General features: G+C 66.2%; 50 protein-coding genes, 1 tRNA gene and 1 other annotated feature. Of the genes, 32 read left to right on the top strand and 19 right to left on the bottom strand.

The window, feature by feature from the left end; genetic code table 11:
* Nucleotides 1-203 precede the first annotated feature (203 nt).
* From purH to P1U75_RS09075, 5 genes are all read left to right on the top strand, one after another.
* Nucleotides 204-1,793, top strand: coding sequence for a bifunctional phosphoribosylaminoimidazolecarboxamide formyltransferase/IMP cyclohydrolase (gene purH / locus P1U75_RS09095; protein ID WP_300242344.1), 1,590 nt, complete (start codon nt 204-206; stop codon nt 1,791-1,793).
* A gap of 6 nt (nt 1,794-1,799) precedes the next feature.
* Nucleotides 1,800-2,279: a signal peptidase II gene (gene lspA / locus P1U75_RS09090; RefSeq protein ID WP_300242342.1), complete on the top strand. Its 480-nt coding sequence runs from the start codon at nt 1,800-1,802 to the stop codon at nt 2,277-2,279.
* Between the two features lie 53 nt (nt 2,280-2,332).
* Nucleotides 2,333-2,848: a DUF3035 domain-containing protein gene (locus P1U75_RS09085; protein WP_300242340.1), complete on the top strand. Its 516-nt coding sequence runs from the start codon at nt 2,333-2,335 to the stop codon at nt 2,846-2,848.
* An 82-nt stretch (nt 2,849-2,930) separates the two neighbouring features.
* A complete protein-coding gene (locus P1U75_RS09080; RefSeq protein ID WP_300242337.1) occupies nt 2,931-4,286 on the top strand; it encodes a pitrilysin family protein in 1,356 nt (451 codons plus the stop codon).
* Nucleotides 4,283-5,596: a pitrilysin family protein gene (locus P1U75_RS09075; protein ID WP_300242334.1), complete on the top strand. Its 1,314-nt coding sequence runs from the start codon at nt 4,283-4,285 to the stop codon at nt 5,594-5,596. Before P1U75_RS09080 ends, P1U75_RS09075 begins: the two co-directional genes overlap by 4 nt.
* 2 nt (nt 5,597-5,598) lie before the next feature.
* On the opposite strand, the gene P1U75_RS09070 is transcribed toward P1U75_RS09075, so the two are convergent.
* From P1U75_RS09070 to deoC, 4 genes are all read right to left on the bottom strand, one after another.
* The gene (locus P1U75_RS09070) at nt 5,599-6,453 is read right to left on the bottom strand and encodes a glycosyltransferase (RefSeq protein ID WP_300242331.1); all 855 of its coding nucleotides are present in this window, start codon (nt 6,451-6,453) and stop codon (nt 5,599-5,601) included.
* On the bottom strand, nt 6,450-7,151 hold the full coding sequence (locus P1U75_RS09065) for a polysaccharide deacetylase family protein (protein ID WP_300242329.1): 702 nt from the start codon (nt 7,149-7,151) through the stop codon (nt 6,450-6,452). The genes P1U75_RS09070 and P1U75_RS09065 overlap by 4 nt, the downstream gene beginning before the upstream one ends.
* Before the next feature lie 4 nt (nt 7,152-7,155).
* Entirely contained in the window at nt 7,156-9,498 is a 2,343-nt protein-coding gene (locus P1U75_RS09060; protein WP_300242327.1) for an aldehyde dehydrogenase family protein, read from the bottom strand.
* Between the two features lie 62 nt (nt 9,499-9,560).
* A complete protein-coding gene (gene deoC, locus P1U75_RS09055; protein WP_300242325.1) occupies nt 9,561-10,550 on the bottom strand; it encodes a deoxyribose-phosphate aldolase in 990 nt (329 codons plus the stop codon).
* A 162-nt stretch (nt 10,551-10,712) separates the two neighbouring features.
* Between deoC and P1U75_RS09050 the strand changes: the two genes are divergently transcribed.
* From P1U75_RS09050 to P1U75_RS09005, 10 genes are all read left to right on the top strand, one after another.
* The gene (locus P1U75_RS09050) at nt 10,713-11,666 is read left to right on the top strand and encodes a zinc ABC transporter substrate-binding protein (protein WP_300242323.1); all 954 of its coding nucleotides are present in this window, start codon (nt 10,713-10,715) and stop codon (nt 11,664-11,666) included.
* A gap of 11 nt (nt 11,667-11,677) precedes the next feature.
* Nucleotides 11,678-12,505 (top strand): metal ABC transporter ATP-binding protein, encoded by an 828-nt coding sequence (locus P1U75_RS09045; protein ID WP_300242320.1) that lies wholly within the window; start codon nt 11,678-11,680, stop codon nt 12,503-12,505.
* 2 nt (nt 12,506-12,507) lie between these two features.
* The gene (locus P1U75_RS09040) at nt 12,508-13,725 is read left to right on the top strand and encodes a metal ABC transporter permease (protein ID WP_300242317.1); all 1,218 of its coding nucleotides are present in this window, start codon (nt 12,508-12,510) and stop codon (nt 13,723-13,725) included.
* Nucleotides 13,725-14,657 carry a metal ABC transporter permease gene (locus tag P1U75_RS09035; RefSeq protein ID WP_300242315.1) on the top strand — a complete coding sequence of 311 codons (933 nt, stop codon included), beginning with the start codon at nt 13,725-13,727 and terminating at the stop codon, nt 14,655-14,657. Before P1U75_RS09040 ends, P1U75_RS09035 begins: the two co-directional genes overlap by 1 nt.
* Nucleotides 14,658-14,719: 62 nt before the next feature.
* Nucleotides 14,720-16,603 carry a DNA mismatch repair endonuclease MutL gene (gene mutL, locus P1U75_RS09030; protein WP_300242313.1) on the top strand — a complete coding sequence of 628 codons (1,884 nt, stop codon included), beginning with the start codon at nt 14,720-14,722 and terminating at the stop codon, nt 16,601-16,603.
* A gap of 78 nt (nt 16,604-16,681) precedes the next feature.
* Nucleotides 16,682-18,112, top strand: coding sequence for a DNA recombination protein RmuC (rmuC, locus tag P1U75_RS09025; RefSeq protein ID WP_300242311.1), 1,431 nt, complete (start codon nt 16,682-16,684; stop codon nt 18,110-18,112).
* Nucleotides 18,099-19,505 carry an adenylate/guanylate cyclase domain-containing protein gene (locus P1U75_RS09020; protein WP_300242308.1) on the top strand — a complete coding sequence of 469 codons (1,407 nt, stop codon included), beginning with the start codon at nt 18,099-18,101 and terminating at the stop codon, nt 19,503-19,505. Before rmuC ends, P1U75_RS09020 begins: the two co-directional genes overlap by 14 nt.
* A gap of 5 nt (nt 19,506-19,510) precedes the next feature.
* Complete coding sequence (locus P1U75_RS09015) at nt 19,511-19,825, top strand: DUF3775 domain-containing protein (protein WP_300242305.1); 315 nt, start codon at nt 19,511-19,513, stop codon at nt 19,823-19,825.
* A 234-nt stretch (nt 19,826-20,059) separates the two neighbouring features.
* Nucleotides 20,060-20,308 carry a helix-turn-helix transcriptional regulator gene (locus P1U75_RS09010; protein ID WP_300242302.1) on the top strand — a complete coding sequence of 83 codons (249 nt, stop codon included), beginning with the start codon at nt 20,060-20,062 and terminating at the stop codon, nt 20,306-20,308.
* Nucleotides 20,308-21,636, top strand: coding sequence for a HipA domain-containing protein (locus tag P1U75_RS09005; protein WP_300242300.1), 1,329 nt, complete (start codon nt 20,308-20,310; stop codon nt 21,634-21,636). The genes P1U75_RS09010 and P1U75_RS09005 overlap by 1 nt, the downstream gene beginning before the upstream one ends.
* Before the next feature lie 241 nt (nt 21,637-21,877).
* Here the strand turns inward: P1U75_RS09005 and P1U75_RS09000 are convergent, their stop codons facing one another.
* From P1U75_RS09000 to P1U75_RS08990, 3 genes are read right to left on the bottom strand one after another with little or no spacing between them, the layout of a single operon-like run.
* A complete protein-coding gene (locus tag P1U75_RS09000; RefSeq protein WP_300242298.1) occupies nt 21,878-23,020 on the bottom strand; it encodes a saccharopine dehydrogenase family protein in 1,143 nt (380 codons plus the stop codon).
* Nucleotides 23,021-23,057: 37 nt separating this feature from the next.
* A complete protein-coding gene (locus P1U75_RS08995) occupies nt 23,058-24,107 on the bottom strand; it encodes a saccharopine dehydrogenase (protein ID WP_300242296.1) in 1,050 nt (349 codons plus the stop codon).
* Nucleotides 24,108-24,120: 13 nt separating this feature from the next.
* Entirely contained in the window at nt 24,121-24,774 is a 654-nt protein-coding gene (locus P1U75_RS08990) for a histidine phosphatase family protein (RefSeq protein WP_300242294.1), read from the bottom strand.
* A gap of 163 nt (nt 24,775-24,937) precedes the next feature.
* Here P1U75_RS08990 and P1U75_RS08985 point away from each other — a divergent pair, with 163 nt between their 5' ends.
* Nucleotides 24,938-26,134, top strand: coding sequence for a Zn-dependent hydrolase (locus P1U75_RS08985; RefSeq protein ID WP_300242355.1), 1,197 nt, complete (start codon nt 24,938-24,940; stop codon nt 26,132-26,134).
* A 76-nt stretch (nt 26,135-26,210) separates the two neighbouring features.
* Here the strand turns inward: P1U75_RS08985 and P1U75_RS08980 are convergent, their stop codons facing one another.
* Nucleotides 26,211-26,912, bottom strand: coding sequence for a response regulator transcription factor (locus P1U75_RS08980; protein ID WP_300242292.1), 702 nt, complete (start codon nt 26,910-26,912; stop codon nt 26,211-26,213).
* Nucleotides 26,909-28,780, bottom strand: a complete 1,872-nt coding sequence (locus P1U75_RS08975; protein ID WP_300242353.1) for a PAS-domain containing protein — start codon at nt 28,778-28,780, stop codon at nt 26,909-26,911. The genes P1U75_RS08980 and P1U75_RS08975 overlap by 4 nt, the downstream gene beginning before the upstream one ends.
* Before the next feature lie 288 nt (nt 28,781-29,068).
* Here P1U75_RS08975 and P1U75_RS08970 point away from each other — a divergent pair, with 288 nt between their 5' ends.
* The 9 genes from P1U75_RS08970 to P1U75_RS08930 all read left to right on the top strand — a co-directional run bounded on the left by P1U75_RS08970 (nt 29,069) and on the right by P1U75_RS08930 (nt 38,180).
* The gene (locus P1U75_RS08970; RefSeq protein ID WP_300242351.1) at nt 29,069-31,012 is read left to right on the top strand and encodes an AMP-binding protein; all 1,944 of its coding nucleotides are present in this window, start codon (nt 29,069-29,071) and stop codon (nt 31,010-31,012) included.
* The gene (locus P1U75_RS08965; RefSeq protein WP_300242290.1) at nt 31,009-31,404 is read left to right on the top strand and encodes a hypothetical protein; all 396 of its coding nucleotides are present in this window, start codon (nt 31,009-31,011) and stop codon (nt 31,402-31,404) included. The genes P1U75_RS08970 and P1U75_RS08965 overlap by 4 nt, the downstream gene beginning before the upstream one ends.
* On the top strand, nt 31,397-32,215 hold the full coding sequence (locus P1U75_RS08960) for an ABC transporter ATP-binding protein (RefSeq protein WP_300242287.1): 819 nt from the start codon (nt 31,397-31,399) through the stop codon (nt 32,213-32,215). The genes P1U75_RS08965 and P1U75_RS08960 overlap by 8 nt, the downstream gene beginning before the upstream one ends.
* A gap of 47 nt (nt 32,216-32,262) precedes the next feature.
* Nucleotides 32,263-33,249, top strand: a complete 987-nt coding sequence (locus tag P1U75_RS08955) for a branched-chain amino acid ABC transporter permease (protein WP_300242285.1) — start codon at nt 32,263-32,265, stop codon at nt 33,247-33,249.
* A gap of 4 nt (nt 33,250-33,253) precedes the next feature.
* Nucleotides 33,254-33,508 carry a hypothetical protein gene (locus P1U75_RS08950; RefSeq protein WP_300242282.1) on the top strand — a complete coding sequence of 85 codons (255 nt, stop codon included), beginning with the start codon at nt 33,254-33,256 and terminating at the stop codon, nt 33,506-33,508.
* A 1-nt stretch (nt 33,509) separates the two neighbouring features.
* Nucleotides 33,510-34,586, top strand: coding sequence for a branched-chain amino acid ABC transporter permease (locus tag P1U75_RS08945; protein WP_300242279.1), 1,077 nt, complete (start codon nt 33,510-33,512; stop codon nt 34,584-34,586).
* A gap of 80 nt (nt 34,587-34,666) precedes the next feature.
* On the top strand, nt 34,667-35,950 hold the full coding sequence (locus tag P1U75_RS08940) for an ABC transporter substrate-binding protein (RefSeq protein ID WP_300242276.1): 1,284 nt from the start codon (nt 34,667-34,669) through the stop codon (nt 35,948-35,950).
* A gap of 108 nt (nt 35,951-36,058) precedes the next feature.
* Nucleotides 36,059-36,883: an ABC transporter ATP-binding protein gene (locus P1U75_RS08935; protein ID WP_300242274.1), complete on the top strand. Its 825-nt coding sequence runs from the start codon at nt 36,059-36,061 to the stop codon at nt 36,881-36,883.
* A gap of 124 nt (nt 36,884-37,007) precedes the next feature.
* Nucleotides 37,008-38,180: a phenylacetate--CoA ligase family protein gene (locus P1U75_RS08930; protein WP_300242272.1), complete on the top strand. Its 1,173-nt coding sequence runs from the start codon at nt 37,008-37,010 to the stop codon at nt 38,178-38,180.
* Between the two features lie 31 nt (nt 38,181-38,211).
* Here the strand turns inward: P1U75_RS08930 and P1U75_RS08925 are convergent, their stop codons facing one another.
* On the bottom strand, nt 38,212-38,706 hold the full coding sequence (locus P1U75_RS08925; protein WP_300242270.1) for a hypothetical protein: 495 nt from the start codon (nt 38,704-38,706) through the stop codon (nt 38,212-38,214).
* Between the two features lie 208 nt (nt 38,707-38,914).
* Between P1U75_RS08925 and P1U75_RS08920 the strand changes: the two genes are divergently transcribed.
* Nucleotides 38,915-40,522, top strand: coding sequence for an iron ABC transporter permease (locus tag P1U75_RS08920; RefSeq protein ID WP_300242348.1), 1,608 nt, complete (start codon nt 38,915-38,917; stop codon nt 40,520-40,522).
* Nucleotides 40,523-40,747: 225 nt separating this feature from the next.
* Here P1U75_RS08920 and P1U75_RS08915 read toward each other — a convergent pair whose 3' ends face one another.
* The 3 genes from P1U75_RS08915 to P1U75_RS08905 all read right to left on the bottom strand — a co-directional run bounded on the left by P1U75_RS08915 (nt 40,748) and on the right by P1U75_RS08905 (nt 42,237).
* Complete coding sequence (locus tag P1U75_RS08915; RefSeq protein ID WP_300242268.1) at nt 40,748-41,767, bottom strand: Fe(3+) ABC transporter substrate-binding protein; 1,020 nt, start codon at nt 41,765-41,767, stop codon at nt 40,748-40,750.
* Nucleotides 41,768-41,958: 191 nt separating this feature from the next.
* Complete coding sequence (ykgO, locus tag P1U75_RS08910) at nt 41,959-42,084, bottom strand: type B 50S ribosomal protein L36 (RefSeq protein ID WP_132827779.1); 126 nt, start codon at nt 42,082-42,084, stop codon at nt 41,959-41,961.
* Nucleotides 42,085-42,162: 78 nt separating this feature from the next.
* Nucleotides 42,163-42,237: transfer RNA gene (locus P1U75_RS08905), tRNA-Val, on the bottom strand.
* 147 nt (nt 42,238-42,384) lie between these two features.
* On the opposite strand from P1U75_RS08905, the gene P1U75_RS08900 reads away from it, so the two are divergent.
* The gene (locus P1U75_RS08900) at nt 42,385-43,245 is read left to right on the top strand and encodes an N-formylglutamate amidohydrolase (RefSeq protein WP_300242264.1); all 861 of its coding nucleotides are present in this window, start codon (nt 42,385-42,387) and stop codon (nt 43,243-43,245) included.
* Between the two features lie 139 nt (nt 43,246-43,384).
* On the opposite strand, the gene P1U75_RS08895 is transcribed toward P1U75_RS08900, so the two are convergent.
* Nucleotides 43,385-44,659 (bottom strand): DNA polymerase IV, encoded by a 1,275-nt coding sequence (locus P1U75_RS08895; protein WP_300242346.1) that lies wholly within the window; start codon nt 44,657-44,659, stop codon nt 43,385-43,387.
* Nucleotides 44,660-44,729: 70 nt separating this feature from the next.
* On the opposite strand from P1U75_RS08895, the gene P1U75_RS08890 reads away from it, so the two are divergent.
* Nucleotides 44,730-45,164, top strand: a complete 435-nt coding sequence (locus P1U75_RS08890; protein ID WP_300242262.1) for an NUDIX hydrolase — start codon at nt 44,730-44,732, stop codon at nt 45,162-45,164.
* Nucleotides 45,165-45,399: 235 nt separating this feature from the next.
* On the opposite strand, the gene pyrF is transcribed toward P1U75_RS08890, so the two are convergent.
* Together pyrF and P1U75_RS08880 are read right to left on the bottom strand one after the other, a co-directional pair.
* A complete protein-coding gene (gene pyrF / locus P1U75_RS08885; RefSeq protein ID WP_300242259.1) occupies nt 45,400-46,095 on the bottom strand; it encodes an orotidine-5'-phosphate decarboxylase in 696 nt (231 codons plus the stop codon).
* Nucleotides 46,096-46,165: 70 nt separating this feature from the next.
* On the bottom strand, nt 46,166-46,432 hold the full coding sequence (locus tag P1U75_RS08880) for a hypothetical protein (protein WP_300242257.1): 267 nt from the start codon (nt 46,430-46,432) through the stop codon (nt 46,166-46,168).
* A 223-nt stretch (nt 46,433-46,655) separates the two neighbouring features.
* Here P1U75_RS08880 and clpB point away from each other — a divergent pair, with 223 nt between their 5' ends.
* Nucleotides 46,656-49,274: an ATP-dependent chaperone ClpB gene (gene clpB, locus P1U75_RS08875; RefSeq protein ID WP_300242255.1), complete on the top strand. Its 2,619-nt coding sequence runs from the start codon at nt 46,656-46,658 to the stop codon at nt 49,272-49,274.
* A gap of 80 nt (nt 49,275-49,354) precedes the next feature.
* On the opposite strand, the gene P1U75_RS08870 is transcribed toward clpB, so the two are convergent.
* The 3 genes from P1U75_RS08870 to P1U75_RS08860 form a co-directional block, all read right to left on the bottom strand.
* The gene (locus P1U75_RS08870) at nt 49,355-50,212 is read right to left on the bottom strand and encodes a universal stress protein (RefSeq protein WP_300242253.1); all 858 of its coding nucleotides are present in this window, start codon (nt 50,210-50,212) and stop codon (nt 49,355-49,357) included.
* 14 nt (nt 50,213-50,226) lie between these two features.
* Nucleotides 50,227-51,717, bottom strand: a complete 1,491-nt coding sequence (locus tag P1U75_RS08865; RefSeq protein ID WP_300242251.1) for a SulP family inorganic anion transporter — start codon at nt 51,715-51,717, stop codon at nt 50,227-50,229.
* 65 nt (nt 51,718-51,782) lie between these two features.
* Nucleotides 51,783-51,840, bottom strand: a sequence feature (sul1 is cis-regulatory element that is thought to sense ions involved in sulfur or methionine metabolism; They are found in Alphaproteobacteria).
* 382 nt (nt 51,841-52,222) lie between these two features.
* Nucleotides 52,223-52,663 carry a DUF302 domain-containing protein gene (locus P1U75_RS08860; protein ID WP_300242249.1) on the bottom strand — a complete coding sequence of 147 codons (441 nt, stop codon included), beginning with the start codon at nt 52,661-52,663 and terminating at the stop codon, nt 52,223-52,225.
* Nucleotides 52,664-52,775: 112 nt separating this feature from the next.
* Between P1U75_RS08860 and P1U75_RS08855 the strand changes: the two genes are divergently transcribed.
* The 3 genes from P1U75_RS08855 (at nt 52,776) to msrQ (ending at nt 55,851) form a co-directional block, all read left to right on the top strand.
* The gene (locus P1U75_RS08855; protein WP_300242247.1) at nt 52,776-54,269 is read left to right on the top strand and encodes an FMN-binding glutamate synthase family protein; all 1,494 of its coding nucleotides are present in this window, start codon (nt 52,776-52,778) and stop codon (nt 54,267-54,269) included.
* A 66-nt stretch (nt 54,270-54,335) separates the two neighbouring features.
* The gene (gene msrP / locus P1U75_RS08850; protein WP_300242245.1) at nt 54,336-55,247 is read left to right on the top strand and encodes a protein-methionine-sulfoxide reductase catalytic subunit MsrP; all 912 of its coding nucleotides are present in this window, start codon (nt 54,336-54,338) and stop codon (nt 55,245-55,247) included.
* 1 nt (nt 55,248) lies between these two features.
* Nucleotides 55,249-55,851 (top strand): protein-methionine-sulfoxide reductase heme-binding subunit MsrQ, encoded by a 603-nt coding sequence (gene msrQ, locus P1U75_RS08845; RefSeq protein ID WP_300242243.1) that lies wholly within the window; start codon nt 55,249-55,251, stop codon nt 55,849-55,851.
* The last annotated feature ends 467 nt before the right edge of the window (nt 55,852-56,318 follow it).

Raw genomic sequence — 56,318 nt, 5'->3', positions numbered from 1 at the left:
CCCCCCCCCCCCCTACGGTGGAGCCAGGGCCACACACGCGGTCTGCTCCTTGCCGTGGGGATGCCCTTTGGAAACCCCCGTGTTTCTCCGGTTTGCGCTCGAAATCCGCCGTCCATGCTGCGACGCGGAAAAAGGGGAGGTTCTATCCCGGCGGAATATGGATTATGCCGCGCGCAGACTTCTCCGAGATCAAGGATCGATTCATGACCGACCTCTACCCTGTGCGCCGTGCCCTGCTTTCCGTCTCCGACAAGACCGGCCTGCTCGACCTGGGCCGTGCCCTTGCCGCGCGCGGGGTCGAACTGATCAGCACCGGCGGCACCGCGCGGGCGCTGCGCGACGCCGGGCTTGAGGTGCGCGACGTGTCCGAGTTGACCGGGTTCCCCGAGATGATGGACGGACGGGTGAAAACCCTGCACCCGATGGTGCATGGCGGGCTGCTGGCGCTGCGCGACGATCCCTCGCACATCGCCGACATGGAAAGCCACCTGATCGGCGCCATCGACCTGCTGGTGGTCAACCTCTACCCGTTCGAGGAATCCGTCGCCCGGGGCGCCGATTATGCCACCTGCATCGAGAACATCGACATCGGCGGCCCGGCGATGATCCGCGCGGCCTCGAAGAACCACAGCTTTGTCAACGTGGTGGTGGACGTGGCCGATTACGACGCGCTGCTGGCCGAACTGGAGGCGAACGACGGCCAGACCAGCTATGGCTTCCGCCAGCGCCTGGCCTTGACCGCCTATTCGCGCACAGCCGCCTATGACGCCGCCGTCTCGGCCTGGATGGCCGAGGCGCTGGAAGACCCCGCGCCGCGCCGCCGAGCCTTTGCCGGCACGCTGGCCCAGACCCTGCGCTATGGCGAGAATCCGCATCAGGGCGCCGCGTTCTACACCGATGGCTCGAACCGCCCCGGCGTCGCCACCGCGGTGCAGCATCAGGGCAAGGAACTGAGCTACAACAACATCAACGATACCGACGCGGCGTTCGAACTGGTGGCCGAATTCTCCCCCGAGGACAGCGCCGCCTGCGCCATCATCAAGCATGCCAACCCCTGCGGCGTGGCCAGGGGCGCGACCCTGCTCGAGGCCTACAAATCTGCCTTCGACTGTGACCGCACCAGCGCCTTTGGTGGCATCGTCGCGCTGAACAAGCCGCTGGATGCCGAAACGGCGCAAGAAATCACCGGCATCTTCACCGAGGTGGTGATCGCGCCAGGCGCCTCGGATGCGGCAAAGGAGATCTTTGCCAGGAAAAAGAACCTGCGCCTGCTGACCACCGACGGGCTGCCTGATTCGCGCGAGGGCATGAAGACCTTTCGTCAGGTGTCCGGCGGGTTTCTGGTGCAGGACAAGGACAACGGCTTTGTCGGCATCGATGACCTCAAGGTGGTGACCAAACTCGCCCCCACCGAAGAGCAGATGCGCGACCTGCTGTTCGCCTGGAAGGTGGCCAAGCACGTGAAATCCAACGCCATCGTCTATGTCCGGGACCAGGCCACCGTCGGCGTCGGCGCGGGCCAGATGAGCCGGGTCGATTCGGCCCTGATCGCCGCCAGGAAGGCCGAGCGCATGGCCGAGGCGCTGGAACTGCCGCAACCGCTGACCATCGGCTCCGCCGTGGCCTCCGACGCCTTCTTCCCGTTCCCCGACGGGCTGCTGGAGGCGGCCGCCGCCGGCGCCACCTGTGTGATCCAGCCGGGCGGCTCGATGCGCGACGACGAGGTGATCGCCGCCGCCGACGAGGCCGGGCTCGCCATGGTGTTCACCGGCATGCGCCATTTCCGGCACTGAGTGACCGTGCGTTTCGCCCCCCTGTTCTGGGCCGGGTTCTGGGCCTTCATGCTGGACCAGGCCAGCAAATACCTGGTGGTGCACTGGATGGGCCTGGCGCGGCTGCGCGAGATCGACGTGCTGCCGCCGCTGCTGAACTTCCGCTACGGCGAGAACCGCGGCGTCAACTTCGGCCTGCTCGACAGTGGTTCGGAGGCTGCTCGCTGGGTGCTGATCGGGTTTTCCCTGGCGGTCTGCCTGGCGGTGCTGGTCTGGGTTTTTCGGATGCGGGCCGGCTGGGGGATGCAGATTGCCGCCGGGTTGCTGGTCGGCGGTGCGCTGGGCAATGTGGTGGACCGGCTGCTCTATGGCTATGTTCTGGATTTCCTCAACATGTCCTGTTGCGGCATCGACAACCCCTTTGTCTTCAATGTCGGTGACGTGTTCATCTTTGCCGGGGCGGCGGGGTTGATCCTGCTCGACGGGCGCAGGAAAAAGGCCCCGTGACCTTGCCCGGCAAATCGGTTAAACACACCGGAAACAGGCGGGAGAGAGTGTCCATGCTGCGCCCTCTGGGTATCATCATGCTGATTTCGGCGGTCGGTGTCGCCGGGTGTTCCGGCAAGGGGCTGCGCTACCTGCGCGCGCCGGCGGCGGGTCCCGACGAATTCCTGATTCTGCCTGTCAAACCGCTGACGGCGCCACAGGATTATTCCGTGCTGCCGGCGCCCAGTCCGGGCAGCAGTAATCTCGTCGATCAGAACCCGATCGGCGATGCGGCCGTGGCCATGGGCGGGCGCGCCGAGGCCACCGTGCCGGGCGGAATCGCCGCCGCCGACAGCGCGCTGGTCACCGCCAGCAGTCGCTATGGCGTGGAACCCGACGTGCGCGAGACGCTGGCAAAGGCCGACGCCAAGTTCCGCAAGCGGCAATCGCGCATGACGCGGGTCCGCCTTCTGCCGGTGGACCGTTACGAACAGGCCTACCGCCGCCAGACGCTCGAGCCGTTCCCGGAAAACGAACGCTACCGTCGCGCCGGCGCCGGCACGCCCACCGCACCACCCAAGAACCCCTGACCCGGCTCACATTTCCGAGACATCGGCTTGAACCCGGGCGCGGCGCGCGTAACTAGTGAACAGCGCAGGAACGGAGAAAGCCATGGTCAGGAAACTCGCCTCTATTGCCACTCTTCTCGCCGTTCTGACCGGACCCGGCGCTGCGGCACAGGACGATGGCGCGCAAGAGGCGGTGACAGCCTTTACTTTGGACAACGGCATGCAGGTGGTGGTGGTCGAGGATCACCGCGCGCCGGTCCTGCAGCATATGGTCTGGTATCGCGCCGGCTCGGCGGATGAACCGGTGGGCTCCTCCGGTGTGGCGCATTTCCTCGAACATCTGTTGTTCAAGGGCACCGACACCATGGAGCCGGGCGAGCTTTCGGCGACCGTGGCAGCCAACGGCGGGCGCGACAACGCCTTTACCAGCTATGACTACACCGCCTATTTCCAGCGCGTCGCCGCCGACCGGCTCGGCCTGATGATGAAGATGGAGGCGGACCGGATGGTCAACCTTCGTCTCAGCGAAAGTGACATCGAGACCGAGCGCAACGTGATCCTGGAAGAGCGCAACATGCGCACAGAGAACAACCCGGCGGCGCTGTTTTCCGAACAGATGAACGCGGCGCAATACCTCAACCATCGCTACGGCGTGCCGGTGATCGGCTGGAAGCACGAGATGGAGACGCTGGACCTCGAAGACGCGCTGACCTTCTATCGTCGCTATTACGCGCCGAACGATGCCATTCTGGTGGTCTCGGGCGATGTGGACCCCGACGAGGTGCGGCAACTGGCCGAGACCTATTATGCAGCGATTCCCGCCAACCCGGACTTGCCCGAACGGCTGCGCTCGCAAGAGCCCCCCCAGACCGCCGCGCGCCGGCTGGTGTTTTCCGATCCACGCGTCGCCCAGCCCTATGTCAGCCGCTCCTATCTGGCGCCGGAGCGCGACCCGGGCGATCAGGAAAGTGCCGCGGCGCTCTATCTGCTGTCCGAGCTTCTCGGCGGCGGACAGACCTCGTTCCTGGCCGAACGGCTTCAGTTCGATACGCAGACCGCCGTCTATTCCGGTGCGTTCTACAACGGCATGGCGCTGGACAACACGACCTTCGACCTGGTCGTGGTTCCCGCCGAGGATGTCACGCTGGAACAGGCCGAGGCCGAGCTGGACGCGACCCTGAGCGCCTTTCTGGAGAAGGGGGTCGATCCCGACCAGCTGGAGCGCATCAAGCTGCAACTGCGCGCCGCGCAGATCTATGAGCGCGACGACGTCGCAGGCATTGCCAACCGCTACGGACAGGCGCTGGCCACGGGGTTGACGGTCGCGGATGTTCAGGCCTGGCCCGATCTGCTTCAGGCGGTCACCGGGGAGGATATCCTGGCTTCCGCAAAGGCGGTGTTGCGGCCGGAGACCTCGGTCACCGGCTGGCTGATGCGGGACGGGGAGGCAGACCAATGAGGGCGCTTTTCGCGGGAATCCTCCTGATTGTTCTGGCCCTGCCGGCGGTGGCGGCAGTCAAGATCCAGGAGGTGGTCAGCCCCGGCGGCATCACCGCCTGGCTGGTCGAGGATCATTCGATTCCCTTCACCGCGCTGGAGCTGCGGTTTCGCGGCGGCACCTCGCTCGACGCACCGGGCAAGCGCGGTGCGGTCAACCTGATGACCGGGCTGCTGGAAGAGGGGGCGGGCGATCTGGACGCCCGCGCCTATGCCCGGGAACTGGAATCGCTGGCGGCCGCGTTTTCCTTCGACAGCGGACCGGACACGGTCTCGATCTCGGCCCGGTTCCTGACCGAGAACCGCGACAAGGTGATGGACCTGCTGCATGACACGATCCATGCGCCGCGCTTCGATGCCGAGGCCGTCGAACGGGTGCGCGGGCAGGTGCTTTCCGGTCTGCGCTCCGACGCCAACGATCCCGACGAGATCGCCGGGCTGGCGTTCCGTGCGATGACCTATGGCGATCATCCCTATGGCAGCGACGGCCAGGGCACGATCGACAGCGTCACCGCGCTGACCCGTGACGATCTGCTTGCGGCCCAGGGTGCCGTCTTTGCCCGCGACCGGCTCTATGTGGGGGCGGTGGGCGACATTTCCCCGCAGGAGCTGGGGGCGCTGCTCGACGCGCTACTGGGCGACCTGCCCGCGACCGGCGCGCCGCTGCCGGGCAAGGCCGATGTCACCATCTCCGGCGGCGTCACCGTGGTGCCCTATGCCACGCCGCAGTCGGTTGCCCTGTTCGGCCAGCGCGGGATCGACCGCCACGACCCGGATTTCTTTGCCGCCTACGTGCTGAACACCATCCTCGGCGGTGGCAGCTTCGAAAGCCGCCTGATGAGTGAGGTGCGTGAAAAGCGCGGGCTGACCTATGGCGTCTATTCCTACCTCGTGCCGCGCGACCTGGCCTCGGTCTACATGGGCAGCGTCGCCTCGGCCAACGATCGCATCGGCGAGGCGGTGGAGGTGATCCGCACCGAATGGGCGCGGCTGGCGCGCGATGGCGTGACCGCCGAGGAGTTGGACAAGGCCAAGACCTATCTCACCGGCGCCTATCCGCTGCGCTTTGATGGAAACGAGCGGATCGCCGGCATCCTCGTCGGCATGCAGATGGACGATCTGCCGCTCGATTACATCGAGACGCGCAACGACAAGGTGAACGCGGTCACGCTGGAGGATGCCAACCGCGTCGCCGCCGAACTGCTTGATCCCGAGCATCTGCACTTCGTCGTCGTCGGCCAGCCCGAGGGGCTGGAGACCACCACCAACTGACCTCAGCGCGCGCCGCGGTCGCGGTCCCATCGTCCGCGCAGACGGTAGAGCGGCGTCCTGACCGCAAGGGCGACGGCGGCGTAGGCGAGGAACCCGGCCGGGTCGCGCAGGAACAATAGCAGCGTCGCGCCCGCGCCGGGCGCGGTTCGGCCCGCGTTTCGTACAAGATCGGGCCGTTTTTCCCCAAGTTCGGCCAGCCCCCGGTTCTGCCGCCGCCGTACCCGGACCAGCGCGCCGAACCCCTCGGCGATGGGCCAGGAGTAGGTATCGGGTACTCCGACCCGTTCCTCCGGGGCGAAGTGGTTGCGGATGAAGATGTCGTCCGAGGTCAGCTCGGGGATCCGCACCCAGCGGGCACGCCCGGCGGCGTTGACGGCGGCCACGCCACAGCCCGGCACGCCCTGCGCCATGAACGGCAGGCGCGGCCAGAACCGGGCATAAAGGCGCGAGGCGAGGGAGCGCGCGGGCCGGATGCGGAATTGCCCGCCGGCATAGGTGGGCGCGGGCCGGTCCACTGCGCGCGCCAGCGCCGCGACCAGCCCGGGCGAGACATGCACATCGGCGTCCATGAACATCAGTCGGGGATTACTCGCGGCGGCGATGCCTGCGTTCAGCGCGGCGGTCTTGCTGCCCCGCTCCCGCTCGATGACCTGGAACCGCCAGCCGCGCGCCGCGAAACCCGGGGCCATCGCCCGCGCCTCCTTGGCCGTCCCATCGGTGCAGCCGTTGGGCACCACGATCACCTCGACGGGGTGGTCGTGGTCCGCGCCTTCCGGCTCCTCGGATCGCAACAGATGGGTCAGGCTTTCGCCGATGATCCTCTCTTCCTCGTAGGCCGGGATGATGATGGTGATCATGCCGCCCTCCGCGCCGGAAGCAGGCGTTTGCGCGTCAGCCCCAATAGCCGCCTTGGACGGCGCGCCAGCGGCACATGGCCGGTCAGGGCGTTGGTCAGGACAGGTTCGCTCATCCCCGCCTCGATGCAGTTGCGCGGGCGCAGAAAGCGCGTGTTGCGGGCCTGCCCCCGGTCCGAGGTGTAGAGCGCCGCGAACCCCTCTTCGGCCAGCGCCGCGCTCACCCCGCGGTCGTAAAGCCCGAAGGGCGCGGCGGCCAGCGTGACTGGCGCGCCGGCAAGCTCGGCCAGACTGTGCCGGGCGTCGCGCAGTTCCGCCTGCCGCCCGGCGGCGTCCAGCCCGCGCCAGTCGCGGTGCGCCGCCCCGTGCAGTCCGATGGTGTGGCCTGCCTCGGCGAGGCTTCGCACATCGGCCTGCGACAGCGACCCGGCCTTACCGATCCGCCCGCTCAGCAGAAAGAATACTGCCCGCAGCCCGCGTTTTTCCAGTTCCGGCAGGGCGATCTGCGCGTCCGAGGCATTGCCGTCGTCAAAGGTGATCTCGGGCGCATCCGCCCCCATCGCGGCGATCCGGTCAAGGATGTCGCAAAACGCCGCACGCGAGATCCAGAACCTCTCTTCGCCCGGTTCCAGCGCCCGTCCGGGCGTGCCGATCCCGTGAAAGATCAGAACGGTACGTTTCTGCTCGGGGGCGCGCGCCATCCGCCTATTCCCCGTAGGGCACCCAGATCGTTTTCACCTCGGTCGATGCCTCCAGGAACGGGCGCAGGTCGGGCGCGGTCCAGTCGGTCGCCTGGCCATTGTTCACCCAGGTCCGCTTGAGGTTGCCGGCCGCGGCGCGTTCGATCGCGCCGGAGAGATCGGTCGAGGAAAAGCTCCAGAACGCGTCGACGCCCAGATGCGATGCCAGCGGGCCGGCCAGATCGCCATGCGCCCCGGTCAGGATGTTGACCACGCCCGCCGGCACGTCCGAGGTGTCCAGCAGCTGGTAGAAATCGGTGGCGGCCAGCGGGTACGGCTCGGACGCGGCCAAAACCACCCGGTTGCCCATGGCGATGGCGGGGGCCATCACGCCGACCAGCCCCAGCAAGGGCGCCTCGTCGGCGCAAAGCGCGCCGATAATGCCCGCCGGCTCCTTCATCGCCAGCGCGATGCCGCGGATCGGCACGCCATGCACTTGCCCGTCGTACTTGTCGGCCCAGGCGGCGGCGGTGAACAGGCGCTGGATCGAAGCCTCGACCTCGGCCGCGCCGCCGCGTTTGCCGGTCATGGCGTCGATCCGGTGGGCGAATTCAACGGCGCGGGCAGAAAGGTTCTCGGCCAGGTAATAGAGGATCTGCGCCCGCAGGTGTCCGGTCGTCCTGGCCCAGCCCGCAGCCGCCTGCGCCGCCTCGACCGCGTTGCGCACGTCCTTGCGGTTGGCGACAGGCGCATGGCCCAGCAATGCGCCGCCCTTCGACCAGATCGCCTGGGAATAGCCGCCGTCGGGCCGCGCCTGCTTGCCGCCGATGTAAAGCTTGGGCGTCCGGTCCAGCGGATCGGCGGGCGCGCCATCGCCCTGCGGCATCGCGTGGACCGGCCCCAGCGCCCTGGGTTTTGAAACGGGCCTTGTATAGGCCGTCAGCCCCTCCCATCCACCCTCGCGGCCGAAACCGCTTTCGCGTACCCCGCCGAACCCGGCGGCGGCGTCAAACAGGTTGGTGGCGTTGACCCAGACAACGCCCGCCGCCAGTTTCGGCGCCACGTCGAGGGCGAGGTTCAGGTTCTCGGTCCAGACCGTCGCGGCCAGCCCGTAGCGGGTGTTGTTGGCCAGTTGCACCGCCTCGCCGGGGGTGCGGAAGGTGGTCGAGACCAGCACCGGGCCAAAGATCTCCTCCTGCATCAGCCGGTCCGAGGGCGACAGCCCGGTGATCAGCGTGGGGGGATAGAAACAGCCGCGCTCGGGCAGGGTGACATCGGCGTGATGCACGTCACCCTCGGTGTTCCCCGCCACCATGTCGGTGATCGCGGCGTGCTGGACCGGGTCCACCACCGCGCCGACGTCGATGCATTTGTCCAGCGGATCGCCAACGCGCAGCTTGTCCATCCGGGCGCGCAGCTTGGCGTGGAACCGCTCCGCGACCGGCTCATGCACCAAAAGGCGCGACCCGGCGCAACAGACCTGGCCGGCGTTGAACCAGATCGCATCGACCAGCCCCTCGACGGCCGAGTCCAGGTCGGCGTCGTCGAAGACGATGTAGGGAGATTTGCCGCCGAGCTCCAGGGTCAGTGCCTTGCCCGACCCGGCGGTCGCCGCGCGGATCTTGCGCCCCACCTCGGTCGAGCCGGTGAAGGCGATCTTGTCGATCCCCTCGTGCCCCACGATCATCTCGCCCACCGCGCCGTCGCCGGTGACGATGTTGACCACCCCCTTGGGCAGCCCGGCCTGGCGGCAGATGTCGGCAAAGAGCAGCGCGGTCAGCGAGGTATACTCGGCCGGTTTCAGCACAACCGTGTTGCCCATCGCCAGCGCCGGAGCGATCTTCCACGCCAGCATCAACAGCGGGAAGTTCCACGGGATGATCTGGCCGCAGACACCGATGGCTTGCCGGTCGGGCAGTTCGGCCTCCATCAGCTGCGCCATGCCGGCGTGGTAATAGAAATGCCGCTGCGCCAGCGGCACGTCGATATCACGGCTCTCGCGGATCGGCTTGCCGTTGTCGAGCGTCTCCAGCACTGCGAAAAGCCGTGCGTGTTTCTGCAACAGCCGCGCGATGGCATAGAGGTGGCGCGCGCGCCCCGGCCCGCCCAGACGCTCCCACTTGTGTTGCGCGCGGCGGGCGGCGGCGACGGCGGCATCGACATCTTCGGCGGTGGCCTGGGTCAGGGTTGCCAGCACCTCGCCCGTGGCCGGGTTGCGGCTGTCGAAGCCATCGCCCGGCGCGGTAAAACCACCGTCGATGAAATGGCCAAAGCGGTCGCCCTGGTCCACCAGCCAGGTCAGCGCCTCGGCCGCACTCTCCGGGGCGGGGCCGTATTCCATCGTGTCGAAGATCTCTTTGACGGTCATGGCTTCTTCTCGTTTCAAATACTCAATGGTCCGACGCGGGCCGCGTGCGCTGCGCTTGCGCCTCAGCCGATTGCGTGGCGGTAGGTGGCGGAATAGGCGCCGGTCACGTGATGCTCCAACTGCCGCTCGATATCGCCCAAGAGCGACGAGGCGCCGAAGCGGAACAGGTCGGGCTGCAGCCAGCGATCCCCCAGCTCCTCCTTGATCAGCGCGAGGTAGGTCAGCGAATCCTTGGCCTTGGAGATGCCGCCGGCGGGCTTGTAGCCGACCCGGAAGCCGGTACGCTCGTGATAGTCGCGGATCGCCCGGATCATCACCAGAGACACCGGCAGGGTGGCGTTCACCGCCTCCTTGCCGGTCGAGGTCTTGATGAAATCGGCGCCGGCCATCATGCAGACCAGGCTGGCGCGGGCGACGTTGCGCAGCGTGCCCAGCTCGCCGGTGGCGAGGATCGCCTTGACGTGGGCATCGCCGCAGGCTTCGCGAAAGGTCTTCATCTCGTCGTAGAGCGCCTGCCAGTCGCCCTCCAGCACATGGCGGCGCGAGATCACGATGTCGATCTCCCCCGCGCCGGCCTTCACGCTTTCGCCAATCTCGGCGACGCGCAGGGGGAACGGCGACAGCCCGGCGGGAAAGCCGGTGGAGACGGCGGCGACCGGGAGGCCGGATCCCTCCAGCGCGGCGACGGCGGGGGCGATCATGTCATGATAGACGCAGACCGCGCCCACGGTCAGCCCCCCGACCCCCAGCGCCGCCAGCAGATCGGCGCGCACCGGCTGGCGCGCCTTGGCGCAGAGCCGCCGCACCCGGTTTGCCGTGTCGTCGCCCGACAACGTGGTCAGGTCGATGCAGCTCACCGCCTTCAAAAGCCAGGCCGCCTGATAATCCTTCTTGACGCTGCGGCGACCGGGCAGGGTGGCCGCGCGCCGCTCGATGGCCGAGGTATTGGCCTGCACCGCGCGCAGCCAGTCGAGGTCGAGCGCCATGCCGGGATTGCGCGGCTCGGTCACCTGCGGCAGTTGCGCGATGGGGGCGGGTCTCGTCGTGTCCATGCAGCGGGTCCGATGGCTGTTTTTCAGGCAGGCTGGCACGGGTCCGGAGGCATGGCAAGCGCAGGATCTGGATTTAGTTGCGACTAATTCTCATTTTCATTGACAGTTTTGAGAATCGTTCGCATATTCCCGTCAACATCCAGGTCAAAGGAACAACCCGACATGATTCGACGCGCCGCATTGAAACTGATCTGCGCTCTGGCCGCGCTTCCCCTGGGGATGTCCGTGGCCTTGGCCGAGGTCCCGCTGGAGGTGGTCACGACCACCGGGATGATCGCGGATGCGGCGCAGCAGATCGGCGGCGATGCGGTAAAGGTGCGGGCGCTGATGGGCCCCGGGGTCGATCCGCATGCCTATCGTCAGACCCGCTCGGACATCGTCGCGCTGGCCAATGCCGGTCTGGTGTTGCGGCACGGCCTCTATCTGGAGGCGCAGATGGAGGACTTCATGCGCGAGCTTGGCGAGGGCGGCACCGTCGTCGCCGTCGCCGAGGGGCTTCCGCGCGATGTGCTGATCGGCCACGACCACTATGAGGACAAGTTCGACCCGCATGTCTGGATGGACCCGAACCTGTGGCGCCGGGTGGTGGGGGTCGTGCGCGATGCGCTGATCGACGCCCGCCCCGGGGACGAGGCCGTCTTTCGCGCCAATGCCGAGGCGCATCTGGCCGAACTGACCGAGCTTTCGGATTATACTGCCCGCGTTCTGTCCTCGGTTCCCGACGACCGCCGCGTGCTGGTCACCGCGCATGATGCCTTCAACTATTTTGGGCAGGCTTACGGGTTCGAGGTGGTCGGCATCCAGGGCATCTCGACCGAATCCGAGGCCGGGCTGCGGCGGATTTCCGAACTGGTCGACATGCTGGTTGACCGCAAGATCGGTGCCGTCTTCGTCGAATCCTCGGTTTCCGATCGCAATATCCGCGCGCTGATCGAGGGCGCCGCCGCGCAGGGCCATAAGGTGGTGATCGGCGGCGAGCTGTTCTCGGACGCGATGGGCGAGCCGGGCACCTACGAGGGCACCTACCTGGGCATGATCGACCACAACGCCACCGTGATCGCCGGCGCGCTGGGCGGTGACGTCCCCGAAAAGGGCATGCAGGGCCTGCTGAACTGATGGAGCCGAGAATGACACGTCCCACCGAAACACCGATCACCCTTGCCGCGACCGAGGGGCGCGTCACCCCGCGCGCCGCGATCCCCGCAGATGCGCCGCTGGTGCTGCGCGGGCTGACCGTGTCCTATGGTGAGAAACCGGCGGTGTTCTCGGTCGATGCCACCTTTGCGCCCGAGGCGATGACCGCGATCATCGGGCCGAACGGTGCGGGGAAATCGACCATGCTCAAGGCCGCACTGGGGGTGATCCCCCGGCTCTCGGGCGAGGTGGCGGTGTTCGGCCAGCCCATCGACGTGGCGCGCGACCGCATCGCCTATGTGCCGCAGCGGGCCAGTGTCGACTGGGATTTCCCCACCACCGTGATCGACGTGGTGCTGATGGGCCTGTATCGCCGCGTCGGGCTGCTGGGCCGGTTGACCGGCGCGCATCTTTCACGGGCGCGCGACTGCCTCGACCGGGTCGGCATGGGCGATTTTGCCGCCCGCCAGATCGGCCAGTTGTCGGGCGGTCAGCAACAGCGGGTCTTTCTCGCGCGGGCGCTGGCGCAGGATGCCGACCTCTACCTGCTGGACGAACCCTTTGCCGGGGTCGACGCCGCGACCGAGCGCGCCATCATCGACGTGCTGAAGGCGCTCAAGGCGCAGAAAAAGGCAGTGGTTTGCGTGCATCACGACCTTGCCACCGTGGCCAGCTATTTCGACGAGGTGTTCCTGATCAACGTGCGCCGCATCGCCCAGGGACCTGTGGCGGAAACCTTTACCGCCGAGAACCTGCACGCCACCTATGGCGGCCGGCTGGCGACCACCCATCTCGATCAACTGGATCTGGCGCAGGGCTGAGCATGGGAAATTTCCTTTCGGCGCTCCTGCTGCAGGCGGGCTATAACGCGGCGCTGGTCGCCACCGGGTCGGCGCTGCTCGGGTTTGCCGCCGGGGCATCGGGCACGTTCCTGTTCCTGCGCAAGCGGGCGCTGGTCTCCGACGCGGTGGCACATGCGACGCTGCCCGGGGTCGGGCTGGCGTTCATCCTCATGGTGGCGCTGGGCGGCGACGGGCGCAGCCTGCTGGGGCTGCTGGCCGGATCGGCGGTAACCGCCGCGCTGGGCCTGTTGCTGGTGGAATGGATCGCGCGACGCACCCGCCTGTCAGAGGATGCGGCCATCGGTGCGGTGCTTTCGGTGTTCTTCGGCGTCGGCATCGTGCTCTTGACGGTGATCCAGACCATGAGCGCAGGGCGGCAGGCCGGGCTCGAAAGCTTTCTGCTCGGCTCCACCGCCGGGATGCTGTTCCAGGACGCGGTGGTGATCGCGGTCGGCGGCACGCTGGCGGTGCTGGCGACCTACCTGTTGCGCCGGCCGATGACGCTGGTGGCCTTCGATCCCGAGTATGCCGCCGCCTCGGGCTATGACGTGCGACGCATCGATCTCGCGATGATGGGGCTGGTGATGGCGGTGACGGTGATCGGGCTCAAGCTGGTCGGGCTGATCCTGATCGTGGCGATGCTGATCGTGCCGCCGGTGACCGCGCGGTTCTGGACCGAGCGCGCCGGGCGCGTGGTCTGGATCGCCGGGGCGCTGGGCGGGGTCGCGGGCTATCTCGGTGCCGCGATCTCGGCCTCGGCGCCGGCGTTGCCGACGGGGCCGATCATCGTGCTGGTCGCCGCCGGGCTGTTCCTGCTGTCGCTGGTCCTGGCCCCGGCACGCGGTGTCGCGGCGGCGCTGCTGCGCCATCGCCGGTTCCAGCGCCGGGTGCACCGGCGGCAGGGCCTGCTGGCACTGGCCCGGTCCGAGCCGATCCTCGAACGCTATACCCTCCGCGTGCTGCGGGCCGAGGGGCTGGTGCGGCCCGATGGTGTCGCCACCGAGGCCGGGCGCGCCCAGGCCGCCAAGGTCGCCCGCGACGAATGCCGCTGGGACATTGCCCGCCAGGTCCACCAGGACGCCGGGCTGACCGGGCGTTATGACGGGCTGACCCCGATCGAAGAGGTGTTTACCGCTGACGAAATCGAAGCGTTCGACAGCCGCCTCGGCGGCCCCCGACCGGTGGGAGGGCTTGCCTGATGGGCAATGAATTCGTCCAGTTCTCGCTCACCCCGATGCTGATCGGCATCCTTGCCGCGGTGGCCTGCGCGCTGCCCGGCAATTTCCTGATCCTGCGGCGGCAGGCGCTGATCGGCGACGCCATCAGCCACGTTGTGCTGCCCGGCATCGTCGTCGCCTTTCTGGTCACCGGCACCGTCGCCGCCATCCCGATGCTGCTGGGCGCGGCCGGGGCGGCGCTGGTCGCGGTGGTGCTGATCGAGGCGATCAAGCGGCTGGGCCGGATCGAACCGGGCGCGGCAATGGGCGTGACCTTTACCACCCTGTTCGCCGCCGGCGTGCTGATCCTGGAACAGACCGATACCTCCTCGGTGCACCTCGACGTGGAACATGCGCTGATGGGCAATCTTGAATCGCTGATCTGGTTCCGGGCCAAGGGCTGGGGCTCGCTGCTCGATCCGGTGGCGCTGGCGGCGCTGCCGGACGAGCTGGGCCGGATCGCGGTGGTCTGCGCGCTGGTGGTGGTGCTCATGATCGTGTTCTGGCGCTGGCTCAAGATCTCGACCTTCGACGAGGGCTTCGCCCAGGCAGTGGGTCTGCCGGTGACGGCGATCGGGCTGGGGCTGGTGGCAACTGCCGCCGTGGCCGCCGTCGCCGCCTTCGACGCGGTCGGCTCGATCATCGTGATCGCCATGTTCATCTGCCCGCCGGCGGCGGCGCGGCTGGTTACCAACCGGCTGGAGCATCAGGTAATGTGGAGCGTGGTCTTCGCCGTGCTCTCGGCGGTGCTCGGCTATGTCTTTGCCGGCTATGGCCCGCTGTGGTTCGGCAGTCAGAACGCGGTCAGCGCGGCGGGGATGATTGCCGCTGTCTCCGGCGTGATCCTCGGGCTGGCCTGCCTGTTCGGTCCGCACCGGTCCCGCGTCGGGGTCGGCCGGGAAGAGGTGCTCTGAGCGCCGCGCCAATCGCGGAACCATCTGGCAGAATCGCGTGAGACCATGCTAGGTATAGCGGTATGGGTTACCAAAACCGCAATATCGGCGAAGACCGCCCCGTCATCCGCCAGCTCGACGATACCGCGATCAACCGCATCGCGGCGGGCGAGGTGGTCGAACGCCCGGCCTCGGCGGTCAAGGAACTGGTCGAGAACGCCATCGATGCCGGTGCCAACCGGATCACCATCGAGATTGCCGACGGTGGCAAGACGCTGATCCGTGTCACTGACGACGGCTGTGGCATCGCGCCGGGCGATCTGCCGCTGGCGCTGTCGCGTCATGCCACGTCAAAGATCGACGGCTCCGACCTGCTGAACATCCATACCTTCGGCTTCCGGGGCGAGGCGCTGCCCTCGCTCGGCGCGGTGGGGCGTCTGACCCTGACCAGCCGCGCCCCGGGCGAGGAGGCTGCCACGCTGCGCGTCGCAGGCGGGCGGATGGAGCCCACGCGCCCCGCCGCCCTGCGCGCCGGAACCGTGGTGGAGCTGCGCGACCTGTTCTTTGCCACGCCTGCCCGGCTGAAGTTCATGCGTTCCGACCGCGCCGAAAGCCAGGCGGTCACCGATGTGGTCAAACGGCTGGCGATGGCCGAGCCTGCCATCGGCTTTACCTTGCGCGACGTCTCCGGCGGCGGCGAGGGGCGGGTCACCTTCCGCGCCGAGGCGGAGAACGGCGAACTTTTCGGCGCGTTGCAGGCGCGGCTCTCGCGCATCCTGGGCCGTGACTTTGCCGAGAATGCCATGCCGATCGACGCCACGCGCGAGGGGATCCGGCTGTTCGGCTATGCCGCCTTGCCGACCTATTCGCGCGGCGCGGCGGTGATGCAGTACCTTTTCGTCAATGGCCGCCCGGTGCGCGACCGGATGCTGACCGGGGCGCTGCGCGCGGCCTATTTCGATTTCCTCAGCCGCGATCGCCACCCGGCCGCCGCGCTGTTCCTCGATTGCGATCCCAAGCTGGTCGACGTCAACGTGCATCCGGCCAAGTCCGAGGTGCGGTTCCGCGAGCCGGGCGTGCCGCGCGGGCTGATCGTCTCGACCCTGCGGCACGCGCTGGCCGAGGCGGGGCATCGCGCCTCCTCCACCGTGGGGGCGGCAACGCTGGGGGCGATGCGCCCCGAGACCCCCGGCGCGCCGCCGCGCGTCTACCAGATGGATCGCCCCTCGCCCGGCGCCCGCGCCGCTGCCTACCAGGCGCAGGCCCCGATGGAGCCGGCCCCGGCCTATGGTGCGCGGCCCGAGCCGGGCTTTGCCGAGCTTTCAGCCGCCTATAGCGGTCGGGTGGTCGAGGACACGGAAAGCGCGCCGGACCGCGCCGCCGAATCCCTGCCGCTGGGCGCGGCGCGTGGGCAGGTGCACGAGAATTACATCATCGCCCAGACCGAGACCGGCATGGTGATCGTCGATCAGCACGCTGCGCATGAGCGGCTGGTCTATGAAAAACTCAAGAAACAGATGGCGGAAAATGGCGTCGCGGCGCAGGCGCTGTTGATCCCGGAGATCGTGGAGCTTTCCGGTGGCGACTGTGCCCGGCTGCTGGAGGTGGCGGGCGATCTGGAGAAAATGGGCCTTGGCATCGAGGCCTTCGGCGGAAATGCCGTCGCCGTGCGTGAAACCCCCGCGATCCTGGGCGAGGTGAACGCCGAGGCGATGATCCGCGATATTCTTGACGAGTTGGATGACGAGGGCGACAGCCAGCTGGTTCAGGCCCGGATCGAGGCGATCCTGAGCCGGGTGGCCTGTCACGGCTCGATCCGCTCGGGGCGCCGGATGCGGGCAGAGGAGATGAACGCGCTGTTGCGCGAGATGGAGGCGACGCCGCATTCGGGCCAGTGCAACCACGGACGACCCACCTATGTGGAGCTGAAGCTGACCGATATCGAACGTCTGTTCGGGCGCAGCTGAGGGCGGCCTTGCCTTTTCCGATTGCTTGGTTCAACTGGAGAGGGAAAGAACCAAACAGGAACGGGGGCCGAGAGGACGATGGATGATGTTCTGAACGCGATACAGGCCCTCCCGCCGCAACAGATCCTGATCTGGGCGACGGTGGCCCTGTCGCTGCTGGTCCTGGCGCTGCTGCTGCGCCAGATCGCGTTGCGCGCGCTGATCCGGGAGTTGCGCCCCTATGAGGACGAGGCGCAGGCCCTGCGGCTGGAACTGGCCGAACAGCGCGCCCAGGCCGGGCGGATCCCCGAATTGCTGCAGGTGGTCGAGGATCTGCGCCGCCTGCATGGCGACGAACAGCAATTGCGCATCAGCGCCGAGACCGAGTTGAAGACCCTGAAATCCGAACATGCCGCCCGGCTGGAGGAGCTGCGCGGCATGAAGAAGGAGATGGAGGATCGCTTTGCCGCGCTGGCCTCCGGCGTGTTGCAGCGCAACTCCGAATCTTTCCTCAAACTGGCCTCGGAACGGTTCAAGTCGCACGAGGTCACCGCCAGCGAGGATCTGGAGAAACGCAAGACCGCGATCGAGAACCTGGTCAAGCCGCTGAACGAGAAGCTGACCGTCTTCGACACCCGCATCAAGGAGATCGAAAAGGCCCGCAACGATGCCTATGGCGCGATTCGCGAACAGGTGCGCCAACTGGCCGAGGGGCAGGCCAGCCTGGGCACCGAGACGCGCAAGCTGGTGCAGGCCCTGCGCGCGCCCAAGACCCGGGGCCGCTGGGGCGAGATGCAGTTGCGGCAGGTGTTCGACATGGCCGGCATGGCCGAGAACGTCGATTACACGCTGGAACACCACATGGACACCGACGACGGCGCCCGCCGCCCCGACGCCATCGTCAAGATTCCCGGCGGCAAGAGCATCGTGATCGACGCCAAGACCCCGCTGGAAGCCTATCTCGACGCGCTGGAATGCGAAACGCCCGAGCAGCAGCAACACCACCTTGCCCGCCACGCCGCGCAGGTGCGCCAGCATGTGAAACTGCTGTCCTCCAAGGCCTATCAGGACCAGATCGCGACAACGCCGGATTTCGTGGTGATGTTCATCCCCGGCGAGACCTTTGTCTCGGCCGCGGTGGAGGCGGACGCCGAGCTGATCGAATACGCCTTCGAGCGCAAGGTGCTGATCGCCACGCCGACCACGCTGATGGCGCTGGTCAAGGCCATCGCCTATGGCTGGCAGCAGGAGAAGATGGCCGAGAACGCGGTCGAGGTGCAGAAGGTCGCGAAAGAGCTGTATGACCGGCTCAACACCTTTGGCGGTCATCTGGACGCGGTGGGCAAGGGGCTGAACCGCTCGGTCGATCACTACAACAAGGCGGTCGCCTCGATGGAAAGCCGGGTGCTGCCCTCGGCCCGCAAGTTCGAGGCCATGGGCGTGGTTACCCAAGGATCGGAGATCGAGACGCCCGCTCTGGTCGAGGGGCGCGGGCGCGGGTTCGCCGCCGTGACCGATGGTGCCGAGTAAGCTCTGGCCGGTACGGCCGCCCCCTGAAACCATCCGGCTGTTCCGCGAGGCCGAGCTTCGGGCCGAGGGGCTCGTGGGGCTCTTGCGGATGCTTTCGGTGCTGATCCTTGTGCTGTCTTTCACGTTGGTCGCCGCCGATATGGAACCTCCAGCCCAGTCTGACGTGCTCGAGAAACAGTGGTTCTATGCCACAGCGATGATGGCGGGGTATTTCGTCCTCGGCGCTTTGGCCTGGTGGGGCTACCGGCGCGGCTGGCTGCGGATCTGGATGATCTGGCCGGCGGCCGCTGCCGACTGCCTGTTCTTCCTGTGCGGGGTGTGGATCAGCATGGTGAACACCGGACTTCCCGGCAGCCATGCCTTTGTCTTCACCGCGGTCTGGCTGGGGCCGGTGGTGCTGGCTTTCGGCGTGCTGCGGTTCAATCCCGGGATCCAGGCGTTCATCGCACTGCTCACCGTGGGGGGGCTTGCCTACCTGATAAGCCTGCCGGCGGGCGAGGGGTTCGTGCCGCGTTCGGGCGTCGCGGGGCTGTTTCTGGCCTCGGCGCCCAACGCGATGCGGGTGGCGATGCTGGGCCTTGCGGGCGCGGTACTGGTGGTGGCGGCGGTGCGTACCAGGCTGTTGTTGCTGCGCTCGATCACCGAGGCACGCAACGCCGCCAACCTCACCCGCTACCTGCCCGGGCAACTGGCCCCGCGCCTTGCCTCCGGCGGGCTGGAGGAGCTGCGCCATGGCCGCAGGATCGAGGCGGGCGTACTCTTTATCGACCTGCGCGGCTTCACCCGCCTGTCGCAGGGCATGAGCGCGCAGGACTTGTCGGCCTTCGCCACCGAATACCGCCGCCGGGTCACCGCCGTGGCCCGGACGACGGGGGGTATCCTTGACAAGTTCATGGGCGATGCCGCGATGATCGTGTTCGAGGAGGGCGCGGATTCCGCCGCCACCGCCGGCGCCTGCGTCGATTGCGCGCTGCGCCTGCGCGATGAGATCGCGGACTGGTCGCTGGCGCGCGTCGCGGCGGGCGCGCCGGCGTTGCGGGCGGGAATTGGGCTGCACTGGGGGCCGGTCTTCAGCGGCGTGGTCGGCACCAGCGACCGGCTCGAATACTCGGTCTTCGGCGACACCGTGAACATCGCCGCCCGGCTGGAGGAAGAGACCAAGCGGTTGGATGCGGATATTCTGGCGTCCTGTGATATCCTGTCGCGCGCCGGGCGGGACCGGGACTATGCCCCCTGGGACATGACCGCCGAAACCGAACTGCGCGGCCGCGATGGCGTTCTGCGTTTGCGCGGGATACGCAGGACACAGGAGCCGGCGCAGTTTGCGCAGGATCAAAGACCGGGGTGCGCGGGCGGGTATCAGATGACCGGACCGACGCGAACAGAAGGATGAGAACCATGGAGATTTCCGCGCGCAAACTGGCGCAGGTGGCGATGATGGCGCGGGAACTGGGCCGCGCCGAGGGCGAATTGCGCGCCTTCATCGACCGCATGAGCGAGGATGAACAGGCCGAGCTGGTGGCGGTCATGTGGATCGGCCGCGAAAGCTTTTTCGCCGAGGATTGGGACGAGGCGCTGGCGACCGCCAAGACCGAGGCCACGACCCCCTGCGCCGATTACCTGATCGGCACGCCGCACCTGTCCGACAATCTGGAAAACGGGATGGACGCGCTGGGCATCTCGGTCGAGGACGTGGAAAACGACCTGATGTAGGCGCCGCGCCACGGGAGAATAGAGATCAAGAAAGGGGGCCGCGCGGCCCCAGCCCCTGTCGGTAAATTTTGAAGCCCGTCGCCGCGGCAGACTTTTCGTACAAAACTTTGTAAATATCCTTTTTATATAGAATATTGTAAGTATCGTTTTTATACACTAATCTGTATAAGTTACGAATATACATAGAACTGTAAAATCATGAGACCAAAGAGCGATACAATCACGCCCAGGAAGGTGCGATCTGTTGATGAACTTGGTCGTGCGCTGCGTGCGGCGCGCAAGGCCAAGGGCATGACACAAGGTGAACTCGCGCGGGTCGCGGGCCTTCAGGCGCATCACATCTCGACGATTGAGACGGGAGCCACCAAACCGACAGCGGCAACGATCTTCATCTTGCTGTCCGCACTGGATCTGGATTGCGTGCTGTCGCCGCGCGGGTCTCGCAACGCCGGCAAATCCTCGAGCATCGAGGATATCTTCTGATGGGTCGCCGGGCGAAGAGCATACCGCTTGCGGTCTACATGAACGGTCGAAGGGTCGGCACGCTGACGCGCGAGGCCACTGGGGCGACGACATTCACCTATCATGACGACTGGCTGGGATGGGAAAATGCCTTTCCGGTCTCGCTGTCGCTTCCCCTTGAGGCTGGGATCCAAAAGGGGGAGAGGGTTGTCGCGGTATTTGACAATCTCCTGCCCGACAACGTTGTGTTGCGCCGGACCGTCGCTGAAAGAATGGGCGCGAGGGGAGATGACCCGCACTCCTTACTGGCAGCGATTGGCCGTGACTGCGTGGGAGCAATGCAGTTCATTCCTGATGGCGATGATCCGGGCGCACCCTTCTTGATTGAAAGCGATCGGGTCGATGAGGTGGCTGTCGAAGACATCCTGAAAAACCTGTCCCACAGCCCGCTCGGCGTGGACCGGAAGCAAGCGTTTCGCATTTCTGTTGCCGGCGCACAGGAAAAAACAGCGCTTCTACGCCAAGACGGGGAGTGGCACATTCCCCATGGTCTGACCGCGACCACCCATATTCTGAAGACCCGGATGGGCCGATTGCAAAACGGGATAGACATGACTACGAGCCTGGAAAACGAGCTGCTATGCTTGCGCCTGGCTGAAGCGTTCGGATTTGATATTAATAACGTGTGGATCGAGCGGTTCGGAAAAACCGATGCGCTGGTGATCGAGCGTTTCGACCGGAAGATGTCGAAAGGGCGCCGCCTGAGATTACCCCAGGAAGATTTTTGTCAGGCCTTGGGTGTGCCGTCTTCTCAGAAATACGAGCAAGAGGACAGTGGCCCTGGAATGAAGGACTGCCTTGAACTCCTCCTGGGCTCCTCCAACAGCGTGGACGACCGGGTGACATTCTTCGCCTCCCAGCTTTTCTTCTGGATGATCGGGGCGACCGACGGGCACGCGAAGAACTTCTCGATTTTCCTGGGCCCGGGCGGGTTTCATATGACGCCTCTCTACGACATCCTGAGTGCGGAACCTGCATATGCGAGCGGTCAAATCCGCCTGCAGCAGATGCAGCTGGCGATGGCCGTCCGCGGCGGAAAACGGTACTACCGGATCGACCAGATCCATCCGCGCCATTTCTGGGAAACCGGCCCGAAGTTAGGCCTTGGAGAAGCCTTGGTGGAGGGCGCTTTCAATATGATTGTGGAGCGCGAAGAGAATGTTTTCGATCGAGTGGCAGAGGGTCTTCCAGGAGATTTCCCGGGCAAAATTCTGGATCCAATCCTGGTTGCCGGGAAAAGACGCCACGCGATGATTTGCGATTATCTTGAAAGCCTTCGAGCGGGGTAGGTGCAAAGCGCGCAAGACAAAGTGCCTGGCCTGTATTTTGTCTTGCGGGAAAAAATCTGCGATGTCCGTCGAAGATATCTTCGAGACAATGTTCATTCAGAAACCCCCACAGATTCCTCCAAAGGCGCCGTTCAAGGTGATTTCTAAAGGGTAGATTGGCCAAAATTTGGCCAACCAAAGTTTTCATTTCAACATTTGCCGACAGGGGCTGGGGCCGCGCGGCCCCTTTCCGTTGCCCGGGTCATGCCAGGTGATCGACCACCTCGATATGCTGGGCGAGTTTGCCGATCTCGCCCATCCAGTCGGCCACCAGTTCTGGCGCGCTCGGGGCGGCATGCACGCCCGGCGCGATCCGGCCCGCGATCACCGATTCGACCGCCAGCGCCACGGTGACCGAGACCAGCCGCGCCATCGCGCTGCCGCGCGCATCGCCCCAGGCGTCCATCACATAGGTCTTGTGCCAGACCTCCTTGCCGTCCTTCTCGGCGGTGAGGCCAACGCAGAGCACCACGCGGTCCGGCTCGCCCTCGTCATAGGCGTTCTGGTCCCAGAAATGGTCCGACATCTGTTTCAGCCGCGCGTCGCCCTCGGGGCCGGTCAGCGTCTCGACCTCGCGGAACACATCCGACCAGGCCTGCGCCCAGCCCTCCAGCCGCAGCGTGCCGCGCACGAACTGCTTGACCGGCCAATCCGCACCGAACCCGTACTCGGCCATAAAGGGCAGGCTGTCGCGGTTGGGGTAAACCTCGAAATCCTCGGGCGTCGGCAGCGGCGCGGTGTAGCTGCTGATCGCATCCCAGGGCCGGTCGACCTCGAATTCCTCGGAATCGCGGATCGACCGCGACGGCGAACGCAGCGCCTTGAGCACCCCCAGCGGCGACCAGGAGAACTTGTAGCGGAAATCGTTGGGGATCTTCGGCACCCCGCCGCAGTAAGAGATGAAGCTGAGGTGATTCTGCGCATCGAAGGCGTCGGAGGCGCGGTAATCGGCCATCAGCGCATGCGCCATCAGGTGGTCGATGCCGGGATCGAGACCCACCTCGTTGACCAGCGTCACGCCCGCTGCCTTGGCCTTGTCGTCCAGCGCCCGCATTTCCGGCGCGATATAGGAGGACGAGACGAAATTGGCGCCCTTGGAGATCGCCAGTTCGGCCAGCGGCACGTGCCAGTCGCCGGGCAGCATCGAGACGACGACATCGCCTTTCTTCAGCGCCGCACCGATTGCCTCCATGTCAAAGGCGCGGATATCGTCGGCCAGATCGCCGACCGCCTCGCGCGCCTTGTCGACCGTCCGGTTCCAGACGGTCACCTGTTGTCCCGCTTCGAGCAGCCTGCGCAGCCCGGGAATGGCCGAAAGGCCGGTTCCGCACCAGTGAATGGTCATGGGTCGTTCCCCCTGTTTGAATTAAAGTTTCGCCGCCTCAGCCCATGTGGCTGTCAAAGGTGGCCTTGGCCCGACCCCAGACGCCCGTGTCGAGTGCATCCAGCGTCAGCAGCGACGGCAAGAGCTGCGCCGCGAAATCCTGCGAACTTTCCACCGGCAGCATCGAGGGCAGGTTGTCGATCGCCATCACGTCCAGCACCGGGTTTTCCGCCACCCGCAGCACCGGGGCCTCCCAGGTGGTGGCGCGGTCATAGATGGGGACCGGGTTGTAATCGCTGTCCGGGTCGCAGGCGACATCACCGATGGCGCTCAGCCGGCGCGGCGCGGTCAGCGCTGATTTCGGCACGAAGACCGGCGTGCCGGGCCGCGCGAAGATGCAGTTGAGGAAAAGGTCGTGCTCCAGGATCTCCGGGAACGGCCCGCCGCCTGCGGTCTCGGCCATGTCCCATTTGGTCACCGCGACACCCAGCGCCTCGCACAAATCGGCCGCGCCGGTGCCGACCCGGCCCAGCGCGCCGATCACGATGGCGCGGGGGCGCGGGGCGTCGAGCGCGTCCAGCTCGCCCCCCAGTTCGGACAGCAGCGCATCCTTGCCGGGATAGACCCCGACCGGCCCGCAGATCCCGCCGCGCTGCTGCGCCGCCCAGGCCTTGAGCGTCACCGCAGCACCCGCGTAACCGGCCCAATAGCCAAAGGCGGCCACCCGGCGCCCGGCCTCGTCCACCAGGTACTCCAGGTCATACAGCGTGCCGCCGCCAGCCTTGAACCGCCGCAGCAACTCCTTGCCCGAATGCTGCCCCTTGAAGGCGTGGCCGAACATGATGTGCCGGTGCGGCAGCGGCGTGCCGTCCTCGGGCAATTCCTTGAGCCCGAAGATGATCGCGTCACGCGGCGCCTGCGGCCAGCTGTTTTCCGCCGCGATTGTGCAGCCCGCCGCGCTGTAACCGTCGATCGGGATGGCACGGACCGAGCTTTCCTCGACCGTGACCTCGATCCCCCTGGCGATCAGCGCCGCTGCGCCCTCGGGGGTCAACCCGACGCGGTCTTCGTTTGGCCGTTGCTCGGCCCGGACCCAGAGATGCGTCATCGAAAGGCTCCTTTCACAGATGGGTTTGGGCGTAATGCCGCTCGGGCAGTTCCAGGTGCGGCACCGCGTTGAACAGAACCGGGCTCAGCCGGTCGCCGATGGGAAATACCCGGTGCAGCGAGGTGTTCATGATCGCCAGCGCCATCCGCGCCATCGCCGGGGTGTCAAGCTCCAGCATCTGCCGCATCACCATGGCGATCAGCCCGCCGGAGGTGACCACCAGCGCCGGGCCGGACCCGGCCGCGATCTCTGCCAGCGCCTCGCGCACGCGGGTCTCGAAATTCCCGAAGCTCTCCGGCGTCCCCTCGATCTCGCCCCGCTGCCAGGCTTCGAAGACCATCGGCAGGTGCGCCACGAACCCCTCGCGGTCCTTCGGGATCGCCACGCCCTTTTGTTGTTCCAGAAGCTGGGCGAGGGTGAAATATTCCAGCTCGTTGAGCCGCGGATCGCGAATGGCCTCTTCGCCCACGCCCATCCCCTGCGCCGTTTCCAGATGCCGGGTCAGCGTGCCGCAATAGACCCGCCCCTGGTGGCCGGTCGAGGCGCGCAGATACTCCCCCAGCCATTGCGCCTGCTGGTGGCCCAGCGGGCTGAGCCGGTCATAGTCTGCCTCGTCCCGGGCCTCGGTATTGGCCTGGCCGTGGCGGATCAGGGTAATCTGGGACATGGCACGCGCCTTTGTGGTTCGCGCCCCTCTTATGCCAGCGCCGCGCGGGGGAAAAGGGAGGTGCCGCGGAGAGAGGGGAAAATTTCCCGCGCAAGCGGCGGTTGCGGTTTGCTCCGCCGCGCCACCGTGCGATGTCTGAGCGAACCCCGATGGAGGAATGGCGATGAAAGTGGATGCGGAACGGTTCCTGGCGGATCTGCACAAGCTGCGGGAATTCGGTGCGGCAGGCGTCGGCAAGGGCGTGGTCCGCCCGGCCTATTCAAAGGCGGACATCGCGGCGCGCGACTGGCTCGCCGGGCGGATGCGGGAGGCCGGGCTGACGCCGCAATTCGATCCCGTCGGTAACCTCTTCGGGCTGGCCGAAGGGGCCTCGCTGCTGCTGGGCTCGCACAGCGACAGCCAGCCCGAGGGCGGCTGGCTTGACGGCGCGCTGGGGGTGATCGCCGCGCTGGAGGTCGCCCGCGCCGCGCAGGAGGCCGACGGACCGCCGATCTCGGTGGTCAGCTTCGAGGATGAGGAGGGCCGCTTTGGCGTCACCACCGGCAGCGCGGTCTGGGCAGGATCGACGCCGCTGGAGGTGGCCGACGGGTTGACCGACCGCGACGGCGTCAGCTTTGCCGCCGCGCGCGCCGCGATCGGGGATCGGTCGGGCGATTTTATCGACCCGGCGCGCTTCACCGGCTATGTCGAGATGCATATCGAACAGGGGCCGGTGCTGGACGGCAGCGGTGAAAAGGCGGGCGTTGTGACCGACATCGTCGGCATCCGCGACATGCGCATCACCTTTTCCGGCCAGCAGAACCACGCCGGCACCACGCCGATGCACCTGCGCCGCGATGCCTTCCAGGCGCTGGCGGCCTTCAACGCGGCGATCAACGCGCGCTTTCGCAACGTGGTCACCCCGGCGACGGTCTGGACCATCGGCCATGTCGGCCTGCATCCCAACGCCTCCTCCATCGTGCCGGGGCGGGCGACCTTCTCGATGCAGTGGCGTGACGGCGACAGCGACCGGCTGAACCGGATGGAGCGGATCATCCGCGACACCGCCGAAGAGATCGCGCAGGCGCAGGGAATGGGCCTGAGTTTCGGCCCGATGCTGGGGCTGGAGCCGGTGGCGATGGATGCGACCCTGCGCGCCGCGCTCGAAGCCGGCGCCGAGGCGGTGGCGCCGGGCAACTGGCGCAAGATGCCCTCCGGCGCGCTGCACGACGCCACCAACGTGGCGCGGCTGATGCCGGTGGCGATGCTCTTCACCCCTTCGATCGGCGGCATCAGCCATGCCTTCGAGGAGGATACCGACGAGGCCGATCTGGTGGCCGGGCTCAGAGTGCTGGCGGAGGCGGTGGGTCGGCTGAGGTGAGGTTCGGTCCCGTGGTCTTTTTCTGGCCTCAAGTACTCCCGCCGGAGGCACGCCGCGAAGCGGCGTTCGCTCTCCCTCACCCCCAGCCCACATCCCCCAGGAAAATATACCCCGCCCCGTAGATCGTCTTGATCAGGCGCGGGTTCTTGGGGTCCTCGCGCAGCTTGGTGCGCAGGCGAGAGATACGCACGTCCATCGCCCGGTCAAAGCTTTCGCCGGCCGCGCCGCCCAGGGCGTCCTGCATCTGCGCCCGGCTGATCAGCCGCTTGGGGCTGTCGAGAAACAGCCGCAGCACCTCGCCCTCGGCATGGGAGAACGGGGTTTCCGCGCCGCTCTCGTCCTCCAGCACATAGCGGTCGAAATGCGCGGTCCAGCCGTTGAACCGGGCGGTATTGCCCGATTTCGGCGGCGCGCGCCCGGCGCGCAGCCGGGCGCGGATGCGGGCCACCACCTCGGCCGGGTCGAACGGCTTTGTGATGTAATCGTCGGCGCCCAGTTCCAGCCCGGTCACCCGGTCCTGCACCTGTGCGCGCCCCGAGATGATGATCACCGTGGCGCCACGCTCCAGCGCCAGCCGGTGCACCAGCGCCAGCCCGTCGGTATCGGGCAGCGACAGATCGACCAGGCAGACGTCCGGCGTCACCCGTTGCAGGGCCGCCTCGAACTCGCGCGCGCGTCCGAAACACTGGGTGCGGAATCCGGCCTCCTCGAGCGCCTCGGTCAGGATGGCGCGGATCTCCGGCTCGTCGTCGAGGATGGTGACAAGCGGCGCGTTCATGCCGCAGCCTCGCTGCCGATCAGCGCCGAGAGCTGGGCGCGGGTGAACGGCTTGCTCAGCACCGGCGCGCGGGAAAGGGCGGCGCGGTGCAGCGGATCGCCCTGCGGCAGCGAGGTCATCAGCACGATCGGCGGCCCGCCCGCCGCCACCCGCTCCAGCAGGTCAATGCCGGTCGCCTTGCCCTGAAGCCGGATGTCCGAGAGCACCAGCCGGATATCCTCCACATCGGCCAGAAGCGCGCTCGCCTCATCGACCGAGGCCGCCTCGATCACCGTGTGGCCCAGCTCCACCAGCATGTCGCGGACCGTGGCGCGCAGCTCGTCGCTGTCCTCGACCAGAAGCGCCAGCCCCCCCGCCACCGCCGGGGCGGCCCGGTGGGGCAGCCGCAGGATCACGCTGGCGCCGCTGGCGGTGTTGCGCAGCCGCAGGTCGCCGCCAGTGAGCTTGACCATGTCATAGACCATCGGCAGCCCCAGCCCCGACCCCTCGCCCCCCTTGGTGGTAAAGAACGGGTCCAGAGCCTGTTTCAGCGCCTCGGGCGAGAACCCGGGGCCGGTGTCGCTGACGGAGATTTCCAGCCAGATATCGCCGACCGCATGGGCCGATACGGTGATCTGCCCGGTCGCGCCGCAGGCATCGCGGGCGTTCAGAACCAGGTTCAGAAGCGCGTCCTGCAACATGCCGGGATCCAGCATGATCTGCGCATCGGGGGCATGGTCCAGCACGCTCAGCCCGACCCCCCGCGGCAGGCTGGGCGAGGCGAGGATCTTCAGGTCGTGGAGCAGCACGTGCAGATCGGTGGCGCGCGGGCGCAGGGTGCGCTTGCCGGTCATGTCCGCGATCCGGTCCAGCAGCCGCCCGCCGCGCCGCGCCGTGGCCTGGGTCGCCGCCACCAGTTCCCGTGCCTCTTCCGGCAGGGTCATCTTGGCCAGCTTGCCCTGCATCCCTAGGATGATGGTCAGCAGGTTCGAGAAATCATGCGCCAGCCCGCTGGTCATCTGCGCCGCCAGGGCGCGCCGCCGGGTCTGCTGCAGGGCGACCCGGGCCTGGGTTTCCTCGGTGATGTCCATCGACATCAGGTAGACACCGCCTTGCCCGTCGGGGGTCATGGCGACGCGGATACGGCGCGAATTCTGGTCTTCGGTGAACTCGAACACCGGGCTGTGCCCGGCATAGGCGGCGTTGAGATGGGGCTCCACCTTGGCAAAGCTGCCGGGGGCCAACGCCTCTGTCATATGCATGCCGACGATCTCCGACAGGCTGCCGGGCAGAACCGCGCTGAGCCGCCGGTTGGAATAGGTATAGCGCCCCTGCGCGTTCACATGGGCGATGTGGGCCGGTATCATTTCGGTGGTCAGGCGGGTGCGCGCCTCGGCCTCGGTCAGCTGTCGCTTGGCCGCCTCCAGTGCGGTGATCGTCGCCGCCAGTTCCCGGTTGGTGGCCGAAAGCTCCTCGGCATGGGCCAGAACCTGGTCCGAAAGCTCCTCGGAGCGGGCGCGTAACAGTTCCTCGGATTTCTTGGCGCGGGTGATATCGGTATAGACGGTGACCCACCCGCCCTGCGGCAGGGGAGAGCCCTCGACCGAAATCGTGCGCCCGTTGGCGCGGGGCCGCTCCATGTAATGCGGCTCAAAGGCGCGGGCCTGCTCGACCTTCTGGGCGACATAGGCATCCACGTCTTCGACCTCGCCGTAATCTCCGGCCTCGGCCAGGTAGCGGACGGCGTCCTCGAACCGCGCGCCGGGGGTTACCAGTTGGTCGGGCAGGCTGAACATCTCCTGGTACCGGCTGTTGGCGAGCGCCAGCCGCAGATCCTGGTCATAGATCGACAGCGCCTGCGCGATCAGGTTCAACCCCGCGCTGGCCATCGCCCTGATCTGCTGGTCGGTTTCGGTCACGTCGGTTTCCTCCGTGCCTATGGCTATCATCGCCCGGGGGAGGCGGAAAGGGGCGGAGCGGCCCTGTAACACCCTCTGCCCCGGCCCTCCATCCTTGTAACAATTCGTAAGATTCTGGAAAACATCAGGAAAAAGTTGACGACGACTTCTTTGGCTGTCCCTTATTGGGGCAGAACCGTGAAAACGGTCGGGTCCGGTTGAAAATGCCGGAGTGGGAGGAGATAGAAATTGGCTCAGACGCAGTCTGGCGCCGAAGGGATGCTGTCCCTTCCGGCGCTGCTTCATCGCAATGCGACCCAGTTCGGGACGGCCCCCGCCTATCGGGAAAAGGAATTCGGGATCTGGCAGGGCTGGACCTGGGCTGAAACCGAAAAGGAAATCGAGGCGCTGGCGCTGGGGCTGATCAACCTGGGCGTCAACGAGGGCGACTTCATCGCCGTCATCGGCCGCAACCGACCACATCTCTACTGGTCGATGGTCGCCGCCCAGTCGGTCGGCGCGATTCCGGTGCCGCTCTATCAGGACGCGGTGGCCGAGGAGACGGCCTATGTGCTGGGCCATTGCGGCGCGCGCTTCGTCATAGCCGGCGACCAGGAGCAGGTCGACAAGGTGATCGAGGTGCAGGACCAGCTGCACCAGTTCGAACACCTGATCTACCTCGATCCGCGCGGGCTGCGCAAATACGATCATTCCCACCTGCATGAGTATTCCCATGTGCAGAACCAGGGCCGCGCCGCCCGGGACGAGTTCATCGGCGAGCTGACCGCGCGGCGCGAAAAGCTCACCTACGACAGCACCTGTGTGATGCTCTACACCTCGGGCACCACCGGCAAGCCCAAGGGCGTGGTGCTGTCCAACCGCAACGTCATCGAAAGCGCCAAGAACTCTGCCGAGTTCGATCACCTGACCCGGAACGAGGACATCCTGTCCTATCTGCCGATGGCCTGGGTCGGCGATTTCATCTTCTCGGTCGGCCAGGCCTATTGGTGCGGCTTCGCGGTGAACTGCCCCGAAAGCGCCGACACCATGATCACCGACCTGCGCGAGATCGGGCCGACCTATTTCTTTGCCCCGCCGCGCGTGTTCGAAACCCAGCTCACCAGCGTGATGATCCGCATGGAGGACGCCGGGCGTCTGAAAAAGGCGATGTTCCACAGCTTCATGGAGCACGCCCGCAAGGTCGGCCCGCGGATTCTGGACGGCAAGCCGGTCAACGCCTGGGACCGGATGAAATACGCCCTCGGCAATATCCTGGTCTACGGCCCGCTCAAGGACACGCTCGGGTTTTCCCGCGTCCGGGTCGGCTATACTGCGGGCGAGGCGATCGGGCCGGAGATCTTCGATTTCTACCGCTCGCTAGGCATCAACCTCAAACAGCTCTACGGCCAGACCGAGGCCACCGTGTTCATCACCGTGCAGCCCGATGGCGAGGTGCGCGCCGATACCGTCGGTGTGCCCGCCCCGGACGTGGAAATCCGCATCGCCGACAATGGCGAGATCTTCTACCGCAGCCCCGGCACCTTCGTCGAATACTACAAGAACGCCGAATCCACCGCCTCGACCAAGGATCCCGAAGGCTGGGTCGCCACCGGCGACGCCGGCTTCATCGAAGAGGGCAGCGGCCACCTGCGCATCATCGACCGCGCCAAGGACGTGGGCAAGATGGCCGATGGCGCGATGTTCGCCCCCAAGTATGTCGAAAACAAGCTCAAGTTCTATCCCGACATCCTCGAAGTGGTCCTGTTCGGCAATGGCCGCGACCGCTGCGTCGCCTTCATCAACATCGACCTGACCGCCGTCGGCAGTTGGGCCGAGCGCAACAACATCGCCTATGCCTCCTACCAGGAACTGGCCGGCCACCCCAAGGTGCTGGGCGCGATCCAGGAGCATGTGGAGGCGGTCAACCGCTCCGTCGCGCAGGACGAGATGCTGTCAGGCTGCCAGGTGCACCGCTTCGTCGTGCTGCACAAGGAACTGGATGCCGACGACGGCGAGATGACCCGCACCCGCAAGGTGCGCCGCCGCATCGTCGAAGAGAAATACGCCGATATCATCGCGGCGCTCTACGACGGCTCCGCGACCGTCTCGACCAAGACCGAGGTCACCTACGAGGACGGCCGCAAGGGCCATATCAGCGCCACGCTGGAAATCCGCGACGCGGCGGTGCAGCCGGTCTCGCCGCACCGGGTGGCGGCGGAATGAGCGACAGGTTGGATTACGAAAAAGTAAACAAAACCGGCCGCGTTTCGAAGCGGGGCCAGGAAATCGTTGACGGCAAAAAACTGACGGACCGACAGAAAAATCGGCTGAGTGAAGGCATTGAGAAGGCGCACAAGAAGGCTGCGGCAACTGTGGAAAAGTTGAGAGAAAGGGAAGCCGAACTCGAGCCGCGCAATCCGAAACAGCAGGTAGCGTATCTTGACCATTTGTTTCGCGAGCTTTCACCGTCCCACAAGCAGTCCAAGCAATATGGGCTTTTCCTGAAGGAAAAGATTGCGCAGTTGAGAGCGTCGCCGGCCTGCCAAGAGCAAGAGAAATCGAAAGCCTGTCCTAAAGTTCATACTGCAAAGAAGAAGGATACTCGCCATGCTTGATCAGGCCGAGGGGTACACCACCGCGGATGGCCGAAAGATCGGCGGCGTGGTGATGGAAATGAAGAACATCACCCTGCGATTCGGCGGCGTGGTGGCGATCAAGGACATCTCCTTTGACATCCGCGAGGGCGAGATCCGCGCCATCATCGGGCCGAACGGCGCCGGCAAATCCTCGATGCTGAACGTGATCTCGGGCTTCTACGTCCCGCAGGAGGGCGAGGTCTGGTTCCACGGCAGCAGGCGGCCGCCGATGCGCCCCTACGAGGTGGCCCGCCAGGGCATCGCGCGCACCTTCCAGAACATCGCCCTGTTCGAGGGGATGAGCGTGCTCGACAACGTGATGACCGGGCGGCTGACCCACATGAAGACCGGGGTGTTCTCGCAGGCGCTGTGGAAGGGGCCGGCGGAGAAAGAGGAAAACGAGAACCGCGAAGTGGCGGAGAAGATCATCGACTTCCTCGAAATCCAGCACATCCGCAAGACGCCGGTCTCGCGCCTGCCCTACGGGCTGAAGAAACGTGTCGAACTGGCCCGCGCGCTGGCCGCGCAGCCCAAGCTGCTGCTGCTCGACGAACCAATGGCCGGCATGAACGTCGAGGAGAAAGAGGACATGTCGCGCTTCATCCTCGACGTGAACGACGAATTCGGCACCACCATCGCGCTGATCGAACACGACATGGGCGTGGTGATGGACCTCTCCGACCGCGTTGTGGTGATGGATTACGGCAAGAAGATCGGCGACGGCAGCCCCGACGAGGTGCGCAACAACCAGGACGTGATCGACGCCTACCTGGGGGTTGCCCATGACTGAGCTGAGCAACAACCGCGCCATGCCGGCACAACAAAAGGGAGGCGCAGATGCCTGATCAAGTGGTTTTCGCCATGGAGGTCACCCTCAACGGCCTGATGGCCGGGGTGCTCTACGCGCTGGTCGCGCTCGGCTTCGTGCTGATCTACAAGGCGTCCGGCATCTTCAACTATGCCCAGGGGGTGATGGCGCTGTTCGCCGCGATGACTCTGGTCGGGATCATGGAGGGGCAGGTGCCGTTTTCGCACCTGATCAATGCCATGTTCGGCACCGACGTGCACCATTTCGGCTGGCATCTGCCCGGTCTGGCGGCGATCCTGCTGACCATGGTGGTGATGGTGGCGCTGGCCTGGTGCGTGCAGCAGTTCGTGATGCGCCACCTGGTCGGGCAGGAACCGATCATCCTGTTCATGGCCACCATCGGGCTGGCCTATTTCCTCGAGGGCCTCTCCGACCTGATGTGGGGCTCCGAGATCAAGAAGCTCGACGTCGGCCTGCCGCAGGGCCTCAACGAGATGATCGACAACGCCACCTACAATATCTTCGGCTACGGCTTTTTCATCGACAACCTCGATATCGTCGCCACCGTGATCGCCGCGCTGCTGGTGATCGCGCTGGTCGCCTTCAGCCAGTACACCAAGGAGGGCCGCGCCATGCGCGCGGTGGCCGACGACCACCAGGCGGCGCTCTCGGTGGGGATCTCGCTCAACTTCATCTGGGTCATGGTCTGGTCGGTCGCGGGCTTCGTCGCGCTGGTCGCCGGCATCATGTGGGGCACCAAGTCCGGCGTGCAGTTCTCGCTGTCGCTGATCGCGCTCAAGGCGCTGCCGGTGCTGATGCTGGGCGGCTTCACCTCGATCCCCGGCGCCATCGTCGGCGGCCTGATCATCGGGGTGGGCGAAAAGCTGTTCGACTTCATGATCGGGCCGCTGGTCGGCGGCGCCACGGAAAACTGGTTCGCCTATGTTCTGGCGCTGATCTTCCTCGTGTTCCGTCCGCAGGGGCTGTTCGGCGAGAAGATCATCGAGAGGGTGTGACGCAGTGAGACAGACCATTGCCATCGTCAACGTGATCGCCTGGTCCGGCTTCTGGGCCTTCGGCTACATCGCGCTCACCTCCAGCGACCTGTCCGAACGGCAGGTGGTGATCGCCGCGATCCTGGCCTGCGTCGGCTTTCTCACCGGGATACTGGCCTACATCAAGCTCAGCCGCGCCTCCGAGGACAGCGGTCTGGAAAACAAGAAAACGCTCGACGCCGCCATGCGCGAGCGGGCGCAAGCGCAAGGGGGCCACTGACGTGTTTTACCGTGAAGCGGGCGATTTCAAGACATCCTATCAGCAGGACAACCAGACCTTTCCGATCCGGTTCGACCGCTATCGTTACTACGTTGTCCTGGCCGTGGCCTTCGGGGTGGTGCCGTTCCTGATCAACGATTACTGGGCCAACGCCATCCTGGTGCCGTTCCTGATCTATGCGATCGCGGCGATCGGGCTGAACATCCTGACCGGCTACTGCGGCCAGGTCTCGCTCGGCACCGGCGGTTTCATGGCGGTGGGCGCCTATGCCTGCTACAAGCTGATGACGGCCTTTCCCGAACTCAGCATGTTCATCCATGTGATCCTGGCCGGTGGTGTCACCGCGCTTGTCGGCGTGCTGTTCGGCCTGCCAAGCCTTCGGATCAAGGGCTTCTACCTCGCCGTGGCGACGCTGGCGGCGCAGTTTTTCCTGGTCTGGCTGTTCAACCGGGTGCCGTGGTTCTACAACTACTCCGCCTCGGGCCAGATCTCCGCGCCCGAACGCGATGTGTTCGGAATTCTGGTTACCGGCCCCAATGCCCCGTCCTGGGCGGTCTACCTGTTCTGCCTGATCTTTGTCACCTTCGCCGGCGTCCTGGCCCGCAACCTCACGCGCGGCACGATGGGACGCAGATGGATGGCGATCCGCGACATGGACATCGCCGCCGAGATCATCGGGGTGAACCCGCTGACCGCCAAGCTTTCGGCCTTTGCCGCCAGCTCGTTCTTCGTGGGCATCTCGGGCGCGCTGTTCTTCTCGGTCTATCTCGGGGCGGTCGAGGTCGGCGAGGCTTTCGGCATCCAGAAATCCTTCCTGGTGCTGTTCATGGTCATCATCGGCGGGCTGGGATCGATCTTCGGCGCCTTTGCCGGTGCCGCCTTTCTGGTGGTGCTGCCGGTGGCGCTGAAACTGGTCGGCGTCGATATGCTGGGCTGGGCCACGGATATCGTGGCGCATTTCCAGCTCGTCATCGTCGGCGCGCTGATTGTCGTGTTCCTGATCCTGGAACCGCACGGCCTGGCGCAGCTCTGGCGCGTCGCCAAGGAGAAACTGAGGCTCTGGCCGTTCCCGTACTGACGGGGCCGACCACTGATGAGGGGGGAGGAGCCCGCCTCGTGAAACGACACATCGGACGAAACCAAGGGAGGAATGACCCGATGAAGAAGAGACTGACAGCACTGGCGCTTGGCGCCCTGATGGCCGCGGGGCCCGCAATGGCGGATCTCGTGTTCCCGTCGCTCAGCTACCGCACCGGCCCCTACGCCGCCAACGGCATCCCCTTCGCTGACGGCTATGCCGACTACTTCACGCTGCTGAACGAGCGGGACGGCGGCATCGGCGGCGAGCCCGTCAAGATGATCGAATGCGAGACCGGCTACAACACCGAGAAGGGTGTGGAATGCTACGAGGCGACCAAGGGCGAAGGCGCGCTGGTCTATCAGCCGCTCTCGACCGGCATCACCTATCAGCTGATCCCGAAAGCCACCGCCGACGGCATCCCGGTGCACTCGATGGGCTATGGCCGGACCTCGGCCAAGAACGGTTCCGTGTTCCGCAACATCTTCAACTACCCGGCCAACTACTGGGACGGCGCCTCGGTCGCGATCACCCATATCCTGAACGCGGAAGGCGGCGACCTGAGCGGCAAGAAGGTCGCGCTGGTCTACCACAACTCGGCCTATGGCAAGGAACCGATCCGCACCCTGGAAGAGCTGGCCAAGAAGCACGGGTATGAGCTGACCCTGCTGCCGGTCGATCACCCGGGCCAGGAACAGAAAAGCCAGTGGCTGCAGATCCGCCGCGAAAAGCCCGACTACGTGATCATGTGGGGCTGGGGCGTGATGAACCAGGTCGCCATCCAGGAGGCCGTGAACATCCGATTCCCGATGGATCACTTCATCGGCATCTGGTGGTCGGGGTCGGAAAACGACGTGCTGCCGGCTGGCGAAAAGGCCAACGGCTACAAGGCGCTGACCTTCCACAACTTCGGCAGCAACTACCCGATCTATGCCGACCTGAAGAAATACGTCTATGACGCGGGCAAGGCTGCCGGCGCCGGCGACCAGTCCGGGACCGTGCTCTACAACCGGGGTCTCTATGCCGCGATGCTGGCCGCCGAGGCCGCCAAGACGGCGCAGGACATCCACGGCACCAAGGCGATCACCTCGCAAATGATGCGCGACGGCATGGAAGCGCTGGAAATGACCGAGGAGAAGATGAGCGCGCTGGGCCTTCCCGCCTTCGGGCCGGAGTTCAAGGTCTCCTGCGAGAACCATGGCGGCAACGGCTTCGGCGCGGTGTCCCAATGGGATGCGGCCGCGGGCGAGTTCAAGATGATCACCGACTACTTCCAGTCGGACCAGGACGTCCTGAACCCGCTGATCTCCGAGGATTCCTCGGCTTACGCCAGCGAGAACAACATCGAGCCGGGCTGCAACTAGGCCCCGCCCGCACATGAACCGGAGGCGGCGGTCAACCGCCGCCTCCACCCCCAAAGGTCAAACCGCCCGTGACGGCCCAGTCCCGGGATGCGGAAAGAAGGACACCAGATGCTGGACGCCGGACAAACCAGGGAGACCCTGCTTGAGGTCAACAATATCGAGGTGATCTACAACCATGTGATCCTCGTGCTGAAAGGCGTCAGCCTCAACGTGCCCAAGGGCGGCATCACCGCGCTTCTGGGCGGCAACGGCGCCGGCAAGACCACCACGCTCAAGGCGATCTCGGCGCTGCTGCAATCGGAACGCGGCGAGGTCACCAAGGGCTCGGTCAAGTACCGCGGCGAACCGGTGCACCACGCCGACCCCGCCGACCTGGTGCGCCAGGGCGTGATCCAGGTGATGGAGGGGCGCCATTGTTTCGAGCATCTCACCGTCGAGGAAAACCTGCTCACCGGCTATTACACCCGCAAGTCGGGCAAGGCCGAGATGATGGCAGACCTCGAAAAGGTCTATGCCTATTTTCCCCGCCTCAAGGAGCGCCGCCGCAGCCAGGCCGGCTATACCTCGGGCGGCGAACAGCAGATGGTCGCCATCGGCCGCGCCATGATGGCCAAGCCCGAAACCATCCTGCTGGATGAGCCCAGCATGGGCCTCGCGCCGCAGCTGGTCGAAGAGATCTTCGGCATCGTCAAGGATCTGAACGAGCGCGAGGGCGTGACCTTCCTGCTGGCCGAGCAGAACACCAACGTCGCGCTGCGCTTTGCCCACTACGGCTATATCCTGGAGTCCGGCCGCGTGGTGATGGACGGCCCCGCCGCCGACCTGCGCGAAAACCAGGACGTCAAGGAATTCTATCTCGGCATGTCCGACGAGGGCCGCAAGAGCTTCCGCGACGTGCGCTCCTATCGCCGCCGCAAGCGGTGGCTGAGCTGACCGCGCACCGGACAGGGACCAAGGCAGGCCGGACCGGCGCGCAGCCGGCGCCACGGCGAAACAGGGCGGGGATCTTCCCCGGCCATCAGGGGCAGCGGCCCGAGGACAAGGACGAGGCTTAACGATGACCGCTCATTATGACGACCTGGAAACCCGCTCCGCCGACGCCCGCGCGGCCGACCAGCTGCAGGCGCTGAACGCCAACCTGGCGCGCAACGGACTCGATCCGCTGGACGATCTCGCCGGTCTCTCTGCCCTGCCGGTGCTGCGCAAGTCCGAGCTGAGCGAACGGCAGAAGGCATCGGCACCCTTCGGCGGGCTGCCGGTCTCCAACGTGGCTCATATCTTCCAGTCGCCCGGCCCGATCTACGAACCCGGCGGGATCAGCCACGACTGGTGGCGCATGGGCCGCTTCCTGCATGCCGCCGGCATCGGCAAGGGCGACATCGTGCAGAACTGCTTCGGCTACCACCTGACGCCGGCCGGCATGATCTTTGAAAGCGGTGCCCGCGCCGTCGGCGCCGCCGTGGTGCCCGCCGGCACCGGGCAGACCGAGCTTCAGGCCCGCGCCGCCCATGACATCGGGGTCACCGCCTATGCCGGCACCCCGGACTACCTCAAGATCATCCTCGACAAGGCCGAGGCGATGGGCCTGCCGCTGAAGATCGCCAAGGCGGCGGTGGGCGGCGGCGCGCTGTTCCCCAGCCTGCGCGCCGAATACGCCGATCGCGGCAGCGCCTGCCTGCCAAGCTACGCCACCGCCGACCTGGGCAACATCGCCTATGAAACCCCGGCGATGGAGGGGATGATCGTCGACGAGCATGTCATCGTCGAGATCGTCACCCCCGGCACCGGCACCCCCGTCGCACCCGGCGATGTGGGCGAGGTGGTGGTGACCACGCTCAACCCCGACTACCCGCTGGTGCGCTTCGCCACCGGCGATCTCTCCGCCGTGTTGCCGGGCGCCTCGCCCTGCGGCCGCACCAACATGCGGATCAAGGGCTGGATGGGTCGCGCCGACCAGACCACCAAGATCAAGGGCATGTTCGTGCGCCCCGAACAGGTGGCCGCGCTGGTCGACAAGCATGCCGAAATCGTCAAGGCCCGCGTCATCGCCACCCGCAACGGCGAGATGGACGCCATGACGGTGCAGATCGAGGCGGAAGGCGGCGACGCTCGCGCCTACGCCAACAGCGTCGCCGATCTCCTAAAGCTCAAGGGCAGGATCGAGATCGTCGCTCCCGGCGCCCTGCCCAGGGACGGGCTGGTGATCGAGGACCAGCGCAAGTACGACTGAGGGGCCGCGCACGGCGCCGCCCCTTCCCCTGTCAATAGCGGCCGATCTCCACGCGCTGTTCCTCTAGGACCTTTCCGGCCGACGAGACCGCCCGAACAACCGCGAAATAGCGGTTTCCCTTGCCGCCCGAACAGGGCGGAAGATAGCCCTTCGAGGCGTATTTCCCGGTCGCCCTTGCCGCCGAGACGACCTTGGCCTTTCCTGGCAGTTTCCCCTTGAGACCGGGAACCGAATACAGGTCGGCCGAGGCGCCGCTCACCGGATAGCCGATGACGCCATGCCCGCCGTTCTTCGACAGTGGCTGATAATCCCGGTCATTATAGGCGACATAGACCCAGGCGGTTCCGCCCGGCAGGTTCGAAACCGTCATCGGCGGGGTGGATCCCTTGCCTCCGAACAGCGTGCACTGCTGGCCCTTCGGAACGCTTTTTCCGTCCCATCCGCCACCGAGCGCGATCGACATGTCGGCGCAGGCGGCCCCGGCGGCGAAAATCAAGCCGGTGCATAGAGCAATGGTGGTTTTCAATTGCATCTCCCAAATAGATGTTCTCGATGCCGCGACGGTAGCAGAGCCTACCATGCTGTCCAGTAAATCGCGCTGGAAATCCGACCATTAAGCTAGGATAAAGGGGCAACACCCGAGCGCGAGGTTCCCCTTGTCCCAGACCAGCGACGCCACCGGCATCGACTACGCCCCCCACGGCAGCCGCCGCCACGGCGCCCGTGGCACCCGGCTGCTGGGCGTGCTGGCCAGCACCGTGGCCGCCGCCTGCCTGCTGCCGATGCTCGCCGTGGCGATTGCGGCACTCACCGGCGGCACCGAAACCGTGCGCCACCTGCTCGACACCGTGCTGCCGGGCTATGCCGGCGCCACGCTGGTGCTGGCCGCGCTGGTGGCCCTCGGCACCTTTGCCATCGGTGTCGGCGCCGCCTGGCTGGTGACGATGACCCGGTTTCCCGGCGTGCGCCTGCTGGAGATCGCGCTGATCCTGCCGCTGGCCTTCCCGGCCTATGTGCTGGCCTATGCCTATACGCACCTGCTGGATCACCCCGGCATCGTGCAATCCACCCTGCGCCAGGTCACAGGCTGGGGGCCGCGCGACTACTGGTTCCCCGAGATCCGCTCGCTCGGCGGCGCGGCGGTGATGCTGGTGCTGGTGTTCTACCCCTACGTCTACCTGCTCGCCCGCGCCGCCTTCCTGCAACAAAGCTCGGGCGCCTTCCTCGCCGCCCGCACCCTGGGCCACAGCGCCTGGTACGCGTTCTGGCGCGTCAGCCTGCCGATGGCGCGCCCGGCCATCGCCGGCGGCGTGCTGCTGGCGGTGATGGAGACCATCGCCGATTTCGGCACCGTCGCCTATTTCGGCGTCCAGACCTTCGCCACCGGCATCTACACCAGCTGGTTCACCATGGCCGACCGTGCCGCCGCCGCCCAGCTCGCGCTCTGCCTGCTGGGGTTTGCCCTGATGCTGGCCGTGGCCGAGCGGACCTCGCGCGGCAAGGCGCAATACCACCACGCCGGCAAGCGCCACATGAAGATGCCGCCGGCGCCGCTCACCGGGCTGCGCGCCGCGCTGGCCTTCGCGCTCTGCGCCACGCCGGTGCTGCTCGGCTTCCTGCTGCCGGCGGTGGTCCTTCTGGTCATGGGGCTGGGCTCCGAGCAGAACCTGCTCAGCAGCCGCTACACCGGCTTCATCCGCAACTCTGTCACACTGGCCGGGACCGCAGCGGTGGTCACGCTCTGCGCCGCCATCATCGTCGGCTTCTTCCAGCGGCTGCGCCCGGGGCGCAGGTCGGGGATCGCCGCCTATCTGGCGCGGCTGGGCTACGCGGTGCCCGGCGGGGTGATCGCGGTGGGGCTGCTGGTGCCCTTCGCCGCCTTCGACAACGCGCTCGACGGCTGGATGCGCGACACCTTCGACATCTCCACCGGGCTTTTGATCACCGGGTCGATCTGGCTGCTGGTCGCGGCCTACATGGTGCGTTTCCTCGCCGCAGCACTTGGCGCCTACGAGGGCGGCCAAAGCACGGTGCACGTGAACATGGACGCCGCCGCCCGCTCGCTGGGGGAATCGCCCCTGGGCACGCTGCGCCGCATCCACCTTCCGATCCTCACCCCCAGCCTGATGACCGCGCTGCTGATTGTCTTCGTCGACGTGATGAAGGAACTGCCGGCCACCCTGATCATGCGCCCCTTCAACTACGACACGCTGGCGGTGCAGGCCTATCGGCTGGCCTCCGACGAACGGCTCGAGGGGGCGGCGGTGCCCTCGCTGGTGATCATGGCGGTGGGGCTTTTGCCGGTGATCCTGATCTGCAGACAGGTCGGGCGCCGCGACTGAGGGTCGTCTTGCCGGGGGCGCTGCCCCCGCCGCGCTGGCGCGCGTCCCCCCGGAGTATTTCGCAACGAGAAGAAGGGGAAACGGGCCGCCCTTCTTCTCGTTTCAAATACTCGATCCGCCGCCCACCCCCAGTGCCAGGCCCCCGGTGCCAGGCCCACGAAAAGGGTCCACGAAAAAGGCGCGGGAAGAAGCCCCCCGCGCCCACGTAGCCGATAAACGCGGAGCTTACTCCCAGCCGACCTCGTTGAAGATCTTCTGCGCCTCCGGCAGCCGCGCCGCCACCGCCGAAAGGTCCACATCGTCGGGCTTGAAGAACCCGAGTGCGGCAACGCTCGGCGACAGGCCGACCCCCGGAACCGCCGGGTATTCGTCATTGCCGGCCGAGAAATACTTCTGCGCCTGCTCGCTGGCCAGGTACTCCAGGAACCTGATCGCGTTGTCGCGGTGCGGCGCATGCACCGCCACGCCGCCGCCCGACAGGTTCATATGCGCCCCTTCGGCGTTCTGCGACGGGAACACCCAGCCGATCATGCCGATCTGGTCGCTGACCCCCTTCACGTCGGTCCGGATGGCGCGGGCGAAGTAATAGCTGTTGGAGACCGCGATCTCGCACTCGCCCGAGACGATGCCGCGCAGCTGGTCAGTGTCGCCGCCCTGCGGTGCGCGGGCCATGTTGGCGACCACGCCCTTGGCCCAGGCGCGGGCGGTGTCCGGCCCGTGATTCTCGATGATCGAGGCCAGCAGCGTCTGGTTATAGGTGTTCGACGAGGACCGGATGCAGACCAGCCCCTTGTACCTGGGATCGGAGAGATCGAGATAGGTGCGCGGCGGGTCGTTGACCTCGGCCTTGTCGTAAAAGATGATCCGCGCCCGCTGCGAGAAGCCGAACCACTGGTTGTCGGCGTCCTGAAGATAGCCGGGCACGCGCGTCTCGAGAACGGCGCTGTCGATGGATTGCAGCACACCGGCGTCCTTGGCCCGCTTCAACCGCGAGGTATCGACCGTGAGAAGGATGTCGGCGGGGGAATTGCGGCCCTCGGCCTGCATCCGCGCGATCAGCTCGTCGGCCTTGCCCTCGATCCGGTTGACGGTGATGCCCGTGGCCGCCTCGAAATCGGAGTAGAGCCGCTCGTCGGTGTCGTAGTGGCGGGAAGAGTAAATGTTGACCTCGCCCTCGGCCAGCGCTGCCGCCGGGGCCAGCGCCGTCATCAGCGCCACGGTGCCATATGTCAGTATCTGTCGCATCATGTGTCCCTTGCGATTTCCGGGTTCGGACAGAGAATGTCCGACTGATTTAATCAGATACCTGATTCCGCGCCGCATGCAAATCCAAAACCGAGTCAATCAGTCGGAAAAGACCGCGCGGCGACCCGCCGCCAACGCGAAAAACCGCGCCTTGTGGGGCGCGGTTTTTGATCTTCCGGCGGGCGGAATTCTCAGCCCTGGCGGGCCTTGAACCGGCGCTGGGTCTTGTTGACCACGTAAACGCGGCCTTTGCGACGAACGACCCGGCAATCGCGGTGCCGGTTCTTCAGCGAGCGGAGCGAGTTCTTGACCTTCATGGCCTGTCTCCTGTTCCTGCGGCGCGGGCCAGCGCCTGGGGTTGGCGGGTGCCCCGGTTGCCCGGGACAGTGAATTCATGGTGGGCGGTACAAGGTTCGAACTTGTGACCCCTTCGATGTCAACGAAGTGCTCTACCACTGAGCTAACCGCCCATGAATCCCGGCATCGAAAGGCCCCACAAAGAAAATGGGGCGCGGATTTCCGCGCCGGTAGCGGGGTCTATAAAAGGACTCGCCAAGGTTATCAAGGGCTTTTGGCAGCGGTTTTTGCGGGCTATGTTTCTCCGGCGAGGAGTGCCGATGCCCCAGACCGCCTTCCACCTGGCTGAACCCGAACAGCCCCTGTCCTGTGTGGTCTTCGCCTCGCCGCATTCGGGCTGCGACTACCCCGATTGGTTCGTACGGCGCTCGCTGCTGGACCGCCAGGCGATTCGCTCCTCCGAGGATGCCTTCGTCGACCGTCTGTTCGACGCGGCGCCCGAATTTGGCGCGCCGCTGCTGCGCGCCCGCGCGCCGCGCGCCTTCGTCGATCTCAACCGCAGCCCGGACGAACTTGACCCGGCGCTGATTCACGGCGCGCGCCGGAACGGCCATAATCCCCGCGTCGCCTCGGGGCTGGGGGTGATTCCCCGGGTGGTGGCCAACGGCCGGGCGATCCACCGCGGCAAGATCGCCATGGACGAGGCCCGCGCCCGCATCGACCACTACTGGCGCCCCTACCACGCGGCGCTGCAGACTCTGCTCGACCGGGCCCACGACGGCTTTGGCCAGGCGGTTCTGATCGACTGCCACTCGATGCCGCACGAGGCGATGGACGGCGTCGCGCGCAGCACCTCGCCGCGCCCCGAAATCGTGCTCGGCGACCGCTTCGGCGCCGCCGCCGACGCCGGGATCGTCGACCGGGTCGAGGCCGCCTTTGCCGCGGCCGGGCTGACCGTGGCGCGCAACGCGCCCTTTGCCGGCGCCTATGTCGCCCAGGCCTACGGCCGCCCCTCGCGCCGCCAGCATGCCATCCAGGTGGAGATCGACCGCGCGCTTTACATGGACGAAAAGCGAATCGAACCCAGCGCGGATTTCGACGCCTTCCGCGCCCTGCTGCGCGGCGTCATCGCCGAGGTTGCCGCCATCGGGCGCGAGGAGCTGCCGCTGGCGGCGGAATAGGGGGGGCAGGGCCAGGGCGGCGGCGGGCTGAAGCCCGCCCTACGCGGATCGCGTTGTTCGTGTCGCCGGGCGTAGGCCGGGCTTCAGCCCGGCATCCCGCGCACGATCTTCAAACCCGGACGGCTCCGCCACGCGTCCCTTACCGCAACGCCCGCCCCTTCAGAATCGCGTCGGGGCCGAATCGCTGGCGGATCGCGTCGGTCGCCCGCTCGGCGCCGCTGCGCCGCGCCGCGCCCGGGTCCAGCAGGTCGCCCGAGATATCCGCCTCGGCCTCCGGGCACAGTTCCGAGATCCCCACCCCGAGCAGCCGGTAGGGCCCGGCGTCGCCGACCTGGTCGAACAGCGCCCGCGCGTGGCGATAGATGCGATCGGCGATCTGGGTGGCGTCGCGCAGCGTCTCGCGCCGGCTCAGCAGGGAATGATCGGCCCGCTTGAGCTTCAGCACCACCACCCGCCCGGCAAGGCCCTTGGCCTTGGCCCGGTCTGACACCTTCTCGGACATCCGCCACAGGTGCCCGTCGAGGATCTCGGTGTCCCCGGTGTCCTCGTGAAAGGTGGTCTCGTTCGAGATCGACTTCATCGGCGCATTGGCCGAGACCCGCCGCCGGTCCTGTCCCCGCGCCAGGTGATACAGACGCTCGCCCATGGTGCCGAACCGCGCGTGCAGATCGCGCTGCTCCCAGCGCAGCAGGTCGGCGAAGGTGCGGATGCCCGCGCGCTCCAGCGCCGCCTGTCCCGCCGGCCCGATCCCCCAGATCATCCGCACCGGCCGGTCGCGCAGGAAATCCGCCGTCTCGGCCCGCCCGATCACCGAGAATCCGCGCGGCTTGTCCAGGTCCGAGGCCACCTTGGCGAGGAATTTGTTGTGGCTCAGCCCGATCGACCCGGTCAGGCCCAGCTCCGCCTTCATCCGCCGCACCAGCCGCGCCAGCATCACCGCCGGCGGCACCCCGTGCAGCTTCTCGGTGCCCGACAGATCCAGGAACGCCTCGTCCAGCGACAGCGGCTCCACCGCCGGGGTCAGCTCCTCCATCAACGCGCGGATCTGGCGCGACGCGGCGGCATAGGCCTCCATCCGCGGCCGGATCACCACCGCCTCGGGACAGAGCTTCAGCGCCTGGAACATCGGCATCGCCGAATGCACGCCGCGGATGCGCGCCACGTAGCAGGCGGTCGAGACCACGCCGCGCCGCCCGCCGCCAATGATCACCGGCTTGCCCGCCAGTTCCGGGTTGTCGCGCTTTTCCACGCTGGCATAGAAGGCGTCGCAATCCATATGCGCGATGGTCAGGTCGAACAGTTCCGGATGCGCCAGCACCCGCGGGCTGGCACAGGACGGGCAGCGGCGCGCCCGCGCCGGGGCGGCGTCGGCCAGCTCGAACCGGGTCAGGCAATCACGGCAAAGCGCTTGCATCGGGTGGAATCTCGGCGTGGTGGTGCTTAACTGCTGGCGCAGGATAGGCCGGAACGGCGGAACAGTCAGCATGTCACATCAACCCCTCGATATCGTCGCCCCCTTCGCCGGGGCCAAGCTGGCGCTGTTCCTGGGCGACGATCTGCTGGTGATCCAGCGCGACGACCGACCCGACATTCCCTGGCCCGGCCACTGGGATCTGCCCGGCGGCGGCCGCGAGGGGGAGGAAACCCCGATCGCCTGCGCCCTGCGCGAAACCCGCGAGGAGGTCGGGCTCGTGATCGCGCCCGGGGACGTGAGCTGGTCGCACAGCTACCAGCGTCCGCATGGCCGCGTCTGGTTTTTCGTCGCGCATATGTCGGCCGATCTGGTCCACGTGGTGCGGTTCGGGGACGAGGGGCAGTGCTGGCGCCTGATGCCGCCCGGGGACTATTGCCGCCACCCGCTTGCGGTGCCGCATTTCGCCGAGCAACTGGCGCGGTATCTCGGCCTGAACGACGGCTGAGCAGGCATGGGCGAGGGGGCAGAGACCGGCCCCATAGAAAGACCCCCCGCTGCTGAGGCGGGGGGAAGGTAACGAACCACAGGAAGAAAAGGTCCGTTGGGGGAGTGTCTCGATACCAGACTCCCTCAAAACCGGCCTTTGGTGAAGCCCGGAGTCCCGGATCAGGCTCAGCAGGTCACAAGATGTTGTTTTTGTGTCACGGAAACTGCGCAAATATGCAACATCGGCGTGCGAATCAGGCCCCGGCCAGCTCGTCCAGGATCGCCTGCGCCGCGCCGCGCGGGTCCGCCGCCTGCCAGATCGGTCGCCCGACCACGATGTGATCGGCGCCGGAGCGGATCGCGCCGGCGGGGGTTGCCACCCGCTTCTGATCGCCCAGCGCGGCGCCGGCCGGGCGCACCCCCGGCGTCACGATCAGCCGCCCCGCCGCCTCTGGCAAGGCCCGGATCGCGGCCGCCTCCTGCGGGCTGGCGATCACCCCGTCGGCCCCGGCCTCCAGCGCACGCGCGGCGCGTTCCAGCACCAGGTCGGCGACATCGCCCGGCTTCATCAGCCCGTCGTCCAGATCGCCACGGTCGAGCGAGGTCAGGATCGTCACCGCAAGGATCTTCAGGTCGCTTCCCGCAGCACCTTGCTTGGCCGCCCGCACCACATGCGGGTCGCCGTGCACGGTCAGGAATTCCAGATCGAACCGCGACAGGCCGCGCACCGCCGCCTCCACCGTGGCGCCGATGTCGAAAAGCTTCATGTCGAGAAAGATGCGCTTGCCATGCTCGGCGGTCAGCTCGTTGGCCAGGCCCAGACCGCCGCCGGTGAGCATTCCGAGGCCGATCTTGTAGAAGCCGACGGCATCGCCAAGTTTCGTGGTCAGCGCCAGCGCCTCAATCGCATTCGGCACATCCAGGGCAACGATCAGGCGGTCATCGGGCATCGGGGTCTCCTCGGGGCTGCGGGCGGCTTCTCTCTAGGCCGCGCCGCAGGTCCGCGCAAGGGAACCCGGCTCAGGCCAGCGCGGGGGCCGGCGACAGGTTGGCGGACAATTCCAGCGTCTTGCCGCCGGAGCGGAACTCCGGCATCCGGCGCATCTGGCGCAGCGCCTCGCGCAGAAACGCCTCCAGCCGTGCTCCGGGCGTATCGATGCCCTCAAGGTTCACCGCGCAGAACAGGGTGACGAACCGGTCGGCCATGGTCAGGGAAACTCGCGCCGTGTGCTGGGTCTGGTCCGGGAAAAAGGTCTCTTGGGAAATCTCGTAATCCGTGATCTGCATATCTGCCTCCTGTTTTGCGGCAGGATTGCCCGGCAATCGGAGCAGGAATAAGGCAGCGCACGGGCATTTCCGCGACTCGCCCGTCGCGAAATCTGCACCGAAAACCCGGTCACGCGGTCTTGAACTGCCCAGCCGGTTTCCCAAATTGAAATGTGAGGCCCGATACCCGGTGTGCCGCAAGGCGGGCACCGAAAACCAGGGGCGCTTGAAAAAGGAGAGACGAATGGACTTGAACAAGTTCACCGAGCGGGCACGTGGTTTCGTGCAGGCCGCACAGACAATCGCGATGCGCGAAGGGCACCAGCGACTGGCGCCAGAACACCTTCTCAAGGCATTGATGGACGACGATCAGGGGCTTGCCAGCAACCTGATCCAGCGGTCCGGCGGCGCCCCCGCACGCGTGGTCGAGGCGCTCGATGTCGCGATGACCAAGATCCCCAAGGTCGGCGGCGACGCGGGCCAGATCTATCTCGATACGCAAACCGCCAAGGTGCTGGACGAGGCCGAGAAGATCGCCAAGAAGGCCGGCGACAGCTTCGTGCCCGTCGAACGCATCCTGATGGCGCTCTGCATGGTCAAGTCCAAGGCGAAAGAGGCGCTGGAGGCCGGCGCCGTCACCGCCCAGAAACTGAACGAGGCGATCAACGACATCCGCAAGGGGCGCACCGCCGATACCGCCTCGGCGGAAGAGGGCTATGATGCGCTCAAGAAATACGCGCGCGACCTGACCGAGGCCGCCGCCGAGGGCAAGATCGACCCGATCATCGGTCGCGACGACGAGATCCGCCGCTCGATGCAGGTGCTGTCGCGCCGCACCAAGAACAACCCGGTGCTGATCGGCGAACCCGGTGTCGGCAAGACCGCCATCGCCGAGGGCATGGCCCTGCGCATCATCAACGGCGACGTTCCTGAAAGCCTCAAGAACAAGAAGCTGTTGGCGCTCGACATGGGCGCGCTGATCGCCGGTGCGAAGTATCGCGGCGAGTTCGAGGAACGGCTCAAGGCCGTCCTGAAGGAAATCGAGGACGCCGCGGGAGAGATCATCCTGTTCATCGACGAGATGCACACGCTCGTGGGTGCCGGCAAGGCCGATGGCGCGATGGACGCCGCCAACCTGATCAAGCCGGCATTGGCGCGCGGCGAGCTGCACTGCTTCGGCGCCACCACGCTGGACGAGTATCGCAAATACGTCGAAAAGGACGCCGCCCTTGCCCGCCGGTTCCAGCCGGTGATGGTGACCGAGCCCACCGTCGAGGACACCATCAGCATCCTGCGCGGCATCAAGGAAAAGTACGAGCTTCACCATGGCGTGCGAATCTCCGACTCCGCCCTCGTCTCCGCCGCGACGCTCTCGAACCGCTACATCACCGACCGCTTCCTGCCCGACAAGGCGATCGACCTCGTGGACGAGGCCGCCAGCCGCCTGCGCATGGAGGTGGACAGCAAACCCGAAGAGCTTGACCAGCTCGACCGCCAGATCCTGCAATTGCAGATCGAGGAACAGGCGCTCAAGCTCGAGGATGACACCGCCTCGCGCGACCGGCTGGAGACCCTGCAAAAGGATCTTGCCGACCTGCAGGAGAAATCGTCGGAAATGACCGCCCAGTGGCAGGCCGAGCGTGACAAGCTCGCCGGCGCCCGCGACCTCAAGGAACAGCTTGACCGCGCCCGCGCCGATCTGGAGATCGCCAAGCGCGAGGGCAACCTCGCCAAGGCAGGCGAGCTGTCCTACGGGGTGATCCCGCAGCTGGAAAAACAGCTCGCCCAGGCCGAACAGGCCGAGGACGAGGGCATGATGGTCGAAGAGGCCGTCCGCCCCGAGCAGATCGCGGCGGTGGTCGAACGCTGGACCGGCATCCCCACCTCCAAGATGCTGGAGGGCGAGCGCGAGAAGCTCTTGCGCATGGAAGACGAGCTGCACAAGCGCGTCATCGGCCAGGACGCCGCCGTGCGCGCGGTTGCCAATGCCGTGCGCCGGGCCCGCGCCGGGCTCAACGACGAGGGGCGGCCGCTGGGCAGCTTCCTGTTTCTCGGCCCGACCGGCGTCGGCAAGACCGAGCTGACCAAGGCGGTCGCCAACTATCTCTTTGACGACGACAACGCGATGGTGCGCATCGACATGTCCGAGTTCATGGAGAAACACGCCGTCGCCCGCCTGATCGGTGCGCCCCCGGGCTATGTCGGCTATGACGAGGGCGGGGTGCTGACCGAGGCGGTGCGCCGCCGGCCCTATCAGGTGGTGCTGTTCGACGAGGTCGAAAAGGCCCACCCGGACGTCTTCAACGTGCTCCTGCAGGTGCTTGATGACGGCGTGTTGACCGACGGGCACGGCCGCACCGTGGACTTCAAGCAAACCCTGATCGTGCTGACCTCCAACCTCGGCTCCCAGGCGCTCAGCCAGCTGCCCGAGGGGTCCGACAGCGCCCAGGCCAAGCATGACGTGATGGACGCGGTGCGGGCCCATTTCCGCCCCGAATTCCTCAACCGTCTGGACGAGACCATCATCTTCGACCGGCTCAGCCGCGGCAACATGGATGGCATCGTCGATATCCAGATGGCCCGCCTGCGCAAGCGGCTGGAGGCGCGCAAGATCACGCTGGAACTGGACGACGGCGCCCGCAAATGGCTCGCCGACGAGGGCTATGACCCGGTGTTCGGCGCCCGCCCGCTGAAACGGGTGATCCAGACCGCGCTGCAGAACCCGCTGGCCGAGATGCTGCTCGCGGGCGACGTCAAGGATGGCGATACGCTGCCAGTCACCGCCGGCGCCGACGGGCTGCTGATCGGCGAAAAGGTGGGCGCAACCAACCGGCCCAAGCCGGACGATGCCGTGGTGCATTGATCCCGCAGGCCTGAAAAACCAAAGGCCCGCCAGCGATGGCGGGCCTTTTCCGTCTCCGGCGGCAGGGGGCCGTCAGCCGGTCACCGCATGATCAGAACCGGCACCCGGCAGGATCGAATCATCTCGGTCGTCGTCGACCCGATGATGAGCGAGCGCACGCGGGAATGGCCATAGGCGCCCATGACCAGCAACTCGTGCTCGGCCGCGCCGGTGATTTGGGCCAGCACCTTCTCCGGCTCTCCCGCGCGCAGGATGGTCTCCGGCGCAAAACCGCCCGCCTTCAGCGTCGCGGCGGCCCCCTCCAGCGATCTGCGGATCTCCGGCGTGTCGCGCCCGGCAAACACCAGCGAAATCTTCAACCCGGCGAACAGCGGGCTGCGGGCGATGTAATCGACCGCCTTCAGCGCCGAGGCGCCGCCGTCAAAGGCGACCAGAACCTTTTCCACCGGCTTGAAGGCGCGGTTGGCGATGAAAACCGGCCGGTGGCTTGCCCGGACGATGCGCTCCAGGTTCGACCCAAGGTGCTCCATGGCGATGCCCGCGGCCTCGCCCCGCTTGCCGATCACGATCATGTCGCCGGTCTCTTCCTTGGCGGTCACCGTCTCGACAAGGTCGCCCTGGCGCAGCCGGGTCTCGACCTCGATCTCGCCGTCCGTCTGGATGATCGCCTTCGCATCCTCAAGGATGGCGCGGCCATGTTCATGCGAAAGCCTGGCGCGCTCGGCATCCAGTTCCGACAGCTGTTCAAGAAGCCGCGTGCGCGCCCCCAGCCGGATCGCCCCGGAAAGATCCTGCTTCTCGGTCCCCTGGCGGCGCCCCATGACGTGATAGACCTTCACCTTCCAGCCGTTTCTGCCGGCGATCCAGGCCGCGTGGTGGCAGACGCTTTCGGAATAGGCCGAGCCGTCGACCAATGCGATGAGCGTGTTGGTTGTCATTGTCCTGTCCTCCCTCAATGGCCCATCAACTGATCCATCGCGCCCGGCCTGTCATGAATGGCAAGCTTGTCGATGATGGTCTCGGAGGCCTCGTTCATCCCGATCAGGTCAACCTCGGCACCCTCCCGGCGGAACTTGAGCACGGCCATGTCCACCGCCGCAACCGAGGATATGTCCCAGATATGCGCGCGGCTCAGGTCGATGGTGACCTTCTCGGGCGCTTCCTTGAAATCAAAGGCCCGCATGAAATCCTCGGACGAGGCAAAGAAAAGCTGCCCCAGCACGTGATAGGTGCGGTGGGTGCCGTCCGCGGTGATCTCGCTGGTCACGCGGAACAGCTGGGCGATCTTCCAGGCAAAGAAAATCCCGGAAAGCAGCACGCCGACAAGAACCCCGATGGCCAGGTTGTGGGTGTAGACCACGAAGAACACCGTCGCCAGCATCACGATGGACGAGGAGGTCGGATGTTCGCGCAAGCTGCGGATCGAGGACCAGGAAAAGGTCCCGATCGAGACCATGATCATGATCGCCACCAGCGCGGCCATCGGGATGATCGCCACGATGTCCCCCAGCGCGACCACCATGATCAGCAGAAAGACACCGGCGGCAAAGGTCGACAGCCGCCCGCGACCGCCGGATTTCACGTTGATCATGGATTGGCCGATCATCGCGCAGCCCGCCATGCCGCCGATGAACCCGGTGGCGGTATTGGCGATGCCCTGGCCGATGCACTCCTGGTTGCGGTCCGACCCGGTATCAGTCAGGTCGTCCACGATTTGCTGCGTCATCAGGCTTTCCAGCAGGCCGACGACCGCGACGGCAAGCGAATAGGGAAAGATGATCGACAGCGTCTCGAATGTCAGCGGAATGTCCGGGATCAGGAACACCGGCAGCGTGTCGGGCAGCGCGCCCATGTCGCCCACCGTGCGCACGTCCCATCCCATGATCACGGTCAGTACGGTCAGCACGACGATGGTGACCAGCGGCGAGGGGATCGCCCGCGTGATCCGCGGGAAAAGATAGATGATCGCCAGACCGGCCGCGACCAGCGCATAGGTCAGCATGGGCACTTTCGACGGGTCAAGCTCGGGCAGTTGCGCCATGAAGATGAGGATGGCAAGCGCGTTGACGAACCCGGTCATCACCGATTTCGACACGAAGCGCATAACATATCCGAGTTTCAGTAACCCGGCGCCGATCTGGAGCAGCCCGGCAAGAACGGTCGCCGCCAGCAGGTATTCTAGGCCGTGGTCGCGCACCAGCGTGACCATCAGCACAGCCGTGGCCGCCGTCGCGGCCGAGATCATGCCCGGGCGGCCGCCGGTGATCGCGGTAATGACCGCGATCGAGAACGAGGCATAAAGCCCCACTTTGGGATCGACCCCGGCAATAATGGAAAAGGCGATGGCCTCGGGGATCAGCGCAAGCGCCACAACCAGGCCGGAGAGGAGGTCGCCGCGGACGTTATGCGTCCACTGCTGTCGGTATCGGGTAAGGGAGATCATGAGCAGGTCTTTTTCCTCAGGCCGCAAGCCGATGCTCGCGGTCTTTGTCGATGTATTCTGTCTTGGTTGGTCCGGCGGATCGGCGGCCGGAAGAGCCAGCCAGGGGTTTCACCTGACTCCTTGTTCGCTGCGCATGCTCATAGACAGGCAGGCCGCAGAAGCCAAGATTTCAATTGGCGCGGGGGCGATGCGGTTTCCCGTGCTGCCGGATTCTTGGGCGCCGCCTCGCGTGCGGCGTAGGGGGCGGGCCACGTCGGAGGGATATGGCCGGTGATGTTCGTGTTGTCGAAAAAGTCGGAGCTATTGACACTTCGACTCGGCTGGCGTTTCCCCAGCTGGCCGATCGTACAGAATCGGTCCGAAACTCCCCGTTCTACGGAAAACGGACGATCGCCCGCATGGGTGGAACGTACAGAACCGGCCCGAAACTCCCCGAAACGCACCATGAAAAAGGGGCGAGCCGCCACCGGCCCGCCCCTCATCCGGTCCGTTAACGCGCCGTGCGTTATTCGCCCAAGGCTGCCCTGGCGATCCCGTCCAGCATCGCCTGGACCTCCTGCATCGCGCCCTCGGGGAACTGGCGATAGCCCACGATCACCTCGCCGGGCTTGTCCGCCAGCTCCGCCACGAAGATGTCATAGGGGCAGTAGACGATGTTCAGCGGGTCGGCCTCCATCACGCTGCGCGACACTTTGGCCGAGCAGAAGGAATAGACATCTGCCTGCGAAAACAAGACCTTGTCAGATCCAACGTCCTCCCGCGTGCGCTCCAGCATGGTGCCGACATGGCTGACGTGATCGACCACAAGCCCGGCGTCGAGGATCGCGTTCTCGATCCCGAAGGCGACGTCGTCGAAACTCTGGTCGGTGGTGTAACGCACCATCTCCTGCGCCGCGGCCCCCTGCGCCGCCAGCACCATCGCCGCGACCATCAAAAAGGTTCTCATAACTCTCTCCCATTCCCGAACGCGTGACTTGCCAGCCCCGCCAATCGCCCTCACTGTCAAGGCTAACGCCTTGGCGTGCTTTGCGCAAAGTCAAACATATCGGAGTTTGTGAATGAATATCGCAGTGAACGCTGTCGAGCTTCTGGCGGGGCTCTTCATCGGTATGCTGGGCCTGCTGACATTGGTGCTGGCGGTGCTCTTCGTGATCGACCGGAGACAGACCGGCGACGCGATCCGGCGCAACTACCCTGTCATCGGCCGTTTCCGCTACCTTTTCAGCGAGTTGGGCGAATTCTTCCGCCAATATTTCTTTGCCATGGACCGCGAGGAACTGCCGTTCAACCGGGCGCAGCGCGACTGGGTCACGCGGGCCTCGACCGGCGAGAGCAACACGGTCGCCTTCGGCTCCACCCGCAACCTGAGCGTTCCGGGTACGGCGATCTTCGTCAACGCGCCGTTTCCGCCGCTCAACGACCAATACGCCAAGACCGAGCCGATGCTGATCGGTCCGACGGCGCGCACGCCCTACCTGGCGCCGTCGTTCTTCAACATCTCCGGCATGTCCTACGGGGCCATTTCCAAGCCCGCGGTCGAGGCGCTGAGCCGGGGTGCGAAAGAGGCCAACATCTGGCTCAACACCGGCGAGGGGGCACTGAGCCCGATGCACCTTGAGGGGGGCTGCGACCTAGTGTTCCAGATCGGCACCGCGAAATACGGGCTGCGCGATGCCGAGGGCAGGCTCGATGACGACAAGCTGCGTGCCATGGCCGCGCATGACTCCGTGCGCATGTTCGAGATCAAGCTGGCCCAGGGCGCCAAGCCGGGCAAGGGCGGCATCCTTCCGGCGGCCAAGATCACTCCGGAAATCGCCGAGATCCGCCATATTCCGATGGGCCAGGACAGTCTCTCGCCCAACCGCCACCCCGAGGTAAAGAGTTTTGACGAGCTGTTGGACATGATCGAACATGTGCGCGAAGTCACCGGCAAGCCGGTCGGGATCAAGACCGTTGCCGGCTCGGAGGAGGTGTTCCGCGGCTTCTTCGATGCCATCGTGCGGCGTGGTGCCGACAGCGCCCCGGATTTCATCACGCTCGACGGCGGTGAGGGTGGGACGGGCGCCGCGCCGATGCCGCTGATCGACCTGGTGGGCATGTCGGTGCGCGAGGCGCTTCCGGTGGTGGCCAACATCCGCGACGAACACGGGCTGAAGGAACGGGTGCGCCTGGTCGCCAGCGGCAAGCTGACCAATCCCGGCGATGTCGCCTGGGCGCTGGCGGCGGGGGCCGATTTCGTGACCTCGGCGCGCGGCTTCATGTTCGCGCTGGGCTGTATCCAGGCGCTGAAATGCAACAAGAACACCTGCCCGACCGGGATCACCACTCACGATCCGCACCTGCAAAAGGGGCTGGTGGTCGAGCGCAAGTATACCCGCGTGGCGCGCTATGCCCGTGGCCTGATCGGCGAGGTCGAGACCATTGCCCATTCGGTCGGCGTGGCCGAGCCGCGGCTGATGCGCCGGCGCCATGTGCGGATCGTGCAGGCCGATGGCCACAGCGTGCCGCTGAACGAGATCCTGCCAAGTTACAATCCTGTCTCCCAATCGTGAGGGCGCGTGTTTTGGCAGAGGTTCCCCTGTGCGCTAGGTCAAAGGCAGTGAACCGATGGAGAGAGCATGGCCTTTCGCTGGAAAAACGACCTGACCCGCGCCGACACCACACCGGAATGGGCCTTCCTCAACCGCCGGCAGGTGATCGCCGCCGCCGCCGCCGGTGCAGGGCTGGCCGCGCTGGGCGGCACGGCGCGGGCAACCGCTGACCCGGATCTCACCCCCAATTCCTGGGAGGAGATCACCGGTTACTGCAATTACTACGAGTTCGGAACCGGCAAGGAGGACCCGGCGGCCAATGCCGGCGTGATGACCACCGCCCCCTGGCAGATCCGGATCGACGGGATGGTCGAGCGGCCGGGCACCTATGACCTGTCCGAGATCCTGGCCGAGATGACGCTCGAGGAGCGCCTCTATCGCCTCCGCTGCGTCGAGGCTTGGTCGATGGTGGTCCCCTGGTCCGGGTTCGAGCTGGCCGACCTGCTGGACATGGTGGGGGTGCAGGACGGCGCGCGCTTTGTTGCCTTCGAGACGCTCTACCGCCCCGAGGAGATGCCGGGCACCCGCTACCTGGTGCTGGACTGGCCCTATCGCGAAGGGCTGCGGCTGGACGAGGCGCGTCACCCGCTGACGATCATGGCCACCGGCCTTTACGGCAAACCCCTGCCGAACCAGAACGGCGCGCCGATCCGCCTGGTGGTGCCCTGGAAATACGGGTTCAAGTCGATCAAGTCGGTGGTGCGGATCACTCTCACTGACGAAGAGCCCTATGCCACCTGGAACCAGACCAACGCGCGCGAATACGGGTTTTACAGCAACGTGAACCCTGAGGTGGATCATCCGCGCTGGAGCCAGGCGAGCGAGCGGCGTATTGGTAGCGGGCTGTTCTCCCGCCGCCAGCCGACCCTGATGTTCAACGGTTATGCCGATGAGGTCGCCCCCCTCTACGCGGGCATGGACCTTGCAAAGCACTTCTGACATGGGCGTCGATCGGCTGAATGGCTGGCTGCGCCGGGTTCCGACCTGGGCGGTCTATATTGCCGGCGCGCTTCCCGGTCCCCTGATGGTTTTCCAGGGCGCCACCGGTGGGCTGGGGGTAGAGCCGATCAAGGCGCTGGAACACGGGCTGGGCGCATGGGCGCTGCAGTTTCTGATCGCCGGCCTCGCCATCACCCCGCTGCGCCGGGGTCTGGGCCTGAACCTGATGCGGTTCCGTCGCGCCATCGGGGTGCTGGCCTTTTACTACCTCTGTCTTCATCTGCTGGTCTGGCTGGCGCTCGACGTGCGGAACCCGGCGCAGATCTGGGCCGACATCGTCAAGCGGCCCTACATCACCGTCGGCATGGCGGCGGCGCTTTTGTTGCTGCCCCTGGCGCTGACCTCGAACAACCTGTCGGTGCGCAGGCTGGGGGGCCGGTGGCGGCAGTTGCACCGGCTGGTCTACCCCGCGGTGCTGTTGGGCGCGGTACACTTCGTGATGCTGCGCAAGGGGCTCCAGCTCGAGCCGCTGCTCTACCTCTGCGCGGTTCTGGGGCTTCTGGCGCTGCGCCTTCCGGTTCGCCGCTGGCTGCAGGCGGCCTGATCAAGGGGTCCGAGTCGGGCGAATCCCCCGCACCGACGCCGTGATCCAGGCGTCATGGCGCGGGGTTTCAGGCCGGTCTTGTTGGTCGCCACCCAGGTAACACGACATATGGTATCCAGGCCCTGCGCGAGTCGATGGATGGGAATATCCGGCGCCCATGGCCGGGTACGGCAGGTGCCGAAGATGCCCGCATAACGCACTGTTTTCATGCGCCTTTCTTCTTCTTTGAAAAAAAGATGACGAATTATGAAAAAAGGGGTTGCGGGTTTTGGCGTCAAACTTTAGACACCCCTTCACCGGCGGCGCTGAGGCGCACAACGGGACGCCAGACGGGGCGGAGGGGACGGACGGCAGCGGTGCTGCGGCGCGGACCTTATGCCCGGCGAGGCGGAAAAATTAGAGGCAGATGAGGCGGGCGCGCCGAGGAATATAGGGCGCATCCGGTTTGATTTTGTCTCTGCGCTGTT

This window comes from Antarcticimicrobium sp., from assembly GCF_029212575.1.
Taxonomy (GTDB): Bacteria; Pseudomonadota; Alphaproteobacteria; order Rhodobacterales; family Rhodobacteraceae; genus Antarcticimicrobium.
The sequence above is the reverse complement of the archived record's forward strand: the minus strand, read 5'-3'. Positions and strand labels throughout refer to the sequence as shown.

What these genes read in the sequence shown, in the direction of transcription:
- P1U75_RS09000 (WP_300242298.1), bottom strand. Translation starts at nt 23,020, where the DNA reads ATGACCATTCACTGGTGCGGAACCGGCCTTTCGGCCATTCCCGGGCTG.
- P1U75_RS09035 (WP_300242315.1), top strand. Translation starts at nt 13,725, where the DNA reads ATGGGCAATGAATTCGTCCAGTTCTCGCTCACCCCGATGCTGATCGGC.
- P1U75_RS08855 (WP_300242247.1), top strand. Translation starts at nt 52,776, where the DNA reads ATGAATATCGCAGTGAACGCTGTCGAGCTTCTGGCGGGGCTCTTCATC.
- P1U75_RS09050 (WP_300242323.1), top strand. Translation starts at nt 10,713, where the DNA reads ATGATTCGACGCGCCGCATTGAAACTGATCTGCGCTCTGGCCGCGCTT.
- P1U75_RS09060 (WP_300242327.1), bottom strand. Translation starts at nt 9,498, where the DNA reads ATGACCGTCAAAGAGATCTTCGACACGATGGAATACGGCCCCGCCCCG.
- ykgO (WP_132827779.1), bottom strand. Translation starts at nt 42,084, where the DNA reads ATGAAGGTCAAGAACTCGCTCCGCTCGCTGAAGAACCGGCACCGCGAT.
- P1U75_RS08915 (WP_300242268.1), bottom strand. Translation starts at nt 41,767, where the DNA reads ATGCGACAGATACTGACATATGGCACCGTGGCGCTGATGACGGCGCTG.
- purH (WP_300242344.1), top strand. Translation starts at nt 204, where the DNA reads ATGACCGACCTCTACCCTGTGCGCCGTGCCCTGCTTTCCGTCTCCGAC.
- msrP (WP_300242245.1), top strand. Translation starts at nt 54,336, where the DNA reads ATGGCCTTTCGCTGGAAAAACGACCTGACCCGCGCCGACACCACACCG.
- P1U75_RS08935 (WP_300242274.1), top strand. Translation starts at nt 36,059, where the DNA reads ATGCTGGACGCCGGACAAACCAGGGAGACCCTGCTTGAGGTCAACAAT.
- P1U75_RS08860 (WP_300242249.1), bottom strand. Translation starts at nt 52,663, where the DNA reads ATGAGAACCTTTTTGATGGTCGCGGCGATGGTGCTGGCGGCGCAGGGG.
- P1U75_RS08960 (WP_300242287.1), top strand. Translation starts at nt 31,397, where the DNA reads ATGCTTGATCAGGCCGAGGGGTACACCACCGCGGATGGCCGAAAGATC.
- P1U75_RS08995 (WP_300242296.1), bottom strand. Translation starts at nt 24,107, where the DNA reads ATGACGCATCTCTGGGTCCGGGCCGAGCAACGGCCAAACGAAGACCGC.
- P1U75_RS08880 (WP_300242257.1), bottom strand. Translation starts at nt 46,432, where the DNA reads ATGCAGATCACGGATTACGAGATTTCCCAAGAGACCTTTTTCCCGGAC.
- deoC (WP_300242325.1), bottom strand. Translation starts at nt 10,550, where the DNA reads ATGGACACGACGAGACCCGCCCCCATCGCGCAACTGCCGCAGGTGACC.
- P1U75_RS08975 (WP_300242353.1), bottom strand. Translation starts at nt 28,780, where the DNA reads ATGGCCAGCGCGGGGTTGAACCTGATCGCGCAGGCGCTGTCGATCTAT.
- msrQ (WP_300242243.1), top strand. Translation starts at nt 55,249, where the DNA reads ATGGGCGTCGATCGGCTGAATGGCTGGCTGCGCCGGGTTCCGACCTGG.
- pyrF (WP_300242259.1), bottom strand. Translation starts at nt 46,095, where the DNA reads ATGCCCGATGACCGCCTGATCGTTGCCCTGGATGTGCCGAATGCGATT.
- P1U75_RS08970 (WP_300242351.1), top strand. Translation starts at nt 29,069, where the DNA reads ATGCTGTCCCTTCCGGCGCTGCTTCATCGCAATGCGACCCAGTTCGGG.
- P1U75_RS08870 (WP_300242253.1), bottom strand. Translation starts at nt 50,212, where the DNA reads ATGACAACCAACACGCTCATCGCATTGGTCGACGGCTCGGCCTATTCC.
- P1U75_RS08980 (WP_300242292.1), bottom strand. Translation starts at nt 26,912, where the DNA reads ATGAACGCGCCGCTTGTCACCATCCTCGACGACGAGCCGGAGATCCGC.
- P1U75_RS09075 (WP_300242334.1), top strand. Translation starts at nt 4,283, where the DNA reads ATGAGGGCGCTTTTCGCGGGAATCCTCCTGATTGTTCTGGCCCTGCCG.
- P1U75_RS09065 (WP_300242329.1), bottom strand. Translation starts at nt 7,151, where the DNA reads ATGGCGCGCGCCCCCGAGCAGAAACGTACCGTTCTGATCTTTCACGGG.
- P1U75_RS08985 (WP_300242355.1), top strand. Translation starts at nt 24,938, where the DNA reads ATGAAAGTGGATGCGGAACGGTTCCTGGCGGATCTGCACAAGCTGCGG.
- P1U75_RS08965 (WP_300242290.1), top strand. Translation starts at nt 31,009, where the DNA reads ATGAGCGACAGGTTGGATTACGAAAAAGTAAACAAAACCGGCCGCGTT.
- P1U75_RS08895 (WP_300242346.1), bottom strand. Translation starts at nt 44,659, where the DNA reads ATGCAAGCGCTTTGCCGTGATTGCCTGACCCGGTTCGAGCTGGCCGAC.
- P1U75_RS09045 (WP_300242320.1), top strand. Translation starts at nt 11,678, where the DNA reads ATGACACGTCCCACCGAAACACCGATCACCCTTGCCGCGACCGAGGGG.
- rmuC (WP_300242311.1), top strand. Translation starts at nt 16,682, where the DNA reads ATGGATGATGTTCTGAACGCGATACAGGCCCTCCCGCCGCAACAGATC.
- P1U75_RS09040 (WP_300242317.1), top strand. Translation starts at nt 12,508, where the DNA reads ATGGGAAATTTCCTTTCGGCGCTCCTGCTGCAGGCGGGCTATAACGCG.
- P1U75_RS08930 (WP_300242272.1), top strand. Translation starts at nt 37,008, where the DNA reads ATGACCGCTCATTATGACGACCTGGAAACCCGCTCCGCCGACGCCCGC.
- P1U75_RS09005 (WP_300242300.1), top strand. Translation starts at nt 20,308, where the DNA reads ATGGGTCGCCGGGCGAAGAGCATACCGCTTGCGGTCTACATGAACGGT.
- P1U75_RS08940 (WP_300242276.1), top strand. Translation starts at nt 34,667, where the DNA reads ATGAAGAAGAGACTGACAGCACTGGCGCTTGGCGCCCTGATGGCCGCG.
- P1U75_RS09070 (WP_300242331.1), bottom strand. Translation starts at nt 6,453, where the DNA reads ATGATCACCATCATCATCCCGGCCTACGAGGAAGAGAGGATCATCGGC.
- P1U75_RS08955 (WP_300242285.1), top strand. Translation starts at nt 32,263, where the DNA reads ATGCCTGATCAAGTGGTTTTCGCCATGGAGGTCACCCTCAACGGCCTG.
- P1U75_RS08900 (WP_300242264.1), top strand. Translation starts at nt 42,385, where the DNA reads ATGCCCCAGACCGCCTTCCACCTGGCTGAACCCGAACAGCCCCTGTCC.
- P1U75_RS09015 (WP_300242305.1), top strand. Translation starts at nt 19,511, where the DNA reads ATGGAGATTTCCGCGCGCAAACTGGCGCAGGTGGCGATGATGGCGCGG.
- clpB (WP_300242255.1), top strand. Translation starts at nt 46,656, where the DNA reads ATGGACTTGAACAAGTTCACCGAGCGGGCACGTGGTTTCGTGCAGGCC.
- P1U75_RS08890 (WP_300242262.1), top strand. Translation starts at nt 44,730, where the DNA reads ATGTCACATCAACCCCTCGATATCGTCGCCCCCTTCGCCGGGGCCAAG.
- mutL (WP_300242313.1), top strand. Translation starts at nt 14,720, where the DNA reads ATGGGTTACCAAAACCGCAATATCGGCGAAGACCGCCCCGTCATCCGC.
- P1U75_RS08865 (WP_300242251.1), bottom strand. Translation starts at nt 51,717, where the DNA reads ATGATCTCCCTTACCCGATACCGACAGCAGTGGACGCATAACGTCCGC.
- P1U75_RS09020 (WP_300242308.1), top strand. Translation starts at nt 18,099, where the DNA reads ATGGTGCCGAGTAAGCTCTGGCCGGTACGGCCGCCCCCTGAAACCATC.
- P1U75_RS09080 (WP_300242337.1), top strand. Translation starts at nt 2,931, where the DNA reads ATGGTCAGGAAACTCGCCTCTATTGCCACTCTTCTCGCCGTTCTGACC.
- P1U75_RS08990 (WP_300242294.1), bottom strand. Translation starts at nt 24,774, where the DNA reads ATGTCCCAGATTACCCTGATCCGCCACGGCCAGGCCAATACCGAGGCC.
- P1U75_RS09085 (WP_300242340.1), top strand. Translation starts at nt 2,333, where the DNA reads ATGCTGCGCCCTCTGGGTATCATCATGCTGATTTCGGCGGTCGGTGTC.